The 41,584-nt window shown below is 70.6% G+C and carries 35 protein-coding genes and 2 pseudogenes (1 of these 37 only partly in view); 21 read left to right on the top strand and 16 right to left on the bottom strand.

Going from position 1 to position 41,584, the window contains the following annotated elements; translation table 11 throughout:
• Together ACWEVS_RS09430 and ACWEVS_RS09425 are read right to left on the bottom strand one after the other, a co-directional pair.
• A partial coding sequence (locus tag ACWEVS_RS09430; RefSeq protein WP_452550788.1) for a hypothetical protein occupies positions 1 to 429 on the bottom strand: 429 nt, incomplete at its 3' end.
• 141 nt (positions 430 to 570) lie between these two features.
• Positions 571 to 843, bottom strand: coding sequence for a hypothetical protein (locus ACWEVS_RS09425; protein WP_452550787.1), 273 nt, complete (start codon positions 841 to 843; stop codon positions 571 to 573).
• A gap of 130 nt (positions 844 to 973) precedes the next feature.
• Between ACWEVS_RS09425 and ACWEVS_RS09420 the strand changes: the two genes are divergently transcribed.
• Positions 974 to 1,675, top strand: coding sequence for an integrase core domain-containing protein (locus tag ACWEVS_RS09420; protein ID WP_452550785.1), 702 nt, complete (start codon positions 974 to 976; stop codon positions 1,673 to 1,675).
• Between the two features lie 594 nt (positions 1,676 to 2,269).
• On the opposite strand, the gene ACWEVS_RS09415 is transcribed toward ACWEVS_RS09420, so the two are convergent.
• Both ACWEVS_RS09415 and ACWEVS_RS09410 read right to left on the bottom strand, forming a co-directional pair.
• Positions 2,270 to 2,671, bottom strand: a complete 402-nt coding sequence (locus tag ACWEVS_RS09415; RefSeq protein ID WP_354913471.1) for a hypothetical protein — start codon at positions 2,669 to 2,671, stop codon at positions 2,270 to 2,272.
• Between the two features lie 766 nt (positions 2,672 to 3,437).
• Entirely contained in the window at positions 3,438 to 3,779 is a 342-nt protein-coding gene (locus ACWEVS_RS09410) for a histone-like nucleoid-structuring protein Lsr2 (RefSeq protein WP_354913469.1), read from the bottom strand.
• Positions 3,780 to 5,022: 1,243 nt separating this feature from the next.
• Between ACWEVS_RS09410 and ACWEVS_RS09405 the strand changes: the two genes are divergently transcribed.
• Positions 5,023 to 5,670, top strand: a complete 648-nt coding sequence (locus ACWEVS_RS09405) for a hypothetical protein (protein ID WP_452550783.1) — start codon at positions 5,023 to 5,025, stop codon at positions 5,668 to 5,670.
• A gap of 375 nt (positions 5,671 to 6,045) precedes the next feature.
• On the opposite strand, the pseudogene ACWEVS_RS09400 reads toward ACWEVS_RS09405, so the two are convergent.
• Positions 6,046 to 6,270, bottom strand: a pseudogene (locus ACWEVS_RS09400) (phosphotransferase); the annotation flags it as partial.
• Positions 6,271 to 6,465: 195 nt separating this feature from the next.
• On the opposite strand from ACWEVS_RS09400, the gene ACWEVS_RS09395 reads away from it, so the two are divergent.
• Complete coding sequence (locus tag ACWEVS_RS09395; RefSeq protein ID WP_452550781.1) at positions 6,466 to 7,713, top strand: cytochrome P450; 1,248 nt, start codon at positions 6,466 to 6,468, stop codon at positions 7,711 to 7,713.
• A 441-nt stretch (positions 7,714 to 8,154) separates the two neighbouring features.
• Here ACWEVS_RS09395 and ACWEVS_RS09390 read toward each other — a convergent pair whose 3' ends face one another.
• Positions 8,155 to 9,114, bottom strand: coding sequence for a GNAT family N-acetyltransferase (locus ACWEVS_RS09390; RefSeq protein ID WP_452550779.1), 960 nt, complete (start codon positions 9,112 to 9,114; stop codon positions 8,155 to 8,157).
• Between the two features lie 417 nt (positions 9,115 to 9,531).
• Here ACWEVS_RS09390 and ACWEVS_RS09385 point away from each other — a divergent pair, with 417 nt between their 5' ends.
• The 5 genes from ACWEVS_RS09385 (at position 9,532) to ACWEVS_RS09365 (ending at position 13,433) form a co-directional block, all read left to right on the top strand.
• Positions 9,532 to 10,101, top strand: a complete 570-nt coding sequence (locus tag ACWEVS_RS09385) for a GNAT family N-acetyltransferase (RefSeq protein ID WP_452550777.1) — start codon at positions 9,532 to 9,534, stop codon at positions 10,099 to 10,101.
• Positions 10,102 to 10,137: 36 nt separating this feature from the next.
• Positions 10,138 to 10,407, top strand: coding sequence for a hypothetical protein (locus tag ACWEVS_RS09380; RefSeq protein ID WP_452550775.1), 270 nt, complete (start codon positions 10,138 to 10,140; stop codon positions 10,405 to 10,407).
• A gap of 320 nt (positions 10,408 to 10,727) precedes the next feature.
• Complete coding sequence (locus tag ACWEVS_RS09375) at positions 10,728 to 11,648, top strand: alpha/beta fold hydrolase (RefSeq protein ID WP_452550774.1); 921 nt, start codon at positions 10,728 to 10,730, stop codon at positions 11,646 to 11,648.
• Positions 11,649 to 11,656: 8 nt separating this feature from the next.
• Complete coding sequence (locus tag ACWEVS_RS09370; protein ID WP_452415045.1) at positions 11,657 to 12,283, top strand: TetR/AcrR family transcriptional regulator; 627 nt, start codon at positions 11,657 to 11,659, stop codon at positions 12,281 to 12,283.
• A 187-nt stretch (positions 12,284 to 12,470) separates the two neighbouring features.
• A complete protein-coding gene (locus ACWEVS_RS09365) occupies positions 12,471 to 13,433 on the top strand; it encodes a hypothetical protein (protein ID WP_452550772.1) in 963 nt (320 codons plus the stop codon).
• Between the two features lie 79 nt (positions 13,434 to 13,512).
• Here the strand turns inward: ACWEVS_RS09365 and ACWEVS_RS09360 are convergent, their stop codons facing one another.
• A complete protein-coding gene (locus ACWEVS_RS09360) occupies positions 13,513 to 13,950 on the bottom strand; it encodes a VOC family protein (protein ID WP_452550771.1) in 438 nt (145 codons plus the stop codon).
• A gap of 75 nt (positions 13,951 to 14,025) precedes the next feature.
• Between ACWEVS_RS09360 and ACWEVS_RS09355 the strand changes: the two genes are divergently transcribed.
• Positions 14,026 to 14,661: a TetR/AcrR family transcriptional regulator gene (locus ACWEVS_RS09355; RefSeq protein WP_452415049.1), complete on the top strand. Its 636-nt coding sequence runs from the start codon at positions 14,026 to 14,028 to the stop codon at positions 14,659 to 14,661.
• A 247-nt stretch (positions 14,662 to 14,908) separates the two neighbouring features.
• Here the strand turns inward: ACWEVS_RS09355 and ACWEVS_RS09350 are convergent, their stop codons facing one another.
• Positions 14,909 to 15,790: an alpha/beta fold hydrolase gene (locus ACWEVS_RS09350; protein WP_452415051.1), complete on the bottom strand. Its 882-nt coding sequence runs from the start codon at positions 15,788 to 15,790 to the stop codon at positions 14,909 to 14,911.
• A 128-nt stretch (positions 15,791 to 15,918) separates the two neighbouring features.
• Here ACWEVS_RS09350 and ACWEVS_RS09345 point away from each other — a divergent pair, with 128 nt between their 5' ends.
• A complete protein-coding gene (locus ACWEVS_RS09345) occupies positions 15,919 to 17,931 on the top strand; it encodes a BTAD domain-containing putative transcriptional regulator (RefSeq protein ID WP_452550770.1) in 2,013 nt (670 codons plus the stop codon).
• Between the two features lie 156 nt (positions 17,932 to 18,087).
• Here the strand turns inward: ACWEVS_RS09345 and ACWEVS_RS09340 are convergent, their stop codons facing one another.
• Positions 18,088 to 19,332: an MFS transporter gene (locus ACWEVS_RS09340; protein WP_452550769.1), complete on the bottom strand. Its 1,245-nt coding sequence runs from the start codon at positions 19,330 to 19,332 to the stop codon at positions 18,088 to 18,090.
• Positions 19,333 to 19,404: 72 nt separating this feature from the next.
• On the opposite strand from ACWEVS_RS09340, the gene ACWEVS_RS09335 reads away from it, so the two are divergent.
• Positions 19,405 to 20,247, top strand: coding sequence for a LysR family transcriptional regulator (locus tag ACWEVS_RS09335; protein WP_452550768.1), 843 nt, complete (start codon positions 19,405 to 19,407; stop codon positions 20,245 to 20,247).
• A 73-nt stretch (positions 20,248 to 20,320) separates the two neighbouring features.
• Here ACWEVS_RS09335 and ACWEVS_RS09330 read toward each other — a convergent pair whose 3' ends face one another.
• The gene (locus ACWEVS_RS09330) at positions 20,321 to 20,728 is read right to left on the bottom strand and encodes an HIT family protein (protein ID WP_452550766.1); all 408 of its coding nucleotides are present in this window, start codon (positions 20,726 to 20,728) and stop codon (positions 20,321 to 20,323) included.
• Positions 20,729 to 20,867: 139 nt separating this feature from the next.
• Positions 20,868 to 21,506, bottom strand: coding sequence for a hypothetical protein (locus ACWEVS_RS09325; RefSeq protein WP_452415058.1), 639 nt, complete (start codon positions 21,504 to 21,506; stop codon positions 20,868 to 20,870).
• Positions 21,507 to 21,638: 132 nt separating this feature from the next.
• Between ACWEVS_RS09325 and ACWEVS_RS09320 the strand changes: the two genes are divergently transcribed.
• Together ACWEVS_RS09320 and ACWEVS_RS09315 are read left to right on the top strand one after the other, a co-directional pair.
• Positions 21,639 to 22,148: a sigma-70 family RNA polymerase sigma factor gene (locus ACWEVS_RS09320; protein WP_449922730.1), complete on the top strand. Its 510-nt coding sequence runs from the start codon at positions 21,639 to 21,641 to the stop codon at positions 22,146 to 22,148.
• A complete protein-coding gene (locus ACWEVS_RS09315; RefSeq protein ID WP_452550764.1) occupies positions 22,141 to 22,782 on the top strand; it encodes an anti-sigma factor family protein in 642 nt (213 codons plus the stop codon). Before ACWEVS_RS09320 ends, ACWEVS_RS09315 begins: the two co-directional genes overlap by 8 nt.
• 173 nt (positions 22,783 to 22,955) lie before the next feature.
• Here ACWEVS_RS09315 and ACWEVS_RS09310 read toward each other — a convergent pair whose 3' ends face one another.
• The 4 genes from ACWEVS_RS09310 to ACWEVS_RS09295 all read right to left on the bottom strand — a co-directional run bounded on the left by ACWEVS_RS09310 (position 22,956) and on the right by ACWEVS_RS09295 (position 34,161).
• Positions 22,956 to 29,063 (bottom strand): RHS repeat domain-containing protein, encoded by a 6,108-nt coding sequence (locus ACWEVS_RS09310; protein ID WP_452550762.1) that lies wholly within the window; start codon positions 29,061 to 29,063, stop codon positions 22,956 to 22,958.
• A gap of 177 nt (positions 29,064 to 29,240) precedes the next feature.
• Positions 29,241 to 32,501: a LamG-like jellyroll fold domain-containing protein gene (locus tag ACWEVS_RS09305; protein WP_452550761.1), complete on the bottom strand. Its 3,261-nt coding sequence runs from the start codon at positions 32,499 to 32,501 to the stop codon at positions 29,241 to 29,243.
• Between the two features lie 26 nt (positions 32,502 to 32,527).
• The gene (locus ACWEVS_RS09300) at positions 32,528 to 33,055 is read right to left on the bottom strand and encodes a hypothetical protein (protein WP_452415065.1); all 528 of its coding nucleotides are present in this window, start codon (positions 33,053 to 33,055) and stop codon (positions 32,528 to 32,530) included.
• Positions 33,056 to 33,096: 41 nt separating this feature from the next.
• The gene (locus tag ACWEVS_RS09295; protein ID WP_452550759.1) at positions 33,097 to 34,161 is read right to left on the bottom strand and encodes an FUSC family protein; all 1,065 of its coding nucleotides are present in this window, start codon (positions 34,159 to 34,161) and stop codon (positions 33,097 to 33,099) included.
• Positions 34,162 to 34,501: 340 nt separating this feature from the next.
• Between ACWEVS_RS09295 and ACWEVS_RS09290 the strand changes: the two are divergent.
• Both ACWEVS_RS09290 and ACWEVS_RS09285 read left to right on the top strand, forming a co-directional pair.
• Positions 34,502 to 34,558: pseudogene (locus ACWEVS_RS09290) on the top strand (hypothetical protein); the annotation flags it as partial.
• 10 nt (positions 34,559 to 34,568) lie between these two features.
• Positions 34,569 to 34,790, top strand: coding sequence for an ATP-binding protein (locus tag ACWEVS_RS09285; RefSeq protein WP_452550757.1), 222 nt, complete (start codon positions 34,569 to 34,571; stop codon positions 34,788 to 34,790).
• On the opposite strand, the gene ACWEVS_RS09280 is transcribed toward ACWEVS_RS09285, so the two are convergent.
• The gene (locus tag ACWEVS_RS09280) at positions 34,751 to 35,476 is read right to left on the bottom strand and encodes a FadR/GntR family transcriptional regulator (RefSeq protein WP_452550755.1); all 726 of its coding nucleotides are present in this window, start codon (positions 35,474 to 35,476) and stop codon (positions 34,751 to 34,753) included. The genes ACWEVS_RS09285 and ACWEVS_RS09280 overlap by 40 nt on opposite strands.
• A gap of 88 nt (positions 35,477 to 35,564) precedes the next feature.
• On the opposite strand from ACWEVS_RS09280, the gene ACWEVS_RS09275 reads away from it, so the two are divergent.
• The 6 genes in view from ACWEVS_RS09275 to ACWEVS_RS09250 are tightly spaced (each overlapping or abutting the next) and all read left to right on the top strand, a layout consistent with a single transcriptional unit that may run on beyond the window.
• Positions 35,565 to 37,073, top strand: coding sequence for an ABC transporter substrate-binding protein (locus tag ACWEVS_RS09275; protein ID WP_354913421.1), 1,509 nt, complete (start codon positions 35,565 to 35,567; stop codon positions 37,071 to 37,073).
• Complete coding sequence (locus ACWEVS_RS09270) at positions 37,070 to 38,008, top strand: ABC transporter permease (RefSeq protein ID WP_452550754.1); 939 nt, start codon at positions 37,070 to 37,072, stop codon at positions 38,006 to 38,008. The genes ACWEVS_RS09275 and ACWEVS_RS09270 overlap by 4 nt, the downstream gene beginning before the upstream one ends.
• Positions 38,005 to 38,826 carry an ABC transporter permease gene (locus ACWEVS_RS09265; RefSeq protein ID WP_354913417.1) on the top strand — a complete coding sequence of 274 codons (822 nt, stop codon included), beginning with the start codon at positions 38,005 to 38,007 and terminating at the stop codon, positions 38,824 to 38,826. Before ACWEVS_RS09270 ends, ACWEVS_RS09265 begins: the two co-directional genes overlap by 4 nt.
• Positions 38,813 to 39,715 carry an ABC transporter ATP-binding protein gene (locus ACWEVS_RS09260; protein WP_449922712.1) on the top strand — a complete coding sequence of 301 codons (903 nt, stop codon included), beginning with the start codon at positions 38,813 to 38,815 and terminating at the stop codon, positions 39,713 to 39,715. The genes ACWEVS_RS09265 and ACWEVS_RS09260 overlap by 14 nt, the downstream gene beginning before the upstream one ends.
• Positions 39,684 to 40,469: an ABC transporter ATP-binding protein gene (locus tag ACWEVS_RS09255; protein WP_354913413.1), complete on the top strand. Its 786-nt coding sequence runs from the start codon at positions 39,684 to 39,686 to the stop codon at positions 40,467 to 40,469. Before ACWEVS_RS09260 ends, ACWEVS_RS09255 begins: the two co-directional genes overlap by 32 nt.
• On the top strand, positions 40,466 to 41,584 hold the 5' portion of the coding sequence (locus ACWEVS_RS09250) for a M20 family metallopeptidase (RefSeq protein ID WP_452550753.1). The gene runs 63 nt beyond the window's last position; only the first 1,119 of its 1,182 coding nucleotides appear in the window; its start codon is at positions 40,466 to 40,468; its stop codon lies beyond the right edge, outside the window. The genes ACWEVS_RS09255 and ACWEVS_RS09250 overlap by 4 nt, the downstream gene beginning before the upstream one ends.

Here is a 41,584-nt window from a genome sequence, read left to right as displayed (position 1 = left end):
TGGATAGTTCTTCATCCCCAACGGGACACTCTCCCGATCTCCCCGAACCAGCAAGGTCCAGGGTCTCAGGTGTCCAGTCCTCAGGGGGAACGCCCCCACGTCGAACTCCTCTTCAAACCGGTGGAGGCAATCATGCTGCCCGCCGGGATGGACGGTGAGCTCGTTGTCGACGTTGCGGACCACGATAGGGCGAGCGCCGTACTGCGGAATATCTCGACCAGGATCCAGTCGGGGAAAGATCATGTTTTCGAGGTCCGAGGCGGCGACTTCACGGGGTACGTCGTCGCGAGCACCCTCTTCTTCCGTGAAGAACCTCGGAAAAGATACAGCCCCTTCTCGCTGTTTCACGGCTACCTCAGTAGCGACTTCAACCGGTGACCTCGACAAGAACTCCCGCTGCCTGATCGTCTCGTACTGTCCCACCGTCACGGGAGCAGGCCAAGGGCCAGGGCCTGCTGCTGGACTCTGCGCCTGCCGACAATGTCATCCGCGCAGGTCATCCGGCTTGCCCGGCTCCTCCTGGCGTGTACCCGCTTCGGCTCTCGAAAGAGGCCGATCGCGGCAGAATGATCACTTGTGCTCTTTCGCCTGGCCTATCTGACCGTCACGAACACCTTCGCCGCGCTGCGGCTGCTGCCCATGGGTGATCGGGACAAGGATGTCGAGATCCTTGCCCTCCGCCACCAGATCACCGTTCTTGAACGGCAGCTCGGCGCCGACACCAGGGTGAGATTCGCCCTCGAGGATCGAGCCTTCCTCGCTGCACTCCTGACGTCGCTGCCCCGCAAGGTCCTGCGCCGACTGGGGCTCCTCGTGCGACCGGATACCGTCCTTCGCTGGCACCGCGACCTGCTAAAGCAGCGTCACGCCCGCACCTGCCGGCCCAAGCGGCCTGGGCGCCCGCCCACTGTCCGCTCCATCCGCGCTCATTCTGCGTCTGGTCCGGGAGAACCCATCCTGGGGATACCGGCGAGTGCACGGCGAGCTCGCCACCCTCGGCATCAAGGTCGCGCCCTCCACCATCTGGGAGATCCTCAAGCAGGAAGGCATTGATCCGGCTCCCGGGCGGGCGTCGGTGACGTGGGCGGATCTCCTGCGTTCCCAGGCCGATGCGCTGCTGGCCTGCGACTTCATCGAGACCGTCACCTTGAACGGGCAGCGTCAGTACATTCTTGCCGTCATTGCGCACGCCACCAGGCGCGTCCGCGTGCTGGGCACCACCGCCCATCCGACCGCCGCCTGGGTCATCCAGGCGATCAAGAATCTCGTGATGGACCTGGAGGACGCGGGCTGCCGGGCGCGCTATCTGATTAGAGACCGGGATGGGAAGTTCCCGGCCCTCATGGAAGAGATCCTCACCGACGCCGGCATCCACACGGTGCTCACCGGCGTCCGCATGCCCCGCATGAACTCGGTCATGGAGCGATGGGTGCAGTCGTGCCGACGCGAACTCCTGGACCGCTGCCTGCTCTGGAACGAACACCACCTGCGGCACGCCCTACGCGAGTACGAACACTTCTACAACCAGCACCGAGCCCACCAAGCCCTGGCCCAGGCGGCTCCCCTGCGGGCCGTCCCGGATCCGATCACCGATCCAGAGCGAATCATCGACCTGAACGTACGCCGAAGAGACCGACTCGGAGGAGTCCTCCACGAGTACTCATATGCCGCTTGAACTGCATGGATGAGGTTTTCGGCAGGAGCACTGTTCACTGGCTGCTCTTGTGTGCGGACCGTGTTGATGGGCTGTCGTTTCGACCCTGCGTCGAGACGACCATCAGACCACGCGCCTCCATGCGGCCGCGCTCCCGGCGGCGGGCAGCGCGACGTGAGCGCATTCAACGTCAGCCATGCGAGACCAATCGGCGCGGAGCGGGTGCTCGCCGGCTGCTTGGCCGGCGCTGTCACCAGGACCCGCGCACCCCGCTCCGGAGGCCGATCCGCGATCTCTCCGAGGCCTGGCTCTTGTGCATCATCTGGCAGCCCCCTGCCCGCGTGGGGGCTCGAACCGCCCTGAGCGATGGCTTGTCAGCCCCGTCCAACCACGACCGCATCGCCGGCCCATGCGCCGAGCCCGCCACCCAGAGCGTCACCGACGCCGAAGGGACACGGCTCCATCGCCCCACCCCAGCCTGGACTCAAGATCCTCGCGCTGCAAGCGCAGGAAGAGGCCACCCGCCACGCCATTGGCCGTTCGGCTCCAGGCCCGTACCTGATGGGCGATCGTCGGCGCGCGGTACCTTTCATTATTCCGGTGTTGCTCAAGCCCCTATTCGACGCGTTCGGCGTTGGAGTCGTAGCCGCCCCCGTCCGGGTAGACCCAGGCTCCGGTGAGGCTGCGGCCGTCGGGGCTGAAGACGCCCTGGTAGTAGGCAGGGGAGCCCCGATCCCCGGCCCAGATGGTGAGGGTGTCGCCCTCTAGCTCATAGGTGTAGTCGAGGGTGCTGCCGTCATCGCCGTAGTAGCGAGACTTGATGTCGGCGCTGGGCTCGGCCATCAGCGTCCGTTCCCGGCCGATGATCTCGATGCCGTGTGCGCCGCCCAGGTGGACATCCTGCTGAAGGAAGAAGTCGTTCAGCCAGCGGTAGGTCACGCTTCCCTCGTGCCCTCCTGTGATCTTCCACGTACCGATGAGCCTGGCCAGGGCCTGCAGTGCTGGGTCGTTGGTCATCGCATCCCTCTCAGAGTGGGTCGTTACCTCTCCAGACCGGCCTCAGAAGGATCTCACCGGTGTCAAGGGCGTACAAGCCCGAGTAGCCCGACAGCGCGCATCCCACCACTCCGCCCGAGGAAGTAGTGCAGCTCCAGCGACGACGAGTCGGCTGTAAGTCTTGTCAATGACGAAGCGCGGGTCGCTGGCTTTCAGCATCTCCCGGGCGGTGCCGGTGGCCATGCGGAAGCCGGGGCTGGGGTGTTGTTGCCGTAGTCGCGGTCCAATCATCCGGCGATGTTGACGAGGCCGACGCTCTCATAGAAAAGGGGCACCGAGTGTGGCCGAGGCCGATGGCCGGCCAAGTGACAAAGCGCCGCAGGTCTTGCCGGTTTACCGTGCTGGAGCGCACTTCGCGCACGGCGGGATCGACATAGCGGTCGATCCACTCGGCGAGGCTGTCGGGCGTTTCGGTGAGGCGCTCCGAAACCGGGACACCCTTCGTGAAGTGATTTTGCTGCGATCCTGGCTGCCGCCCGACGCGGCGGAGTTGGAGCTGGGCGCGGGGACGTGGCCATGCGTCAAAGTCGTTCTTATGCTCCTGCTATCCGTCGAAATCAATAGGGGAGTGGCATCTTCAAGCTTTCAACGACAGTCACGCCGCAGCTATTCGCGCGGCTGGCGCAGGCGTGGTCGATTCCCTCATTGGCGCTGCGCTCGTCGGCGCCGTCTGCTCTCCATAACGCGAAAGCCCCCTCCGAAGAAGGAGGGGGCTTTCGCGTTCGTCCTAGTGGGCGGCCTCGTACTGCTCGACCACGGACGAGGAGATACGGCCACGCTCGCTGACCTGAAGGCCGTGCGTCTTGGCCCACTGGCGAATTTCGGCGCTTTTCTCCCGGCTCATGGCAGTGCTGCCGCGTGAGCCACCGCGACCGGCTCGGACGCTGCGAGGCTGCACGACCTTCCGCGCCTTGACGATGTAGGGAGCGAGAGCTTTCTCCAGCTTCTCGCGGTTCGCTCCCGACAGGTCGATCTCGTAGTTCTCGCCGTCGAGAGCAAACTTGGTGGTCCGCTCAGCAGCAGTCCCGTCAAGATCATCAATGAAAGTCTGTACGATCTGTCTAGCCATTGATCGGTCCCCAAATCGGTATGCTAAGACGAGCTCAGCTGGCTTCTCCAACGCTATACCGTGCAGGCATAGCGGTAATCCATACTTCAACAGCCGTCGGCGTGTTGCACGAACCCTATACCTACGGAAGCGCTTGCCGGCAGACGACTTCAGCATTCTCGTGCTCTGCTTCTTTTGGCAAGCTCGGGCAGTCATCATGACCATCAGCGGGTTGTTCGGCGGGGGGCGCCACTCACACACGAGCAGGCGCAGGCCGCCGAGTACAACGGAAGCAAGACAGCCGCGCGACCAAGATAGGGCCACATGAGGCGTGCCACCAACGCGAACCGGCAACTGAGCCGCGGGTGGCTGATCTGCCGGCATGTTCTCGACCGCGCGACGGCCGGGACTTTCTGGAGCCGTTGCTGGCCGATGGGTGGATTCTGGCCGCCATCGCTCGGCACGCGGTGGACCCGCTCGCTGAGCGCGTCGATCGAACCGTTCATCGCGGCGCCGCCGCCGCGGTCGATGGTGCTCTTCTTGTTCGTGGAAGCAGGTCCTCAGGGTGAAGCCGTCGCCGGTGACGTAGGCAGCGGGCACGCGGATGGGGCCCGTGCTCGGCGTGGAAGACGCGCAGGGCCTCCGCGACCACGCTCGCGGCCGCTGACCCAGTGCATCCCGAGAGCCTCCAGCGCCTGGACATTGTCCGCTGCGAGGGTATGAGTCGTTCTCGGGATGGACCCGCGACGCAGAAGGCTGTCGAGGGCTGACCATTCTCCACTGGTCACGGCATCGGCTCAGCTCGCGCTCCTGAGGAGCAGGTCAAGATGGAGCGCCCGGAGGCAGAGCCGAGGCCGAACGAGGCTGACCGGAGCCGATCAGCACCTACACGCGCGTGAAATCACCGCAAACACGGCATGGCACACAACGATGTCGCCAAGGTGATCAGCGGCACCATAGGCTCGCCATCGACAATCGGCCTGACTCGCGCGAAGGAGTTGAACGCCGTGACGACGTTGCCCCTTTCGTCCGCCACCGGCATCGGGTCGGGTCGACTGGTGCTGCGTGATCCCGAGGTGAGGTCACTTTCGAGTGTCAGGCCCCTCACAAGTTCATCGAGCGAGTCCCCGCCTCTGCCGAGCCGGCCAGCACCACAGCGCCCTCGGATAGCCGTGTCATCACGGATGGGACCGAAGGACCGGTCGACAGGGGTTGCGCACGACGCGCAGCCGGCCCTCGCCGCCGTCGTGAGCTCGTTCCAGGCATGGTGATCCGCAAGCGCGCCGCGCGGTCCGCGCAGCGAATCGACGTGATCCGCCTTCCCGAGGACGTCGTGGCACTCATCGACGCCCTCGAGCCTGGTGAGGAACTGGTGGTCACGCGTGACGGCGCGTCGATCGCGACGATCTCCAGCACCATCGACGTGGTGCAAGGCGCCATCGTCGATCGCGATGCGCCAGACGAGGCCGATGATCAAGCACCGATCGACTACGACGGTGTGACGGTCGTGGCCACCGCGATGGAGCTGTCGGCCGCGGCTCGGGTGGCGCTGTCGACCCAACTCGGCGCGGACTACGTCGTGCTCGACATGCACGCAGCTCCCAAGACAACCGACGTGCTGCTGGTACCGCCAGGCAGCCCGCAGTTGATCGGAGCGCTCCGATCGATGTTCCCGGAAGCTCGCGTCATCGTCACCGAAATCGAGGATCACGAGCTCGGAGTCAATTACCACGGTCCGGTCCGACGCCTGCTCAACGCCGGCGCTGATGCGTATCTACCTCCGGCGAGCCTCCCGCGCCTGGCCAGGCAGCTTGACTACACGCTCAATCACGCTCACGAGATCACCGGCGGGGCCGCCGCACCACTGCAGATCGCGGCGGGTACCGAGCCAGCAGGCCCCGACGACGAATAGTCCACCGCTTCTCCTGGAGAACGAGATCAGCTCGCCAGTCGGACGCCAGCCACATCCTCGGCCGCGCGGTCCTGACCGCCACCGCAGAGATCCTCGCCTGACCGCCGACGCCGTAGCTCCTCGATGAGCGGCTCGGTCAGCCCGTCGCGACGCGCAGCCGTACACACTCGGCGACCAGTGGGGCCGGCGCGGACAGGACACGGGTGCACAGCGGCCTTGAAGGGACAGCGAGGTGCACCGGAGCGCGCCACCGGACGCAGATGCCGCCGAGGGCGCGGCGTACCCCCATCCGCGTGCGCGGCGCAGGGTCGCGGTGTCCGGGGAGGCGTCATAAAAGCGGTCGGCGGCGCCGTCCGGCAGCAGGTTCCAGGCGGCGGCGAGGTCGCCGGCCGGATCGCCGGCGAAGTCTCCGAAGTCGATCACGCCGCAGATGGTGCTGTCCGCGGTGAGGACGTTGGCCGGATGCAGGTCGCCGTGGAGCCACAGCGCCGGGCCTGTCCAGTCGGGCGCGGCGACGGCGTCGTCCCAGACCGCGCGGACGGCGTCCGGTTCGGGGATCAGCCCCCGGCGGCGACCGCTTCGTAGGTGGAGCCGTGACATCCCTGCTCGACCAGCGCGTCGTGGGGTTCGAGGTCGTGTCGAGGGGATGCGCCACCGCCGCGGGTCCGCCACCTGCGCGCCGATCGCCCGGTGACCGCTTAGGATCCACTTGCGTATCTTATCGCGTTGACTTACGGTGTCCGCCATTAGATGCAGCTGTGTACTCTAAGGCCCCTTCGAGAACAGGACGTGCTGATGACCGACAACAGCTTGACCGGGAAGTCTCCAGACGTGAGCACCACGGCGATGCGGCGGATCCTGCCGGTGGACATGGTGGAGCGGGGGCGTAACCCGTTCGATCCGCCGCCGGGGCTGCGGGGAGAGGGCGCGGTCCGGCCGCTGGATCTGCTCAATGGAGCGCGGGCGTGGCTGGTGACGGGGTTCGAGGAGGCCCGTAGGGTGTTGTCGGACGCGCGTTTCAGCGCCGACAAGGTGCGCCATCGGGACGCGACGTCGCCGCAGCCACACAAGACGGCCGGGACGGCGGAGCGGGAGGACGGGCTCTTCGTCTTCATGGACCCGCCGGAGCACTCCAGGTTGCGGCGGCTGCTGACGGGTCAGTTCACGGTGCGGCGGATCCGGGAACTGGAATCGCGAGTGACGGAGATCGCGGTCGAGCACATCGAGGCGATGAAGGCGGCGGGCACCAAGGCCGATCTGGTGCCGGCGTTCGCGTTGCCGCTGCCGTCGCTGCTCATCTGCGAGTTGCTGGGCGTGGACTACGCCGACCGCGCGGAGTTCCAGGAACGTACGGCGGTCGGGCTGAGCGCGAACTCCACCCCGCAGGAGGTGGCCATGGCGCGCGCCGGGCTGTCGGCGTTCATGCGGCGGCTGGTGTCCGGCAAGCGCTCGAACCCCGCCGACGACCTGCTGTCAGGGCTCATCCACGACGCCGATCCGCCCCTGACGGACGCGCAGCTGGTAGATGTCGCACTCGTCCTGCTCAACGCGGGCCATGAGACCACGGCGAACATGCTGGGTCTGGGGATGTTCGCGCTGCTGGAGCATCCCGACCAGCTCGCGGCGCTGCGTGCCGATCCAGGCCTGATCGACAACGCGGTGGAGGAGCTGCTGCGGTTCCTGTCGATCATCCAGCTCGGGGTCAGCCGGGTCACCACGGAGCCGGTGACGCTGGGTGGTGTGGACATCCCGGCCGGCGCGACCGTCGTGATCGCCACGCCCGCGGTCAACCGGGATCCGCGGCACTGGCCCGCTCCCGACGCGCTCGACCTGCGCCGCTCGCGTACTCCGCACCTGGCCTTCGGGCATGGGGTTCACCAGTGCCTGGGTCAGCAGCTGGCCCGGATCGAGATGCGGATAGGGCTGGGCGAACTGATCTCCCGTCTGCCGGATCTGCGCCTGGCGGTGCCGGCCGAGCAGGTGCCGGTACGCAACGAGATGCTCATCTTCGGCGTGCAATCGCTGCCGGTCACCTGGTCCTGAGACGGCCGAGGGAAAGGGCACCCACGAGCTACAGCGGGAGCCGGGTGGCGATGGCCGCGATCCGTCGATGCGCCCCACGGCAAGGCTGCCGATACGGCTCAGGATTTGATGGATAGGTCCTTGCCTGCCTGTTCCAGGTCGGTTTCCCAGATCCACAGCCGGTGCGGGGGCGGCACCCGGTGGTAGCCGTAGGCCGACCTCGGTGAGGGTCCGCAGGTTCACACACACGCGCTGGTAGGCCTGACCGCTCGCCTCGGCCGCCGCCTTGCCCGCGGCCAGGTGCCGCGTGGCGGCGTCAGGGGGATCGGGGCTACCAGACAGTCGCGCAGCGCCTGGTGGGGGAGCGCGTTGTAGGTACCGTCCAGCCGCCGCGCCTCGGCGCTCCAGAGCAGGTCTTGTTGTCGGTTGACCGACGCTTCGGGGAAGCCGTGGGACGGCCAATCAGAAAGCGTGAACATAGGTGGTGACAGCCTTGAAGGTGGTGAAACCGGCGCGCTCATAGATCGCGACCGCGCCGGTTTCGTTGGCGGCGTCGACGCTCAGCCCCGCCGTCGCGTACCCCTGCGCCTTGAACGAGGCGAGGGCATGTGCGATCAGTGCGCTCGCTATGCCCCTGCCGCGCCACTCCCCGATAGTCCCGATGATCTGGACCCAAGCCTCCCGTACGCCGGTGGCCACGATGTCGACCTCGCGGCAATGGGTCAGCAAGCAGCCCACCGCCTTACCGTCCGCCGTCGCCAGGAACGAGGATTCAGGGCGGAAAGCTGCTGTGCCGGTGATGAGGCGCTTCCAGCTCTCAGGTGTATGCGGCGTGCTGCCCCAGTGGTCATGGAAGGCGGCGTTGCGCACCTCGCGCGCCTGCTCGTCCAGCCCCGGTGTCCAGGTGACAATCGTGACCGCATCGGGAACCCGGGGCGGTGGGATCGGCACGGCTAGATCGCGCCGCTTGCCTTGGAAGACGCGGGCGGCTTCGAATCCTGCCTCGCCAGCGAGTTTGGCCAGGTCATGGTTGCCGTCATCGACGTGCAGGTGAAGGTGGAGTGGTTTCCCGGGATGGCATCTTTCGTGCAGGACGGGTGCCGTTCTGAGCGACCAGTCGATGATCCGCCGGCCGTATCCGCGCCTGCGATGGCCGGGATGCACGCCGCCGCCCCATAGATCCATCACGTGGACGGGATCCGCCGCCTGCCTGACCGGGACCAGCCCAAGCGCGACGATCCGGCCGCCCTGCCTGGCGGCGAGCGTACCCTCCGGCAGGTCAAGCAGCGGGTTGGCCAGACGCTCTGCCATCTGCTCCACGGTGACCGGGCTGCCCGTCCTGTCCACCGCTTCGACCGCGGTGGCGAACTCAGCCCAGGCCGGGGCGTCGCGCGTGGTGAGCGGCCCCCACTCCACGTCCATGATCTCAGGCTAGGGCAAAACGGTTCCGTCAACTCAACCCCCGCACCGCTACCAGGTGATCGGCCAGGGAACCCATTCGCCTGGCCCTTGACCACCCGAGGCCAGGGACCGCCCTGCCGGGGAAAGGCCTCGAGCGTTTGCCGCCAGGCCCAGAGCAGCAGCACCAGCACATCCACCATAAGAACCGCGTTGGCGGCGTACGAGACCTCCGAGCGGTTCGACCATGAACGACAGCCCCGCGTCGGCCCCCAGTGCGGCACCTCCGACGGCGAGCATGTGTCTCTGGTGCGCCTGGACCAGCGAGCAATCAAACCTGATTGCCGCCACCAGCCTCGTCATGCACAATCATCGCCGTGATCTCTCAATGCCGCGACCTCGACCGATCGGACATCTCCACACTCGTTAGGGATCACCGTCTTGAGCTATGTCATACGCGAATATCGACCAGCGGATGAGGCTTCTTGGCTCCGCTGCCGAGTGCTCGCCTTTCTGGGCACCGCCTACTTCGACGACGTTGAAAAGAGCAAGCCCCACATCCCCGCTCCGGGCTTCGAGTTGATCGCAGTCGCAGGAAGTGGCGTCGTGCTCGGGATGCTGGACGTCACTGTCGACGGCGAACTGGCCACCATCGACACCGTCGCAGTTCATCCCGACCACCAGTACCGAGGTATCGGCCGCGCGCTCCTGGGGGAAGCTCTCCGCCGGGTCGCCGCGCTCAACGTATCGACGCTCGATGCCTGGACCAGGGACGATCCCGGCACATTGCGTTGGTATCGCTCGAACGGTTTCACCGAGAGCGAGCATTACCTGCACGTCTACGCCAACTACTACACCGACGCAGAGGAGCCTGATCGCGCCATCGGCAACCGCCGACCAGGTCTTCGGCCCATCGCGCTCTTTCTGCACGCAAAGCTGCAGGAGGAGCAGTCGATGCGTGAGCAGTTCGCTCGTGTCCACATCTGCCGACGGTTCATGATGGAAATCTGAGACGCACGCGATACTGCCCCGGCGGGGTCGGTGGTGGTGGCGCTGATGGCCTGCGGCCGCCTCGAGGTGTTCGACGACGACGTGATCGCCTACGCCTGCACCCTGTGCGCCTGCGGCGTCAAAGGGCCCGAGATCGCCCGCAAGCTCGTCATCCCCAGCGGCAAGAACAAAGGCCGAAACCCTTCCGGAGCCCGCCTCTGCCGCATACTCGCCGACGACGGGCGCTTCGTCCTGACGTCCTGCGTCGACACCGGCCCGAGCGGTGGGTCGTCCGGATCGCATCGACCGGTTCATCGAGCATCCTGACCCCTCGCGATCCGGAGTAAGTCGTTGCCGCTGTTCGGCCTACGGTCGCCTGCGAAGTCATCAGATCCGGCCGGGCCCCCTGCACCGGCGGGTCTCTGGCGCTTCCTCTATTCCGTCTCATGTGAGGTCTCGAGGCTGAGCTGTACGGACTGGACCGGGTTGAAGGGCCGGTTCACGTGGACATCGCTGAGTTGACGGCCTGACCAGCGCGAAAAATGCGCCACAGGTCGGGACGGGTTCGGTGGATTTCGTGATTGCCGCGGGATGGGGTGGCACCGTTAGGATACGACTGTATCCATTCGAAGGGGATGAGGTCAGCCATGCGCACACCCGACCGGCCGTCAGCCTTCACCAGCGACTCTGCCCGTGACAGGTACTACGCCGTCTATGACCGAGTGCTCGGCGAGCTGTGGCCGGTCCCGGTTGACGCCATCGACGTGGAGACCCGCGCCGGCATCGTGCGGATCCACCGGGCCGGGCCCGCCGAGGGGGATCCCGTGGTCCTCCTGGCCGGTGCCGGCGGGAACGCGCTGGCCTGGTACCGCTACATCGAGCCGCTGGCGCGCACGCGCCCGGTCCTTGCCGTCGACCCGCTCGGCGAGCCCGGCCGCTCGGTTCAGAAGCAGCCGCTCGCGACCGGTGCCGAGGTCGGTGGCTGGATCACCGACGTACTGGCCGCAGTCGGAGCCGAGCGCGCACACGTGGCGGGTTTCTCTGCCGGCGGCTGGGCCGCAGTGGAACAGCAACTCGGCGGGGGCGGCCGGGTCGCGGCGCTGACGCTGGTGGACCCGGGCGGCTTCGCGCCGTTGCCCAGGCGGTTCATCCGGTGGGCCCTTGCCGGCGCCATCGCCTCCATGCTTCCCCGGACGCTGCGACACCGCATGGCCGGCGTAGCGGACAACGGGGTGCTGCGCGAGGATGGGCTGGTGGAGCTGATGCGGGCCGGCTGGTCCTTCCGCCGGCGTGTGCCCATCCCGCCCGCCTACACCGACGAGCAGATACGCGAGGTGTCCGTGCCCGTGCAGGTGCTGCTGGGCGCCCGCAGCGCGCTGCTCGACGCGCAGGCGCTGGCCGCGCGGCTGGCCGACATCGCGCCGTCCTGGCGCGTGGAGATCGTGCCCGGCACCGGACATTCGCTGCCCGTCGAAGCTCCGGACCTGGTCGCCGAGCGGATCCTCACCTTTCCCGGACAGGCGCGGCCCGGGACCGCAACGCCGAAGCACAGCACGGACAACAGGTAGGAACGGGCATGCCCCGACAGGTGGATCATGATGAGCGGCGGCGCCAGTTGACCGAGGCGCTGCTGCGCATCGCCAGCACCCGCGGCCTGCAGGCGGTGTCGATGCGTGAGATCGCGGCCGAGGCCGGGGTCTCGCTGCGCGTCGTCCAGTACTACTTCACGAACAAGCTGGCCCTGCTCGAGTCCGGCCTCACCGAGCTGGGTGCCCGCATGGACCGCCGGGTCAAGCAGCGGGCCGGCGCCGCCGCGGGCGAGCTGACACCACGCGGCGTTTTCGCCGCCGTCCTTGGCGCGATCCTGCCCTTCGACGAGCAGAGCAAGCTGGACTCTATGGCCTGGACCGCCTACTACACCGCCGCCCTCACCGACCCGGCGCTCGCCGCGGTCGGGCTCACCCTGCCCAACGCACTGGAAGACTTCCTCACCGTACGGTTGACCGCCGCGCAGCAGGCCGGGGACGTCGCCTCCGATCGCGATCCGCGCACCGAGGTCGCCACCCTTCTGGCTCTCGCCAATGGCCTGACCGCCAGCGTCCTGGGCCGGCAGCGCAGCCACGAGGCCGCCGTCGCGATCATCGACTACCACCTCGATCGTCTCTTCGGGCCGGCGGCCACGCGACGGCCGCCCCCGGACTGAGCCGCACCGACCCGGGCTCCTCACCTGCACCCCGACCAGCCGTTCGGTGTCTTCTTCAACGCCGACCTGCTCGAACAGGCCGGACAGAGCGTGCCGGCGAAGGGACGGGCGAGGGAGGAGGCCGTCAAGATCGCGTCAGCCGTACAGGAGCAGACCGGCAAGGCCATGCCTGCCCCCGGCACCACCGGTGACCGTGGTCCAGGTCTTCAAGAACGTCGGGCTCAACATGGAGCTCTTCCTGGCGGCGCTGCAGGGCGTGCCGAAGGAACTGTTCGAGGCGGCCCGGCTGGACGGCTACATCGCCGTCGTCGTCACCGTCGGCACGCCGGCGGTCTCCACGCCGGCCGGCTACGCCTTCGGGCGGGTCCGCTTCCGCGGCTCGAACGTGCTGTTCGTGATCGTGCTGACCGGCTTGCTGATCCCGAGCGAGGTCACGATCGTGCCGCTGTTCCAGCTCTTCCACGGCGGGGGCCGACCGACACGTACTGGCCGCTCATCCTGGTGCCGGTACTGGGCGCGCCGAGCGTGCTCGCCACCTTCATCATGCGGGCCTGGCCCACACCGGTCTGAAGGGGTGACGGACGCTGACCGACGCCGAGAAGCCTGGCGGCGGTCGGAGTGGCTGCACTGTTGGAGGGATCATGGAGGGGTGAGGGCGGAGATGCTCGCGGATCTGTCGGCGGCCGATCCCGGTATGCGAGCCGAGGCCCTGCGGTGGTTCGTGACGCACGGGGACTCCGGCGACGCGGCGGTCGTGGTGCCTCTCGTGCAGGATCCGGGCGAGTTCGATGATCGGGGCCATGACGATCTGCCCGAATCGGCTCGGACGCCCGTCCGGATGGTCGCCCTCGAAGCGCTCGCCCAGCTGCGGGCACCGGGGATGTTCGCCGGGGTGTTCGATGATGCGCTTCAGGATGACGATCTCCGGGTTCGCGCGCGGGCCGCGCTGGGCGCATCGGCGGAGGCGCTGGTGGCGCGGCTCGCCGTTGAAGGCGATCGGGGGGTGCGGTACCGGATCGCGGTCGAGCTGCTAGCCGGTGACGTAGGCCGTGACCGGGCGGTCGCGGCTCTCGAACAGCTACGCGGCGGCGGCGATCGGGCAGCGGTCGCCGCCGCCTTCGTCCTCGACGCGGCGACACGCCTCTCCTAGCCCGCCGGCAGACCGCGGCGGCCCGGACCGGCTGGGATCCGGTCCGGCGAAGGTGGTCGGCCAGGCGCCAACCCCAGTGTCACGCGCCGGTGAGCAGCTCCGCCGCCCTGCGGGCGATCTCGTCGGCCGGTACGTCCCTGACGTGCTGGTTCAGTGCCCACCGGTGGCCGTAGGGGTCCAACAGCTGGCCGGTCCTGTCGCCCCAGAAGGCGTCGTGCACCGGCTCGAAGACCTCCGCGCCCGCTGCCATCGCCCGCTCCCACGCCGCGTCGACGTCGGCGACCGGGACGTGCAGGGCCGCGGAGGTGGCGCCGAGCCCGACGGGGGCGCGCATGCCCCTGCCGGGCATCTCGCCCGCCACGGCCAGGGTGGTGTCGCCGAGGCGGAGTTCGACGGTCAGCGTGGTGCCGTCGGGGAGGGTGAGCCGACTGGTCTCCCTGGCGCCCAGCGCCTCGGTGTACCAGGCGGCGGCCTGGTCCGCGTCGGTGACGACGAGGTGAATCGCGACGTGTGTCATGGCAAGACCATACACACTGTATGGACAACACGTCCATACAGTGTGTCCGGACACTCCGTGCGTAGGATGAGGCGCATGTCACGCCCGCGTTCACCCCGTCGATCCGACGCCGCACCCGCCTCCGCCGACCTGCGCGAGCGGATCCTGACCGCCACCCGTGACCTGCTGGAACGGCACCGCTTCGACACCCTGAGCGTGGCCGACATCCTCACCGCGGCCGAGGTCTCCCGCGCGAGCTTCTACTTCTATTTCCCAAGCAAGCAGGCCGTGCTCGGCGAGCTCGTCCGGGAGGCCGTCGCCCAGGGGCAGCAGGCCGCGCAGCCGTGGATCGGCCACGAGCAGGAGCCGGTGGCCGCGCTGCGATCAGGCGTGAGTGACGGCGCCAGGCTGTGGCGCGACAACGCGGGTGTCCTCATGGCGATCGTGGAAAGCTGGGGCTCCGACGCTGACCTGCGCGCGCTGTGGCTGGCGCAGATGGACCTGTTCACCGACGCCGCCGCGGCCCGCATCCAAGCCGACCCGCGGGCTCTCGAACGGCTCGGCGACGTGGACGTCCGCGCGGTCGCGGCGTCGCTGACCTGGTTGGGCGAACGGCTCTACTACCTCGCGGCGAGGGGCGTCCCGCCGTTCGACGACGAACAGGTCCTGGTGGACACCCTCACCAAGGCCTGGACCTCGCTCCTCTACGGCGACGACGCCCCCCGCTCCTGAAGGCGGCAGAAGCCCGCCCCGCCGCAGTCCGCCCGGCCCTGGCCGGACCGGCCGGCGCAGGAGCGACCCGGCGTCCGCCGAGCCGGCGCACCGGAAGGTCGCGGCGTTGCGCGTGCCCACGCGGCATAGCTGCCGGGCTCGCGGCCGAGGCCCCGCTCGACATCGGGGCTGACGCGCTGTCTCGGCCGGGCTCGTGTGTCTCTCCTGACCTGTGACCACCGCGACCGGGCTGCGGCATGCCGCGGGGTCAGCGGGCGAGCAGGTCCCGCAGAGCTCTGCTGATGTCCGCGGGGGCTTCCTCGGCCATGAAGTGGCCGCAGCTGACGGTGCTGTGATGGAGGTCGGGCGCCCAGGCGCGCCACAGCGTGGCCGCGTCGAAGCCCAGGACGGCGCCCCAGTCCTGCTGGAGGACGGTGACCGGCATGCGCAGGCGGCTGCCGGCGTCCTTGTCGGCCTGGTCGTGCTCGACGTCGATGGTGGCGGAGGCGCGGTAGTCGGCCACGATCGAGGGCACCGCGTTCCGGCAGGCGTCCAGGTAGGCGGCGCGGATGTCGGTGGGGATGGCCTGGGGGTTCTGGTGCCAGATGTCGAGGAAGTGGCCGAAGAAGGCGTCAGGAGCCGCGGAGATCATCTGTTCGGGAAGGCCCGGAGGCTGGGCCATGAGGTAGAGGTGGAAGCCGATGGCGGCGGTGGTGCCGTGCATGACCTGCCACATGTCCAGGGTGGGCAGGACGTCCAGGCAGGCCAGGTGAGTGATCGCCGCGGGGTGGTCGAGGCCGGCGCGGAAGGCGACCAGGGCGCCGCGGTCGTGTCCGGCCAGCGCGAAGCGGTCGTGGCCGAGGGCGCGGGCCAGGGCGACGATGTCGGCGGCCATGGCGCGCTTGGCGTACGCGGTGCCGTCAGCCGTCCCGGCGGGCTTGTCGCTGGCGCCGTAGCCGCGCAGGTCGGGGCAGATGACGGTGTGGTCGGCCGCGAGGTCGGCTGCGACGTGCCGCCACATCAGGTGGGTTTGCGGGAAGCCGTGCAGCAGCACGATCGGGCTGCCGGTGCCGCCGACTGCCGTGTGGAGGGCGACACCGTCGGCGACGGGGACGCGGTGGTAGTCGAAGTCGGGAATGGTCGGTGCCATGGTGAGCCGTTCTTGTTCACTCGAAGGGCGCCCGCCGGTCGGCGGACATCATCGAGCGTGCCGCCCGCGAATCAGCATCCGGTCAGCGCGTACCGTGAGGGCCGGAAGCGCGCTGGGGAGGTGAGGGGATGGAGCGGGTCACGTTCGGGGTGCTCGGCCCGGTGGTGGCCTGGGACGGCGGCGGTGCCGCCGTGGCGTTGAAGGGCCCGCGGCACCGCGCGGTGCTCGCGCGGCTGATCATCGCCCGCCGCCGCGTGGTGCCCCTCGCCCGCCTGGTGGAAGACCTGTGGGACGAGCCCCCGAAAGGTGCGGCCGGCGCCGTGCAGACCTTCGTCGCAGACCTGCGCCGCGCTCTGGAGCCGGACCGGCCGCCGCGGGCCCCCGCCCGGTTGCTCGTCACGGAGGGGCCCGGGTACGCGCTGCGCGCGGCGCCGGACGGCGTCGATGCCTGGCGGTTCGCGGCGGCGGTCGGCGCCGCGGCGTCGTCGCCGCCTGCCCAGGCGCTGGAGCAGGTGAAGGAGGCGATGGGATGGTGGCGAGGACCTGCCTACGCCGAGTTCGCGCAGGAGGAATGGGTCGGCGGTGAGCGCTCCCGCCTGGCCGAATTGCGGCTGCAGGCGGTGGAACTGCAGGCGCAGGCCCGGTTGGACCTCGGACTGGCCGCCGAGGCGGTGCCTGACCTGGACGCGCACCTCGTCGAGCACCCTTGGCGCGAGGATGCGTGGCGGCTGCTGGCGCTGGCGCTGTACCGCATGGGCCGCCAGGGCGACGCGTTGAGCGTGCTGCGCAGGGCCCGTACGACTCTGGCCGATCAGCTGGGGCTGGACCCGGGCCCGCGGCTGCGCCGTCTGGAGGCGGACATCCTGGCCCAGGATCCACTCCTGGACGCTGCGCCCGGCCCGGTGCCTGCGGCGGCCCGGCTGTGGGAGCAGGCCACGGCGACGTACCACCGTACGGTCGCGGCCGGGGCTCGGACCCGGCTGGAATCGACGGTCGGCCTGCTCCGGAACCTCGCCATGACCGGAGGCGGCGGTCTTCGGGCGGCGCGGGAGCACCGGCTGGCGGCGGTCATGGCGGCGGCGGAGTTCGGTGACCCCGAGCTGACCGCCCGGGTGATCGGCGCCTTCGACGTGCCCGCCATCTGGACCCGCAGCGACGACGCGCAGCAGGCGGAGCGGATCGTGGCCACCGCCGAGCGCACGCTGGCCGCCTTGCCCGGCGATCCGTCGTATGACGCGGCACGCTGCCGCCTGCTGGCCACGATCGCGCTGGAGATGCGCGGCACCCGCTCAGAGCGCGGACCGCAGGCCGCACGCGAGGCGGAGGAGATCGCCCGCCGCCTGGACGACCCGGCGCTGCTCGCGTTCGCTCTCAACGGGGTGTACATGCAGTCGTGCACCCGGGCGGGCCTGGCGCCGCGGCGCGACACCGTCGGCGCGGAGCTCCTCGCGCTGGCCACCCGGCACGGTCTGGTGACCTTCGAGGTGCTCGGGCACCTGATCCGGTTGCAGGCCCGCAGTGCGCTCGGCGACTTCCGGGCGGCGGACGCACACGCCGCCGCAGCGGACCGCCTGGCGGAGCGCTACGAACGGCCGCTGGTGGGTTGCTTTACCGACTGGTATCGCGCGCTGAGGTTGGCTGCTGTCGGGCAGCCCGCGCAGGCGGAGGCCGCTTACCGGGTCGCCGCCACGCGGCTGGAGGGCGCCGGGATGCCTGGGGTGGAGCAGGGCCTGTTGCCCTTGGCGCTGTTGTGCCTGCGTCTGGTGGACGGCACCCGGTCCGCGCTCGAGGCGGCCGAGCAGGTGGACCTGGAAACCGACTGGGGCCCCTACCGCCCCTGGGCCGAGCCCTTCGCCTTGCTGCGCGGCGGGCATCGCGCCGATGCCCGGGCAGCGCTGCGGGCGCTGCCCGAGCCGCCCGCGGACCTGATGTACGAGGCGCTGTGCTGCCTGCAGGGCGTGGTCGCCCTGGAGGTGGGCGATCAGGTCGTGCTCGCCCAGGCGCGCGCTCGGCTGTTGCCTGCCGCCGGTCAACTGGCGGGCGCTGGCAGCGGCATGATCACTCTCGGGCCCGTCGACAGGTGGCTCGCGGCCTTCACCGCTGCGCTCGGTCCTTCGTCGTCACCGGGTGCGCGAACATGAGCTAGGCCGCGACCAGGCTCCAGGGGCGTGGGCGAGTTGCGCGCGCCGTGAGACGGCCGACCGGATGGCCGCCCGTCTCACGACCCTCGGGCTGCGTGCCCGCGGTCGCACGGACTCGTCACCGGAGCGGCGCGGCCGTAGGCGCGGGCCCGTACTTTATGCGCCAGGCCGGGCGCCGGCTGCGCACGGCTCAAGGTCCGGTTCCCCGGCGAGGCCGGGATCGCTGAGGGGAGACCGCGTTCGGGCGGGCGCGCGGCGGGACAGCAGGTATCCGGTCAGCGCGGCGGCGAGACCGGCCAGCCCGGCCGCCGCGAAGCCGCCCGCCGGCACGGAGACGTCGATCGCCACCCCCACGAGCGGGGATCCGAGCGCGAAACCCGCGCTCGCCGCCGAGGATTGCAGACCTGTCGCCTCGCCCCGCACGCTGGCCGGGGCCAGCCGGCTCACCGCGTCGGCCACCGTGGAAAGGGTCGGCGCGGTGAGCAGCCCGGCGCCGACAACGGCCACGCACAACCAGGGCCAGTCGTGGGCAAGCCCGGCGGGAATCGTCACGAGCCCGAGCAGGCCGAGCAGCAGCCACGTGGGCAGCGGCCGGGACAGCGCGCCGTAGATCAGCCCGCCGGCGACGGAGGCCGCGCCGAACACGGCAATGACCACGGCGGCCCAGGACACCTGGCCTGCCTCTTCGAGCGTGGCGACGATGGCGAGGTCGACGCCGCTGAGCAGCGTCGTGGTACCGAACGCCATCGTCAGTACGGCGATCATGCCGGCGCCCAGCCACTCCCGGCGTGGGGGCCGTCCGGCCGCGCCGGCATCCGCCTCGTCCTCGGCCCGCAGCGGCGGGTTGAGCAGGGCGATCCCGGCTCCGCCGGCCACGATCGCGGCGCCGACCCCCCACGCCACCACACCGGGGGACATGGTCGCCGCACACAGGATGACCACCGCCGGGCCCACAATGTACGACAGTTCGCCCTGCACCGCTTCCAGCGCGAACGCGGCCCGGCGCTGTCCCGCCGTCGTCATCGCGGCGATCGCCTGCCTGGTCACCGGCTGGGCCGGCACCATCAGCAGACCCGCCGCGAAGGCGGCGCCCAGCAGGATCCCGTACGGCAGGAGCGGCACGCTCAGCCAGAACACGGCCTGCAGCGCGACGGTGGCCAGCAGCACGGTACGCAGGCCGCGCCAGTCGATCATGCGGCCGAGCAGCGGCCCGCCCAGCGCCACCCCGGCGGTCAGAGCCGCCGCGACGCCACCCGCTGCCGCGTAGCTCATGCCCAGGCCCAGCACGACATACATGGTCAGCGCCATCACGTCAGCCGTGATCGCGGCACGGGCGAGCAGCGAAACGCCCAGCAGCGACGCCATCCCTGGCACGGCGAGTACCTGTCGGTATCTGGTCACCTGCGCGACGCTAGGTCATCCGTTATGCCATAGGAAGTGACTAATTCGTTGGGGCTGGCATAATCAGTGCTTATGGCCCGAGATCTTGAGATCACGTTGCTGCGGTCGTTCGTCACCGCCGTGCGGGCGGGCAGCATCAGCCGCGCCGCGACCGCGCTCGGACACACCCAGCCCGCGCTCAGCCAGCAGTTGCGCAAGCTCGAGAGCACCGTCGGCCGTCCGCTGCTCTACCGGTCGCCATCGGGCGTCTCGCCCACCCGGGCCGGTGAGGAGCTCCTGCCGTACGCCGAACGCATCCTCGCGCTCTCCGCACAGGCGCTCACCGAAACCGGGCGCGCGCTGACCGGCCGCTGCGGCGTCGGGTTGCTCGAGGACCTCGCCGCGTCCCAGCTTCCGCAGGCCCTCGCCGACCTCGCCCGGCTGCACCCCGGCGCGACGCTGGAGGTGCTCAGCTGTTCCAACGCCGCGATGCGGGAGGCCTACGACACCGGCCGCGTCCAACTCGTGCTCGACGAGGTGCCGGACCTCCCCGGGCCGCCGCGCTGGACGGTGCGCCGCCCGCTGGTCTGGGCGATCGGCCAGGGGGTGGACGTGGCTGCCGATCCGCTGCCGGTGGTGCTGTTCTCGAACACGTGCTCCTGGCGTACGTCGGTGCTGGAAACGCTGGAACGCGCCGACCGGCCCTGGCGGGTGGCGTTCGAAAGCAACAGCCTGGTCGGTGTGCTCGCCGCGCTACGGGCCGGGCTCGGCGTCGCGGCGCTCATGCCCGCGAACCTCGAGCCTGCCATGGCCTGCCACGACGCGGACGCCCTGCCCGCCCTGCCGGACGTCGAGCTGGGTCTCGCACGGCACCCACGGACCAAGGGTGATCCGCTGATCGATGCCGTGGAGACCGCGCTACGACGCATGATCTGAGTTTCGCGGCCGGTCAGCGCCATCGGGTTTCCCGGCTGCCCGGAGTGTTCGGAGCCCGCCCTGGCGCTCGCCTTCATCGCCAGGCTCGGATCTCCTCGGCCAGTCCCTTGAGGGACTCGACCGGGTGCTCGACCTCCGTCCAGGGCGGCGTGAGGTCGGTGGGCTCGAAGCGGGGCACCACGTGGAGGTGGAAGTGGAAGACGCTCTGCCAGGCCGTCGCGCCGCTGGCGTGCCAGAGATTCACGCCAGGAGCCCCGAGGGCGCCGACGATCCGTCGGGACACCTCGACCGCGGTCCGCATGACGTGTGCCGCCGTCTCTGCCGGGATCTCCCCCAGGTCTCGGTGGTGCGCTCTTGGGACGACCAGGGTGTGCCCCCTGGTGGCCTGGGCGATGTCGAGGAAGGCGATGGCGTGCTCGTCCTGGTGGATGGTCTGCGACGGCTCGGTGCCGGCGACGATGCGGCAGAAGACGCAACTCATGACCGGCATGATCACAGCAGGCCGAGCCTGCCGGCAAAGGCGTTTCAGACAGTGATGGCCACTGCTCAGGCCGGCCGGCACCCGGGCGGTGTGTCCGGGAAGGGCGCACGGGTGCCGGCGGGATGCGCTACCGGGCCTCTCAGGCCGCCGAGCCGGTGATGCGGAACGGCACCTCGGCGATGTTCGACATCACGCCGAGCTCGCGCAGGTCCTCGGCGTCGATGCGGCCGTCGCCGGTGAGATCCTTCACCGTGTCGGGTGCGTCGTCGAGCACGCCGTTGCGGTTCAGGTCGGCCACGACCGCGACGGTGAGCACGCTACGGACGTCCTTTCCGAACAGCGGCTTGCCGACCAGCCAGGAATCCCACAGCTTCACCGCGCTGCCGGCCTCGTCCCGCCCGGCCACGCCGGTGACGTTGAACAGGTTGGCCAGGTTCGTGCCCGGTCCCGAGAAGCCGGTCGTCGTGGAGAGCAGCACCACGAGGCCGGGCAGCTTGTCGTCCTTGCCGGGGCCGAACGTCCCTGTCCCACCCTGGGGGCCGGTGACCTGCGGTCCGCTCCATCCGGCCGCCTTCAGCCCGTCGCGGTAGCCGACGGAGAGCTCCACCATCCAGGCGGCACCTTCCACACCGGTCGCCGTGTCGGCCTTCGGCGAGTGAACCTGCACGTGGGCGCGCCGCTCGGACCCGCTGTCCCGTTGGGCCAGGGCCGGCACCGCGAGGGTGGCGGCGGCGGTCACGGCGACTCCGAGCACCGCTGTCCGGACAACTGCTCGCATGGTTGTTCCCTTCTCTGTCGCTGATGACGAGGGGGTGTACGGAGGCGAGGCGGTCGGTGTTCACCCGACAATGGATGAACGCCGCAGCGATGTGTTCCGTATGTCCATCGGAACGGCAGGGCAGGAGGAGACGTGCGGCTGGATGACGAGACCACCTTGCGGGCGGTCTATGACGACTACGGAGGCGAGTTGTTCGCCTTCGCCAGGAGGTCCCTGGGGGACACGGGGTCGGCCGAGGACGCGGTGCAGGAGACCTTCGTGCGGGCGTGGCGTACGGCGGGGCGGTACGACCACAGGCAGTCGTCTCCCAGGACGTGGTTGTTCGCGATCTGCAGGAACGTGGTGATCGACCTCTTGCGTGCGCGTTCCGTGCGGCCGCAGCTCTCCGACGGCCAGGAGAGCGATGTGCCCGGAGACACCGGCCTGGAAAGGTTGCTTCTCGGCATGCAGGTCGAAGAGGCGTTGCGGCGGTTGTCCCCCGAACAACGGCACATTCTCGTGGAGGTGCACCTGCGAGACCGCGCGCCCGCCGAGGTCGCCGCCGAGCTGCGCATACCCTCGGGTACGGTGCGCAGCAGGGTGTTCTACGCGCTCAAGGCACTGCGCCTGGTGCTGGAGGAGATGGGGTGGGAAGGTGACTAGCTGCCGCGACTATCACGCTCTGCTGGGTATGCACGCGCTGGGGCGCCTTCCCGAGGCCGAGTTGGCGACTCTGCTGGCCCACACCGACGGCTGCCCCGCGTGCAGGGCCGAACTCGCATCCCTCGACCAGGTGGCCGGCGCCCTCGGTCACGCCAATCCCGACCGGGTCGCCGCTCTTCCCACGCCACCGCCCTGGCTGCGTGACAGCGTGGTGGCCGCCGTCGGCGTCCGGCACCTGAACCGGCGCAGGCGCAGGCGCTTGCTGGCGTGGTCCGGCGGGCTCATGACCGCCGCGGCCTCGGCCGCCGTCGTGGTGACGGTGCTCGTGTCCGGCGCCGGAGGACACACGGTGACCTACGGGGCGCGGGGTATGCAGATCACCGCCGAGTTGGCCGCCCGCCAGTGGGGTACGGCCGTGAACCTGCAGGTCAGCGGCCTCGACAACGGCCAGCGTTACCTGGTCTGGCTCGAACGGGCGGACGGCAGCCGGGTCCCCGCGGGCAGCTTCACCGCCAGAGGCGCCGGGGCGACCATGGAGCTTTCGGCGGCCGTCCAGGGTGACGACGCCGTCGCCCTGGGGCTGAGCACCGTGCCCGGCGGCCCGGCCGTCCTGCGCGCCCCGATCAGTGGCTGACGGTCGGCTGATCGGCTCCTCGGCCCGGCTTCTGCTCATGTCCGCCATGGGCGCCCCCGGGCCCGGAGGACGCCCGCCGGGGAGAACCCGAGCCCGAAGGGCCGGCTGGGACGCCGCCCGCGCGGGGCCACGAGGGCCCCGCGCCGGTCGGTGCTCAGCGGAAGGACGTGCTGTCAGCCCATGCCGCCCATTCCACCGAACCAGGTGTCGAACAGATCGATGATGTCGTCGGCGACCTTCTGGCCTCGGGCGCCGAGTTCGGCGGTCGCGGCACCCCTCCGGTTCGTCTCGATCTCGTACTTCTCCGGCTTGAAGATCTGCTTCTCAGCCTGGCCGGAGCCGCCGCGCGGCAGGTTCGACGGTGGCCTGCCCTGCGGATACATCCGGCCGTTGCCGTAGACGGTGTAGGACTGGGTGGGCTGGACGGAGCCGTCGTTCCGGTAGACCTGGCTCGGCCGTGGCTGTGCCGGCTGCCGGTTCGCCTTGGGCGGCGAGTGCCGCTGCTGTGCCCGGTGGCTGGTGGGCCGGCTGGCCGGGCGCGAGCGCGCGTGCTGGATCCCGCGGGGGATCCGGCCGGCCCGCTGGTTGCGCCGCTGGGCGGCCAGTGCCATCCGCCGCTTGGCCGCCGCCTCGCGGGCCGCCTTCCTGGCCTGTCTCCGGGCCGCCATCGCGGCCCGTCGCTTCGCCGCGGCCTCCCGCGCCTTCCTGGCCGCCTCGGCCGCCTTCTTCCTGGCCGCCGCCAGCCGCCGCTTCTTCGCCTCGGCGAGGGCCCGCTTCCTGGCCGCCTCCCTGGCCCGCTTCTTGGCCTCCTCCTCGGCTCGTTTCCTGGCCTCGGCCAGGGCCCGCTTCCTGGCCGCCTCCCTGGCCCTGCGGATCGCCGCCTGCCTGAGAGCGCGCTGGGCCGCTCTCTTGGCGAGGTAGCGGGCCCCGAGCCGGACACCGACGGCGACCACGACCCAGACCCACTGCCCGTCGGGGTCGCTCATGCTCACGGGGCTGTTGTTGGCGTAGGCGTAGGCGTTGAGCTGCTGCGGGTCCACGTCGTCGATGATCGGGTCCACCGACAGGAAGCGGCCGTTCCTGGGGTCGTACTCGCGGGCGCCCAGGTGGACCAGCCCGGTCGTGGCGTCCTGCGTGCCGCCGACGAATCCGCGCTGCCCCGGCCACCACGGCGGCGGCGCGCCCCGGTTCTCGCCGAACGGAGTCGTCCTCCGTACGGCCAGCTCACCGCTCCCGGCGTTCACCGCGGCCTGCGCGGTGCCCTGGTGGTCGTTGGCCAGCAGGTAGACCTGGTTGTCGTGGGTGCGTACCGCGACGGGCTGGTCGTTGACGGTGTAGTAGCGGGTCTGCTCCACCGCGTCCTTGGCGACGTCGAAGCGCAGCTCCATGTCGTCGACGTAGAGCGTGGCGTCGGCCGGCGTCCTGCGGATCAGCCGGTCGCCCTCCGCGTCGTAGACGAAGGACGTCGTCCTGCCCGCCTCCGTCACCGACTCCAGGTTGCCTTCGGCGTCCCAGACCAGGCTCTGGTCGGAGGTGCCGACCTTGCGCCTGGTGGTGTTGCCCGCGGCGTCGTACTCGAAGAGGTCCGTGCCGACGGTCTGCAGCGCGTGCGGCTGATTGCCGCCCGCCGGCGGATAGGTGTAGGAGCGGACCGTCTCGCCCGCGCCGCCCCAGGCGTGCCTGGTCTCCTTGGTCCGGTTGCCGGTGGAGTCGTAGGCGTAGCTGACCGCGTACGGCGCCACGCCGCCGATCGTGTCCGGCTGCGGGCCGCCGGCGGCGCAGTCGTCGGTGGCCGTCCAGGCGGAGGTCAGGCGGCGCAGATGGTCATAGGCGAAGCACTGCGTGTCCTGACCGCTCGCCCCCTTGTCGGCGATCTTGGTGATGTTGCCGACCGCGTCGTAGGTGTAGCCGAGGTCCAGGTCGGTCGCGGCGGCGCCCTCCCTGTCCAGCCGCATGCCGGTCAGCCTTCGGGTGGACTCGTCGTGGGTGTAGGTGATCCAGGTCTTCCTGCCTCCGGTGCCCAGCTCGTACTGCAGGGTCTCGCCCAGCTTGGAGTAGCGGGCCGCGGTGACGTACGACGACAGGCCGGTGACCTTGGTCGGCTGGCCCAGCTCGTCGTAGCTGTAGACGACCGACTCCGCCTCCAGGCCGCCGGCGGCCGGGAAGGTGACGGACTGGACCTGGTCGTCGAGCGTGTAGCGGGTGTTGAGGACGTACGAGCCCGCCAGCTTGCCCTCCCGCTCGGGGATGGTGACGGTCTCGCGCAGCGGGCGGTAGTCGGCGTCGACGGCGTTGATCTCCGCCTTGTACGCCTGCCCGCCCACGTACCGGATGCTGGCGTTCTTGTGGCCCTTGGCCAGCGCGTCGTACTTCCATTCGGCCAGCAGCGGGCCGGTCGCGGAGTTCTCGCGCAGCTCCTTCTCCCGGCCCAGCTCGTCGTAGACGTACCACAGGGTCCTGCCGCGGGCGTCGGTGGTGCTGACGAGCTCGTCGGCGTCGTTGTACGTCATCGTCGTGACGCCCTTGTCGGGGTCCTCGGTCTTGATCTCCCGGCCGCGCAGGTCGTAGTGGTGGCGCCACACGTTGCCCGCCGAGTCGGTCACCGTCGACAGCCGTCCGGCGTGGTCGTAGGTGTACCTGGTGGACTCGTACTCGCCGGTCGGGGTCGCGCCCTTGTACTGGCGCAGCTCGATCAGGCGGTCCTCGGCGTCCCCGATGCGGGTGGTCGCCGTGCCGCCCGGGGGCGGCGTCACGTGGATCCTGTCGCCCTCCTGCCTGGACGAGACCCGGTACTTCTCCACGCCCTTCGCCTTGAAGATCTGGGCGTTGACCTCGCCCACGCCGTCGAAGAGGGACACGACCTGCGTGGGCACGTCGGCGTCGGCCACCGCCAGCAGGTCGGTGGAGGGCGTCCCGGTCGCGAAGTAGCCGGTGCTGGCCTTGGACTGCTCGCCCAGGGAGTTGTAGAAGGTGTCGGTGATCGTGCGGCCGTCGCGCAGCGCGGGGTCCTGCGCCTGGTCGTCCCTGGGCGCGGGTTCCTGGGTCTGGCGCTCGCGGGTCAGGCCGTCGTACAGCTCGTGGCTGGCGGTGTAGCCGCCGTCGGCGCGCAGCGTCCTGGTGGTGACGACGCTGGGGCCGTCGGCGCGCATGACGTAGGAGTACTCGGTGCTGGGCGACTGTCCTGCCGCCTTGCTGCGGTCGGCCTGCCAGACCTTGGTCAGGCGGCCGAGCGCGTCGTACTCCAGGTCGACGCGGCGGTTGTTCACGTCGACCTCGGCCACGGGCTCGCCCCAGGCCGGTTCGAGGAACGTACGGTCGACGTGGCCGAGCTGGTTGGTCTCGGTCATCTCGGCGGGAAGGACGCCGGTGGCCGGGCTGTAGGCGGTCACCGACCTGGTGCCGACCGCGTCGGTCTCGCTGGTCTCGCGGCCGTAGACGTCGTAGGTGTGGGTGCTGTCGGTGATCGTCGCGCCGTCCCCGGAGACGAGCTGCTGGACCGTGGTCACATCGCCCTTGGTCGGGGCCTGGCCGTACGCCTTGCCGTCGTACTGGACCTTCTCGTCGGAGATCACGTCACCGGCGGCCAGCGCGGACACGGCGGTGCCGCAGCTCGCGGCGACCTTCTGGACGCGGCTCGGGTAGTCGAGCATCCAGCTGGCGTCGTCGCGGGCGTAGGTGTAGCGGGTGCACTGGTCGTCGTCGGGCGCGGCCAGGTCGCCCTTCTCCTCCACCTGGGTGAGCAGGCCCTTGGTGTCGTACGCGCGCTCCTCGCCGGTACGCCGCCAGGTACCGCCGGGCAGCGCCGTACGGGTGACCATGGACTTGGCCTCGACCACGTGCGCGGCCTTGGTGACGCCGCCCTGCGTGGACTGCGCGGTCCGCACCGACCACGGCTGCTCGACGGCCGCCTTCAGGACGGCCCCGCCGTCGCCGTCGTAGAGGATCTCCTCGTGCTCGAAGCCGGAGTACTGGTCGAGGTCGTCCAGCTTGGCGCCCTCGGAGTCCTCGACCTGGACGCTGCGCCTGGATCCGTCGGCCTGCTTGTCGCCGTCCATGCCGCGGAAGTACCGGAACTCGGTGAGCGTGCGCTTGGTGTCCTGCCCGTCGCCCTCGCGCACCCGTACCCGGCCGAACCCGCGGAAGTCCGACCACGTGCGGTGCTCGGGCTTGACGAGGATGTTCTCGGCGAAGTGCCAGGCGGCGCCGTCCAGGTACTCGTAGCTGGTGACCACGTTGGGCGAGGCGGCGACCCGGTCCACCTCCACCGTCTGCGCCACCACGTACTTGTGGAACCAGTCGGTGACCTCGGTCTCGTTCTGCGGCGTCCAGCGCTGCGGGAAGCACCGCTTGGTGTTCTTGTCAGCCGCCGGCAGTTCGCCGGGCCTGCACTCGGCGGGGGCGTAGTTGATCCTCAGCTCGCCGCCGGTCCCGTTGTCGACCGCCTGGACGCGCCACTTGACCAGCGGGGCGCGGCCTTCGGTGGCGTCTACCCGGTTGGGCAGCTGGACGCCGACGAAGGTGGTCCTGGGCAGCGTGATCGTGCCGCCCACGTGGCCGGTCTGCTGGATCGAGGCCAGCCACAGCGACGGACTGAGGCCGTCACCGGTGGCGGGGAACTGGTGGGTCAGCGCCCAGGAGTCCACCGCGTAGTACTGGCCGGAGCCGTTGCGGACCTGGGTGGTGACCTTGGTCAGCCGCTTGCGGGTGAAGAACGTCGGCGTGAGGCGGTCGACGCACTTCACGCCGGCGTCGCAGATCTGGTCGAACGGGACGTCCGGCCAGTGGCCGGCGGTCTCCTTCTTGAGCTGGTCGGCGGCGCAGGTGACGGTGCCGCTGGGCAGGCAGCGCTCGGCCACCTCGAACAGCACGCGGGCCGCGGGGGCCGTGGTGAACAGCTCGTTCTGCAGGTAGCCGTAGTCGATGCGGGTCAGGTAGGCGCCGCGGACGTACTGGGTGCCCAGCTCAGGCTTGGAGTTGCGGCCGTAGTGGTTGGTCTCGCGCTCGTACCAGTACGTGGTCGCGTTCCCGTGGGTGTCCCTGACGTGGTCGAGGTTCCACCGGTAGGCCTGCTGGCACCAGGCGTTGGCCGGGGTGCTGGAGTAGCAGGGTTCGCCGCTGTTGTTGCCGAACACCGGCACCGTCTGCACCGACTTGGTCTCCGGCTTGCCGCTCGCCCAGCCGGGCAGGCGGTTGAGGCCGAAGGTGTACTGGGTGCCGTCGGCGGTGGTGACGCGCCAGTACTCACCGTTGTCGTCGCCGTTGGCGGCCCCGGTGAGGTACTCGATGCGGGTGCCGTCGTCGCGCTTGGGCCGCCACTGCCTGGTCGTGGCGTCCTTGACCAGCTCGACGGCGGAGCTGCCGAGCGCCAGGATGGCGTTGTCCTGGTCCCAGCACAGGTCGCCGGTCTTCTTGCCGTCGATCATGCAGGACTTGTAGCGGCGCTCGACATAGCCGCCGGGGTTGAGCTCGAAGCCGTCACCGGCCCAGGACGCCTGGTTGTTGGTGGAGGCGGTGCGGCCGTCCACGCTCTGCGAGGAGTAGGCCAACGAGATCTCCGGCTCGTCGCCACCCAGCGCGGGCGGCGTGCGCAGGTCGTAGTCCCAGGTGAAGTCGCCGGTCTGGGTGCCGACGCTCCAGTCGGCGGAGGGCGACAGGGAGGTGGCCGAGTGATCGCCGGACTGGCCGGAGGCGGCGGCCGTGAGCGCGTACACGGCGCCGGTCTCGACCTCGGCGGTCAGGGTGCCGGCCTTGGCGTCGTTCTCGCTCTTCACCGGCTCGGGCGGCGCGCAGTCGGTGGCGGCCGCGTCGAGCGCGCACTCGTCCAGCCTGACCATCCGCAGCCGGGCGCCGTAGTCGCCGCCGTAGGCGTAACGGAATCCGGAGTAGTCGATCCGCAGGCGCGTCTTCCCGCCCGCCTTTGCCGTCGCGACGCCCTGGCCGGGGGAGACGCGCATCGCCAGTCCGAGCCGGTCGGTGTCGAGCAGTTCCACGCTCACCGGCTCGGCGGCCGCCTTGGCCTCCCCTCGCCGGGGGGCCAGCTTCACCGGGAACCCGGCCGCCACGGTGGTGGCGCCGCCCAGCTCGGCCTTCTGGGGTTCGGGCCAGGTGATGCGCGGCGGCGCCTTCCACGCCTGTTTCTGCACGGGATCGGCCATGGGCGGCTGGACAGGGAACGGCTGTCCCTTGACCGCCGTCTCCTTCTGCACGGCCGGGGCCGGGCGAGGGGCGGCCGCGGCGGGCATGGCGTACACCAGCGGCACCACCAGGAGGACGGGGAGCATGGTCGCGAGCCTGCGTGGCCAGGGCGACTCGCGCCTGGGCTCCTGGAAACGGTTCCAGGACAGGTCGGGAAGGTCAGGTTCCGTGGACGGCGGAAAACGATTCCAGCGGGATTCGGGCAGCTCTAACTCATCCGGCAGATCCATGAAGTCTCCCAGTCGGGGGGTGCGGTGCGGGAGTTACTGGGCGGCTAGCTGGGCGATGTGCTCGGCGCTCAACACGCCGTCATAGGCGCGGACGTCGTCCACCGTCCCCGGCCAGAAGCCGGTGAAGGCGCCCGCTGTCCTGGTCCGGCCCAGCTGCAGCGGGCCGGTGGCGTTCCATGCGCTCACGTGGTCGGTGACGGTGGTGGTGGACAGGCGGCCGTTGACGTAGATGCGGAGCTGACCGGCCAGCGGGTCGTACACGCCGGCGATGTGGGTCCATTCCAGCGGGTTGGGGATGTCGTCGGAGCGGGTGCGGACGAGGGCGGCGGTGTCGGTGTCGGCGGCGGCCATGCCGAGGGTCCACCGTTGCCGTTCCTTGTCGAAGCCGAGCTGGAAGCCGGCCGCTCTGGCGCCCGGCTGGGCCACGGCCGCGCTGTCGCGGGTGGGCAGGTAGTCGAGCTGGGTCCAGGCGGCCACGGTGAACCCGTTCCCGGTGTTGACCACGGGTGCGCCGGTCTGGGCGTACCCGTCGACGCCGTCGAGCGCGAGCGCGCCGTCCAGCCAACCCGACGTCCACGAGGCGGCTCCGGACAGCGTCGCGGCCGTCGCCCGGCCCGAGGAGTCGGCCGCCGACAGGCCGGACTCCTCATCCAGCTTCCAGTGGCCGACCAGCGTGGCAGCGCTGTTGACCAGGTCGGCGAGCTCGTCGGCGAACAGGGCGCGGCCGTAGACCCGCACCTCGTCGACGTCCCCGGGCCAGTGCTCCGCAGCCGCCCCGCCGACCTTCCCTCGGCCGATCGTGAGGGGGCCCGCGGCGTTCCACGGCGGCGTGACGGCCACCGTGGCCTCCAGCCTGCCGTTCACGTAGAGCGACACCTGGCCCGCCGCCGAGTCGTAGACGCCGGCCAGGTGGGTCCACTCGTTCAGCCTCGGCGCGGCCGCCGACAGGGCACGCACCACCGGCGCGCCGTCGGTGTCCGAGCCCGCCACGGCCAGCGCCCAGCGGTCGTCGGCCTTCGCGTACTGCAGGGCGAACGCGCCCGTCCTGCCGCCCTCCTGGGTGACGGCGGTGGCGGAGGCGGCCGTGCCGGTCAGGCGGGCCCAGGCGCTGACGGTGAAGTTGCGGCTGGTGTCGATCACCGGGCCCGAGGTCTGGGCGTAGGCGCCGGCCAGCCTGAGCGCCGTGCCGGTCCTGCCGGAGGTCCAGCTCGCCCCGTACAGCGTCGCCGGGTGGGCGTTCCCGGTGTCGGCCGCCAGGGTGCCCTGGCCCTCGTCCAGCGCCCAGTGGCCGCTGGGGCCCCGGCCCGCGTTGACGTTGAAGACGTAGGTGCGGATCGGGCCGAGTTGGCCCGCGCGGTCCTTGCTGCGTACCGACAGCACGTTGGGGCCGTCGTGGCGCGGCGTCAGCGCGATCGTGGCGCTGCCGTCCTGGCCAGGCCCGGCCTCCGTGGCGGGCGCGGAGTCCAGACCCCAGACGTAGGCGGCGACGTCGGGGACGCCGTTCGGGGCGAACGTGAACGTGCCGGCGAGGCCGACCCCGTCGCTCCAGCCGTTCTCGGCGTACTGGGGCGAGGAGATCTCCGGTTCCCTGCCGGGGGCCGTGGTGTCCACGGTGGCCTCGCACCAGGGACTCCACGCGCTGGTGGCCTTGCCGTCCTCGGCGCGCACCCGCCAGCGGATCAGCGCGCCGTCGGCGTACAGGCTCGACGGGATCGTCGCGTAGAAGGCCGTGCCCGTCGACCCCATGGGGGTGAGGTGCTCGCCCGTCTTCACCCCTGCGGCGTTGTACCACTCGAAGCGGCCCTGGACCGAGTTGTCGGTGTCCTTCAGCTTGGCCCACAGCTTCGGTGTGGCGGTGCTGACGATCGGCCGTCCGTCGCCGGAGACGCAGGGGCCGCCCGGGTCCGACCAGACGTCGGCCGCCACCGGGTTGCCGGGCAGCGAGTTGTACTCGATGACCAGGCTCGGGTTGTTCTTGAACTTCTTCCAGGCGTAGACGTCGGTCTCGCTGGTGGCGCGCAGGCCGATGGTGACGTTGGGCCACTTCTTGGCGGCGGCGTCCACGACCTGCGAGGTGACGTCGAACTCGACGCCGCCGGGCATGCAGGCCGAACCCCAGCCCTTGGCCACGTTCACCGTGGACAGCAGCCTGACCCACGTGGGCTGCTTGTTCCAGGTGGTGCTCGCGCTGATGGGGTTGGTCGCCCAGGCCTCGACCTTGCGGGCGCTGCACGAGTAGGACCAGGTCTCGTACGTGCGCAGCGTCGCCTTGATGATCTGCTTGCCGTGGATGGTCGAGCCGGTGTTCATCTGGAAGAACGAGCGGTTCGTCTGCGACTCGACGTGGCCGACCCTGGCGACGTCGCTGGAGTTGAGGTAGTTGGAGTTGGGCCAGTTGCTCCAGACGGCCGTCCAGGCGTTGCGCGCGGCCGAGAAGTACGGGTCCAGGTAGACGGGGAAGCGGGTCTTCGGATCCGTGAGCATCTTCCTGTCGGGAAAGAGCCGCAGCTGCCGGCCCGACAGCCGCACGCCCATCGCGGCCTCGCGGGCCTCAGGGGAGCGGCCCTCCCTGAGCGCCTGCGGGCTGGTGATCCCCTCGGAGTCCCACATCTTCGGGGTGGGCGCGACGAAGATCGTGCCCTCGTTCCGGTCGACGGCCTCGAGGTTGCCCCCCTGGTCCGCCGCCACCGACAGGCCGGAGGCGGACAGCGGGAACGTCAGCTCCGTCATGCGCGCCGCGGCGGCTCGCGACTTGACCACCAGGACGTGGGAGAAACCGTCCACGTCCGCGGTGACCTGCAGGTCCACGCCCGGCATGACCTCGGCGTAGGTGGCGGTGTCGCCCTTCAGCGTGGGCCTGGGCAGCGTGCCCTGCCAGCCGAGTTCCAGGGACTTGGCGCCGCGCGACAGCCTGGCCAACGGGGCGCCGCCGCCACCGGAGAAGGTCAGCCCCACCGCCGCCGCGGCCGGGCTGACCGTGCCGTCGGGGTTGGGACGGAGGGTGGTGTCGACGGGGACCCAGCCGCCGGACCCGCGTACGCGTACCGGGCGTACGTGCTGCTCCATCGTGAGCGTGCCGTCCGGCTGGGCGAAGACCTGGCGGGTCTCCGTACGCATCGACTCGATCTCGACCTGCCGGCCGGTGCGGCGGGCCGCCGCGACCGCGGACTCCTCGCCGTTCGGACGTTCCTGGACGGTCTTCGGCGGCTCCGGCCCGTCGCCCGCCCGGGCGGGCACCGCCGGACAGATCGCCAAGACCAACGTCGCCGTGAGCAGCCCACGCAGTACCCGCATACGTCCTCGTCCAAGGTGAGCAGGGGTTACGCGCGGGACGGGCCACCCGCCCGGCGTCTCCACGATCTTCGATTGACGATCGGATTTTCACCCGGCCCCAACTGTCTGTCCAGGGTTCGGGTCATTCTCCTTAAAGGTTTCTTCAGGGATCGAATCCGTATGAAGATATTCGCCGGACGGCTCGGACGTGCCGCTCCGGCATCGCCTTGGTCGAAGGCGTTCGCCCTCAGGACGACCCGGTTGAGCTCCGGCCTGATCCCCATCGCCACGACCGCTGATTCGCTGATCGGCCCAGGCTCCTCCTCCATCAGCGCGGTCAGTGCGGCGTGGCTGTTCTCCGCCGGCCGTGGCAGGGGCGTGATCCGGAAGGGGCGCTGGAACGGCCCGATGCCCTCGTAGGACCTGCGGAGCACGGGGGAAACGGGCTGACAGTAGACCTCCACCGCGTCAGCCGTCGCGGGCTGCAGGATCACCCGCCCCTCGCCGGGCAGGAACTCGGGCGCGGCCGTGACGACGTAGAGCGCGAACACTGTGAAGATCACCTTCAGTCGCATGCGCGACGAGTGTCAGGGCTCGGCTGCCGCGGTGGGGCGGGTCAGTCGGCGAGGGGCGGGAGGGCGGCGACGGCCTCCTCGCGGGTCGTGCCGGTCGCCTGGAGCAGGTCGATGACGATCGACCGGAATTGCGCGACCAGCACCCCGGCCGTGAACCCTTCGCTGTCTCCCGTGGGCGCCGCCGCCACCCGGACAAGGGCCTGCCGCGCTTTCAGCGCGTCGCGGCCCGAGGCAAGCTCGTCGCACAGCAGCCGGACGGCGGCCGCCAGGGCGCGCAGCGCGCCGGGCAGCCAGTCCGGGACGGCCAGGCCCTGGTCGAGGGCGACCAGCGCGCGGCGGGCCAGGACGCGGGCGTTGCGCAGGGCGTGGTCGACGGGCGTGGCCGCGGTCTCGTACCTCCGCAGCAGCTCCCGCCGCCGCCTGCGGCCCAGCGGGGAGATCACGGTGATCTCCCTGCTGGTCTGCAGGGCCTCGGCGAACAGTTCGACCGACTTCTGGGTGCCGCGCGCCTCCTCGAGCGCCGCCGCCGCCAGGTCGGGGTCCGACTTCTCCAGCGCCTCGGCGGTGTCGTCGAGCGCCGCGGCCAGCGCGTCCAGGGCCGCGGCGGCGTGCCGGTGCACGATGGTGGTGGTGCTGGGCGGCATCAGCGCCACCGCCGCGATGCCGAGGACGCCGCCGAGCAGGGCGTCCACCATCCGGTCCAGGCCGCCGGTGCCGGAGGGCGGCAGCAGGGTGGCGACGAGCACGGCCGACGAGCCCGCCTGCAGCACGATCAGTGAACCGCTGTCCAGGAGCACCGCCACCACCATGGCCAGCGCGACGACGAGGGCGATCTGCCACGGCCCCGACCCGATCCGGGAGATCAGCAGGTCGCCCACGCCGACGCCGAGCCCGACGCCGACCACCAGTTCGGCCACCCGGCGCAGCCGGGCGCCGAGCCCGACGCCGATGCAGAGCACCACGGCGATCGGCGCGAAGAACGGGCGCGCGTGGCCGAGCAGGTCCTTGGCCACCAGCCAGGCCACCGCGGCCGCCAGCGCGCACTGGATGATCGAGGGCGCCATGAGGCCGAGCCGGTCCATCCGCCCCCGCAGGTCGAGTCTCACGGCGCCAGCATGCCCGCAAAATATGACAAAGCGGTTACCTGGGGAAGCCTGCAGCCGCTGAACGCTCGCTGTCAGCCCTCGGGCCGGCTCCCGTCGGGGAACTCGCCCGTGCCGCTCTCGCCCAGCACCACCTGGTCGCGGTCGTTCAGGCCCGCTTCGATCTGCACGTACTGGTCGCCGCCCACCCCGACCGGCTGCTCCCGCCGGCCCGTGGCCGACGACCTGCTCCTGCTGGCCAGGCTGGACCAGCGCCGCCCGCTCGACCGGCGGCCGGTCGACCTGCTCAGCCTGGCGACGGGCGCGGTGATCGACGCCAGGGCCGGACGGCACGCCGTTCACCGTGCGGGTCGGGGTGACGGGAGGGCAGGCCGTGGTCGAGGTCGCCGACGAGGGCCCGGGCCTGCCCGGTGACGCCCTGGAGCGGGTCTTCGAACGCTTCTACCGCGCCGACCCCGCCCGGGGGTCTCGACTCCGGCGGCAACGGGCTCGGCCTGTCGATCGCCGCGGCGCTGACGGAGGCGCACGGTGGCACGATCAGCGCCGCCTCGCCGCCGGGCGGGGGCGCGCTGTTCCGGATCGGGCTGCCGGTCTACTCCAGCAGCTCCTCCAGCGCCCCCGCGGGCAGGTAGGGGGAGTAGAAGTCGCTGAGCGCCTGCCGGGCCAGCCGCGCGGCCAGCGGGCCATCGCCCGTGCGGACGGCGGCCAGCGCCTCCTCGTGATGGGTGATGCTGCGCAGCCGCTGCTCCGGCGCCCTGATCTTGTCGGCGATGAGGTCGAGCACGATGGAGCGGACCACGTCGCTGCAGATCTGGATCAGCTTGTTGCCGCTGGCCCGCGCCACGGCGTCGTGGAAGTCGACGTCGGCGGCGCTGAACGACTCGTAGCCGTCGGCGGCCCGCATGCGGGCGACCGCCTCGTCCATCTCCGCCAGCTGCGCAGGGGTGCGCAGCCTGGCGGCCAGCAGGTAGGCCGCGCCCTCCAGCACCATCCGGAACTGCACCAGTTCGGCGAGCGACAGCTCCTCCACCCTCGCCAGGGTGGTCATCGACTTGTGCAGCGCGGCCGGGGTGAACGGCAGGACCTCGGCGCCGTTCGGGTCGCCGGGACGCGACCTGACCAGGCCGCGCGCCTGCAGCACGCGCAACGCCTCGCGCACGGTCGACCGGCTGACCGAGAACTGCACCATCAGCTCCCGCTCGCTGGGCAGCCGCTCGCCCGGCCGCAGCTCACCGCGCTCGACGGCGTGCTCGACCTGCTCGACGACACGCTCGTACGCGCGCACGGTTCGCACGGGCTCGAACTGAGGTCCGCCCATCAGCGCCCCCTCTTGACCGAAAAGTCCTGGGCTGGCAGTGTGCGTAGCCTACTGGTCAGACCAGTGCACTAGCCAGGAGGCTTGAGGCATGAGGCGCATCGGCATCTGGGTCGCCCTCGGCGGGCTCCTTCTCAGCACGGCATGCGGCGGCGGTGGCGGCGACGGCGCGGGCGACCGTGGCGCCGGGCCGGTGAGCTCGCAGCCCTCCACCCTGGCCGTCGGCTTCGTCGCCGAACCGGCCAACCTCGACTTCACCGCCACCGAGGGCGCGGCGATCCCGCAGGCGCTGCTGGTCAACGTCTACGAGGGCCTGGTCAAGCTCGACCAGGACGGCAGGATCCAGCCGCTGCTGGCCGAGAAATGGGACGTCTCGTCCGACCGCAGGACCTACACCTTCACCCTCCGCAAGGGCGTGACCTTCACCAACGGTGCCCCCTTCACCGCCGACGACGTGATCTTCTCCATCGACAGGGTCAAGTCCGACTGGAAGCTGAAGATCAAGACCCAGATGGACGTCGTCGACACGGTGGAGAAGAAGGACGACCACACCGCCGTCGTCACGCTCAAGCGGCCGAGCAACGGCTGGATGTACGCCATGGCCACCAGACTCGGCGCGATGTTCAGCCGCACCGGCGTCGCCGACCTGGCCAACAAGCCCGTCGGCACCGGCCCCTACCAGCTCGGCTCGTGGCGGCGCGGCGACTCCATCCAGCTCGTCGCCAACGACACGTACTGGGGTCCCAAGCCGCAGGTCTCCCGGATCACCCTGAAGTACTTCAAGGACGCCACGGCGATGAACAACGCGCTGCTCACCGGCGGCATCGACGTCATCTCCGCCGTCCAGGCGCCCGAGTCGCTCGCCCAGTTCGCCGACCCCAACCGCTTCCAGGTCGTCGAGGGCACCACCAACGGCGAGGTCGTGCTGTCGATGAACAACGCCCGCCCGCCCTTCAACGACAAGAAGGTACGGCAGGCCGTCCGCCACGCCATCGACCACAAGGCCCTGCTCGACACCGCGTGGGCGGGACGCGGCCAGCTGATCGGCAGCATGGTGCCGCCCACCGACCCCTGGTACGAGGACAGGACCGGCGACTACCCCTACGACGTGGCCAAGGCCAAGGCGCTGCTCGGCGGCAGGACCTACACGGTGAAGATGCGCATCCCCAACCTGCCGTACGCGGTCGCCGCCGCGCAGGTGGTCAAGTCGCAGCTGGCCCAGGTCGGCATCACCGCCGAGATCGACCCGCTGGAGTTCCCCGCCCGCTGGCTGGACGTGGTGTTCAAGCAGGGCGACTACGACATGTCCATCATCAACCACGTCGAACCCCGCGACCTGGGTATCTTCGCCGACAAGTCCTACTACTTCCACTACGACAACCCAGCGTACGGCGCGCTCCTCGCCTCGGCCGACGAAGGGTCGGAGCAGCAGCAGGTGGACGACCTGAAGAAGGCCGCCAAGCTGCTGTCCGAGGACGCCGCGGCCGACTGGCTCTTCCTGTTCCCCAACCTCATCGTGGCCAAGAAGAACATCACCACCGGCCTGCCGAAGAACGCCATCGCCGAGTCCTTCGACTTCACGGGTCTCACCAAGCAGTGATCTGGTTCCTGGTCAGGCGGGTCGCGGTACTCCTCGCGAGCACCGCGGCCGCCGGTGTGGTCGTCTTCGCCTTCATGGCGCTGCTGCCCGGCGACCCGGCGGAGGTCGCCCTGGGCGTCAACGCCACGCCGGAGGCCGTCGCGGAGCTGCGCAGGCAGTTCGGCACGGACCGGCCCGCGCTCGCCCAGTTCTCCGACTGGGTGAGCGGGCTGGCCACCGGCGACTTCGGCACCTCCTACGTCACCAGCTCGCCGATCGGGCCGCAGATCGCCGACCGGCTCGGCGTCACGCTCGCGCTGGTGCTCGGCGGCATGGTGATCGCGCTGCTCGTCGCCGTCCCCGCCGGCACCTTCGCCGCCGTCCACCACCGCAACCCTCTCGGCGCCGCCATCAGCGCGGTCAGCCAGGTCGGCGTCGCCGTCCCCGCCTTCCTGGCCGGCATCCTGCTGGTGTTCGTCTTCGCGGTGCAGGCCCAGGCGCTGCCCTCGGGCGGCTACGTCCCCTTCGCCGAGGACCCCTCGCTGTGGTTCCGGTCGCTGCTGCTGCCGTGGCTGTCGCTCGGGCTGGTCCAGGGCGCCCTGCTCACCCGCTACGTCCGCAGCGCCGTCCTCGACGTGATGCGCGAGGACTACCTGCGCACCGCCCGCGCCAAGGGCAGAGGGCGGATGGGCGCGCTGTGGCGGCACGGGCTGCGCAACGCTGCCATCCCCGTCGTCACCGTGCTCGGGCTCCAGCTGGCCACCCTGCTCATCGGAGCGGTCGTGGTCGAGCGGGTCTTCGTCATCCCCGGCCTGGGCGACCTGCTGCTGAACGGCGTCGCCCAGCGCGACCTGCTGCTCGTGCAGGGAGTGGTCATGCTGCTCGTCGTGGCCGTCCTGCTGGTCAACTTCGTGGTCGACCTCGCCTACGCCGTACTCGATCCGAGGTTGCGATGAGAGGAAACCTGATCACCGGGGCCGTCCTGGTCGGGCTCACGGTCCTGGCCGCGCTGGTGTCGTTCGCGTGGACGCCGCACGACCCGACGCTGGTGGACGCCGCGCACCGGCTGGCCCCGCCGGGCGGCGACTATCTGCTCGGCACCGACAAGTTCGGCCGCGACACCCTCAGCCAGCTCATGGTCGGCGCGCGCACCACGCTCTACGTGGGCATCGTCGCGGTCGGCATCGCCGCGCTCGTCGGCACGCCGCTGGGCATGGTCGCCGGCATGACCCCTCGCGGCTGGCTGTCCGACCTGATCATGCGGGTGAACGACCTCGTCTTCGCCTTCCCCGCGCTGCTGCTGGCCGTCATGCTCGGGGCCGTCTACGGAGCCGGCACCCTCACCGCCATGATCGCGATCGGCATCGCCACCGTGCCGGCCTTCGCCCGCGTCGCCCGCGCCGCCACCATGCAGGTCATGGTCACCGACTACATCCTCGCCGCGCGCTCCGCCGGGCGGCGCCGCCTCGCCATCGCCGGCCGCCACGTGCTGCCGAACATCGGCTCGATGCTCATCGTGCAGGCGTCGGTGTCCTTCGCCATCGCCATCCTGGCCGAGGCGGCGCTGTCGTTCCTCGGGTTCGGCACCAGGCCGCCGACCCCCTCGTGGGGCCGCATGCTGCAGGAGGCCCAGGAACTGCTGTTCTCCACGCCGCGCCTGGCGCTGTGGCCAGGCCTGGCCATCGCGCTGGCCGTCCTCGGCTTCAACCTGCTCGGCGACGGGCTGCGCGACCACCTCGACCCCAAGCTCAGGAGGATCGGTGCTGAGCGTTGAGGGCCTGACCGTCCGTGCCGGCGACCTGGAACTGGTGCGGCAGGTGTCCTTCGACATCGCCCCCGGCGAGCGGGTGGGCCTGATCGGCGAGTCAGGCTCGGGCAAGTCGCTGACCGCGCTGTCGCTGATGGGCCTGCTGCCCGAGGGCGTCACCGCCACCGGGACGGCCGTCCTCGAGGACCGCCCGCTGGTCGGCGTCCCCGACAGGCGGGTCAGGAACCTGCGCGGCCGCGTGGTGTCCATGGTCTTCCAGGAGCCGATGACCGCGCTCAACCCCACCATGCGCGTCGGCGCGCAGGTCCGCGAGGTCATGACCCTGCACGGCAGGCCGCGCGCCGAGGCCCGGGCCCGCGCCCTCGACCTGCTGCGCCGCGTGGGCGTCGAGGCCCCCCGCGCCTACCCGCACCAGCTGTCCGGCGGCCAGCGCCAGCGCGTCATGCTCGCCATCGCCCTGGCCAACGAGCCCTCGCTGCTCATCTGCGACGAACCCACCACCGCGCTCGACGTCACCGTGCAGAAGCAGATGCTGGAGCTGATCGCCGAGCTCGCCCCCGCCGTCCTGTTCATCACCCACGACCTGGCCGTCGTCGCCTCCGTCTGCTCGCGGGTCCTGGTCATGTACGGCGGGCGCGTCGTCGAGAGCGGCCCCATCAGGGAGGTGTTCACCGACCCCCGCCACCGCTACACCGAGGGCCTCATCGCCGCCTCCAGGCTCACTCCCCGCGGCACCCGCCTGCCCACGATCAACGGCAGCGTGCCCGCCGCAGGCGAGTTCCCCGACGGCTGCGTCTTCAGGAACAGGTGCGCGCACGCCCTGCCGACGTGCGCGCAGGAGCCCACGCTGGAAGGGAACGGCCATGCCTACGCCTGCTGGCACCCCCGTGATTGAGGCCCGCGACCTCACCAAGGTCTACCGCACCTCGCTGTTCAAGCCCGAGGTGCACGCCCTGCGCGGCGTGTCCCTCGACGTACGGCGGGGCGACCGGTTCGGCATCGTCGGCGAGTCCGGCTCGGGCAAGTCGACGCTGCTGCGCCTGCTGTGCGGGCTGGACCGGCCGACCAGCGGCTCGATCACCTTCGAGGGCCGGCAGATCGTCGGCCGCCGCGAGCGTGACCTGCGCTTCCTGCGCGACGACCTGCAGATCGTCTTCCAGGACCCGATGAGCTCGCTCGACCCCAGGATGAGGGTCCGCGACATCATCGCCGAACCGCTCGTCGCCCTCGGCCGCCCCGTCGAGGGACGCGTCGCCGCCCTCCTGGAGGAGGTCGGCCTGCCCGCCTCGGCCGCCGACCGCTACCCCCACCAGTTCTCCGGCGGACAGCGCCAGCGCATCGCCATCGCCCGCGCCCTGGCCCCCCGGCCCAAGGTGCTGGTGGCCGACGAGCCCGTCAGCGCCCTCGACGTGTCCGTCCGCGGCCAGATCCTCAACCTGCTGGCCGACCTCATCGACACGCACGGGCTCACCCTGATCTTCGTGTCGCACGACCTGTCCGTCGTGCGGCACGTCTGCGAGAGCGTCGCGGTCATGCACGGCGGCACCGTGGTCGAGCGCGGCCTGGTCGACGAGGTCTGGGCCGCCCCGCGGCACGACTACACGCGGACGCTGCTGCAGGCCGTACCCACCTTGGAGGGACTGCTGTGATCGAGATCGATGCCCGGGGAGTCGTGGAGTTCACCCAGCGGCTGGTGCGCATCCCCAGCACCAACGACCCGGCCAGAGGGCGCAACGAGCTGCCGGCGGCCGAGCTGGTGGCCGCCAGGATGCGGGAATGGGGCTGGGACGTCGTCGTCGACGAGGCGGCGCCCGGGCGGCCGAACGTGGTGGGCATCGTCGAGGGCGGCGGCGGCGCGGGCCCGACGCTGATGTTCGAGGGCCACACCGACGTGGTGACCGAGGGCGACCTGTCGGAGTGGACGGTGGACCCGTTCGGCGGGGAGATCCGTGACGGCAGGCTGTGGGGGAGGGGCAGCGCCGACATGAAGTCGGGACTCGCCGCGGTGCTGTACGCCACCCGGGCGGTGCAGCTGGCCGGGCCGTTCCCCGGACGGATCAAGGTGTGCGCGCTGGCCGACGAGGAAGGGTTGATGATCGGCGCGCACCGCTTCGTCGGCTCCGAGCTGTCCGCCGACGTGGACGCGGCCATCGTCGCCGAGCCGGAGGCGGGCGAGATCTGCGCCGTCGCCAAGGGCGCGCTGCGGCTGCGGATCGACTTCACCGGCAAGATGGCCCACGGCGCGATGCCGCAGCACGGACGCAATCCCATCCAGGCGGTGGGCGCGCTGCTGGTCGCCCTGCGCTCCTACCAGGACGCGCTCCAGTCCGCCCATCCGGCGCACGAGCACCTCGGCGAGGTCTACGTCACCCCGACGGTCGTCCAGGCGGGCTCGCAGGAGCAGGTCAACGTCATCCCGGCCACCGCCTCCGTCTTCGTCGACGTACGGACCGTCCCTGGGCTCGCGCACAAGGAGGTGGCCGACAGGGTGGAGGAACTGGCCGCCTTCGACGGCGTCGAGGCGAAGGTCACGATCCTGGTCGACCGGCCTCCCGTGGACGTGCCGGTCACCCACCCCGTCGTGACCGCCCTCGCCGCCGCGCACACGGCGGTCACGGGGCAGGAGCCGGTGTACGGCGGCGTGCCGGGCTCCACCGACGGCACCGTGCTCACGCACTGGGGCGGCATCCCGTCGGTGGTCTACGGCCCCGGCGGCAAGTGGATCGCCCACCAGGCCGACGAGTACGTCGAGGTCGAGGAGATC

The organism is Nonomuraea sp. NPDC003754, from assembly GCF_053605785.1.
The sequence above is the reverse complement of the archived record's forward strand: the minus strand, read 5'-3'. Positions and strand labels throughout refer to the sequence as shown.

Coding starts and splice junctions, on each gene's coding strand:
- ACWEVS_RS09405 (WP_452550783.1), top strand. CDS start 5,023: ATGGTGATCCGCAAGCGCGCCGCGCGGTCCGCGCAGCGAATCGACGTG.
- ACWEVS_RS09335 (WP_452550768.1), top strand. CDS start 19,405: ATGGCCCGAGATCTTGAGATCACGTTGCTGCGGTCGTTCGTCACCGCC.
- ACWEVS_RS09325 (WP_452415058.1), bottom strand. CDS start 21,506: ATGCGAGCAGTTGTCCGGACAGCGGTGCTCGGAGTCGCCGTGACCGCC.
- ACWEVS_RS09300 (WP_452415065.1), bottom strand. CDS start 33,055: ATGCGACTGAAGGTGATCTTCACAGTGTTCGCGCTCTACGTCGTCACG.
- ACWEVS_RS09275 (WP_354913421.1), top strand. CDS start 35,565: ATGAGGCGCATCGGCATCTGGGTCGCCCTCGGCGGGCTCCTTCTCAGC.
- ACWEVS_RS09345 (WP_452550770.1), top strand. CDS start 15,919: ATGGAGCGGGTCACGTTCGGGGTGCTCGGCCCGGTGGTGGCCTGGGAC.
- ACWEVS_RS09415 (WP_354913471.1), bottom strand. CDS start 2,671: ATGACCAACGACCCAGCACTGCAGGCCCTGGCCAGGCTCATCGGTACG.
- ACWEVS_RS09370 (WP_452415045.1), top strand. CDS start 11,657: ATGCCCCGACAGGTGGATCATGATGAGCGGCGGCGCCAGTTGACCGAG.
- ACWEVS_RS09305 (WP_452550761.1), bottom strand. CDS start 32,501: ATGCGGGTACTGCGTGGGCTGCTCACGGCGACGTTGGTCTTGGCGATC.
- ACWEVS_RS09350 (WP_452415051.1), bottom strand. CDS start 15,790: ATGGCACCGACCATTCCCGACTTCGACTACCACCGCGTCCCCGTCGCC.
- ACWEVS_RS09395 (WP_452550781.1), top strand. CDS start 6,466: ATGACCGACAACAGCTTGACCGGGAAGTCTCCAGACGTGAGCACCACG.
- ACWEVS_RS09390 (WP_452550779.1), bottom strand. CDS start 9,114: ATGGACGTGGAGTGGGGGCCGCTCACCACGCGCGACGCCCCGGCCTGG.
- ACWEVS_RS09355 (WP_452415049.1), top strand. CDS start 14,026: ATGTCACGCCCGCGTTCACCCCGTCGATCCGACGCCGCACCCGCCTCC.
- ACWEVS_RS09255 (WP_354913413.1), top strand. CDS start 39,684: ATGCCTACGCCTGCTGGCACCCCCGTGATTGAGGCCCGCGACCTCACC.
- ACWEVS_RS09330 (WP_452550766.1), bottom strand. CDS start 20,728: ATGAGTTGCGTCTTCTGCCGCATCGTCGCCGGCACCGAGCCGTCGCAG.
- ACWEVS_RS09360 (WP_452550771.1), bottom strand. CDS start 13,950: ATGACACACGTCGCGATTCACCTCGTCGTCACCGACGCGGACCAGGCC.
- ACWEVS_RS09410 (WP_354913469.1), bottom strand. CDS start 3,779: ATGGCTAGACAGATCGTACAGACTTTCATTGATGATCTTGACGGGACT.
- ACWEVS_RS09310 (WP_452550762.1), bottom strand. CDS start 29,063: ATGCTCCCCGTCCTCCTGGTGGTGCCGCTGGTGTACGCCATGCCCGCC.
- ACWEVS_RS09280 (WP_452550755.1), bottom strand. CDS start 35,476: ATGGGCGGACCTCAGTTCGAGCCCGTGCGAACCGTGCGCGCGTACGAG.
- ACWEVS_RS09265 (WP_354913417.1), top strand. CDS start 38,005: ATGAGAGGAAACCTGATCACCGGGGCCGTCCTGGTCGGGCTCACGGTC.
- ACWEVS_RS09375 (WP_452550774.1), top strand. CDS start 10,728: ATGCGCACACCCGACCGGCCGTCAGCCTTCACCAGCGACTCTGCCCGT.